Origin of the sequence: Rhodococcus sp. NPDC127593 (assembly GCF_042671975.1) — a bacterium.
In the GTDB taxonomy this organism is placed as follows: Bacteria; Actinomycetota; Actinomycetes; order Mycobacteriales; family Mycobacteriaceae; genus Rhodococcus_F.
In genome coordinates this window covers 114468-170577 of the sequence record NZ_JBHXWI010000015.1, presented here as the reverse complement: position 1 = coordinate 170577, position 56110 = coordinate 114468, and the positions used below count along the sequence as shown (strand labels likewise).

The window sequence follows — 56110 nt, the reverse complement described above, 5'->3', positions numbered from 1 at the left end:
GGACCGCGAACGCATCGCGGAGGCGGCTCTCGAACTGGTCGATCGTGACGGTGACTTCAGGATGCCGGATCTGGCCCGGCACCTGAACGTGCAGGTGTCGTCGATCTATCACCATGCCAAAGGCCGCGCGGCCGTCGTCGAACTTGTTCGCCACCGCGTCGTCCGGGAAATCGACGGATCGGCGTTCGAGCGCCTGCCCTGGGACGAGGCCTTCTCCGAGTGGGCCCGGTCGTATCGGGCAGCGTTCAGCCGGCACCCCACCGCCATCCGCCTCCTGGCCACCGAGACGGTGCGCGATCCCGGTTCGCTCTCGGTGTACCACTCGGCGGCGGCCGGCCTGCGCGACGCCGGCTTCCCCGACGACCACATCATGGCTGTCATCACGGCCGCGGAGAATTTCCTCCTCGGGGCCGCGCTGGACGCGGCAGCGCCGGAGGTCATGATCGAAGCGGATTCGTCGACGACCGACGATGCGCTGACCCGGGCGCTTGCCGCCGCACCCCGCGGCCCGGAGAGGGCCGAGCAGGCGTTCGAACTCGGCCTGGCGGCTCTGCTGGCGGGCTTTCGCAACCTCCTCCAGGAATGCGGCGCGGTGCAGCGGTAGCGCCGGACCTCAGTGAACCTGCATGCCGCCCAGCCAGGTTCGGGTCACGGCGAGCTCGCTGAGCGCCTGCGCGGACGACAGGTCGTAGGGGTCGACCGGCAACTGGATCATGTCGGCCCGCATTCCCGGCCGGAGGCAGCCCCACAGGTTCTCCTCGAATCCCTGATAGGCGACGCCGGCGGAATAGGCGGTGAGGGCCCGTTCGAGGCCGACGCGTTCCCTCGGCAGCCAACCTTCCGTCGGTATGCCGGACGAGGTCTGGCGGTGGATCGCGGTGGCGATTCCCGTGATCGGCTCGTAGGCGGTGATGGGCCAGTCACTGCCGAATGCCACCCGAGCACCTCGCTCGGTGAGGGTTCCGATGCGATATTGCTGTGCGCCCCGTTCGTCCCCGATCCGTGGAATCGTCAATTCCGTCATCAGGGCGTCGAGTTGAGCCCACAGCGGCTGGAAGTTGGCGACCGCCCCGAGGGACGTGAATCGGTCGAGGTCGTCGCCGTCGACCAACTGCAGATGCGCGATCGTGGCACGCCGATCACGCGGACCGTTGCATCGGTCGACGTACTCGATGGCATCGAGCGCCATGCGCACCCCCGCGTCGCCGATGGCATGGATGTGGATCTGGAACCCCAGCCGGTCCACTTCGGCCGCGGCCCGAGACAGTTCGTCCGTCGTCCAGTTGCTGATGCCATGGGAGTGCGGACAGTCCGTGTAGGGCGCCAGAAGCGCTGCCGTACCGGCCTCGATCACCCCGTCGGCGAAGAATTTGACCGTTCCGGCCCTGACCGCGTCGCCGCCCCGTTCCTCGACCTTCCGCCGCGCCAGGGCGAACGCCTCCCGGTCGGCCTCCCAGCTCTCCGGGGTGGCACGAAACGCGAGGTTGGCGCGGGTCGACAGTCGCCCGCGGTCCGCGGCGGTCAGCCAGACCTCGACGTCGTCGAGTTCGGTCCACGCATCCTGCACCCACGTGATGCCTGCGGCGGCAAGCATCTTCGACACCGTCGCCAGCGCCTCGACCCGATCGTCGAGGGTCACCTCCGGCACCAGCGCGAGAACCGGATTGATCGCACCCCATTCACGCAGAGTGCCGAGCAACTCACCGTCGGCCGTCCGCACGATCTCTCCGCCGGCCGGATCCGGGGTGTCCCGGGTCAGTCCGGCGCACCGCAGCGCCGCACTGTTGACCCACGCGGTGTGATGGTCCATCGTGCGCAAGACCACTGGCCGGTCCGGGACCACACTGTCGAGCCATCGGGCCTCGAAACGGCCGCCCTCGGCGAGCGTCGGAGAAACTCCGTCCCCGAATACGCAACCGGCTCCAGGGTTCTCGTCCGCCCACCGGCGCACTTCGAGCAGGACCTCGTCGACGCTGCCGCAGTCGCGAATCGAAGCGCCGCGCAAACCGAGCCCGCCCATCAGCGGGTGGACGTGCCCGTCGCCGAACGACGGCAACAATGCGCCCCCACCCAGGTCGATCAGTTCGGTGCGGCTCGACTGCAGGGCACGAGCCCGCTCCCCCAGCGCGACCACGCGGCCACCGGCCACGGCGAGCGCGTCGGTGACGGGACGGTCGGAATCACCAGTGCGCACCGTGCCTCCAACGACGAGCAGTTCGGCGTCCACGGGACCTCCTTCAATTAATCGAATTTGATTCGATTAAGCTAGGTCGTGGGCGGGCCGGCGTCAAGAGTTGCCCGGTCGCGAGGCGGAAAACGAGAGTTCGAGCCCCTCTTGCGGATCGTAGACCGGTCGTATACAACTGGTGTACAGCCTTTTCGTGATCGGCTTCACAGTCGGATGAAGGCCAGAAAAAAGCGGGCTCGGCAGCTGTTGGAGCAGCCACCGAGCCCGGGCAGCACCATCTGCGCGACCGTTCGAGTCGCCTACTTGGAGGTAGGCGCAAGGACGTGCAGCTCGTCACGTAGCGACGATTCGACCTAGGAGTCGACTATGGCAACCGCCAACGACAAATCTATCAATCGCAGACCCCACACCAGCCTGCCCGTCATTGCAGGTTCGAGCCTCGCCGGTACCGCAGTCGAGTGGTACGACTTCTTCCTGTACGGAACAGCGGCGGCGCTGGTGTTCAACAAGCTGTTCTTCCCCACCGAAGATCCCCTGGTGGGCACCATGCTCGCGTTCGCCACCTACGCGGTCGGCTTCGTGGCGCGACCCCTCGGTGCCGCGGTACTCGGGCACTACGGGGACGTCAAAGGCAGGCGGGCCACGTTGATCGCCAGCCTGATGCTCATGGGAGTGTCGACGTTCCTCATCGCCTTCCTGCCCACCTACGCCTCCATCGGCGTCGCCGCACCGTTGCTCCTGGTGCTTCTGCGGCTGGTGCAGGGTTTCGCCCTCGGTGGCGAATGGGGTGGCGCAGTCCTGCTGGTCTCCGAACACGGCGATTCGAAGAGGCGGGCGTTCTGGTCCGCCTGGCCCAATCTCGGTCCGCCGCTGGGCAACCTGCTGGCGGCCGGGGTACTCGCCGTCCTCGGTTCCGTGCTGTCGGAGGACGCGTTCCTGTCCTGGGGATGGCGGATCGCCTTCGGGCTGTCGGCCCTGCTGGTGATCATCGGTCTGGTGCTGCGGCTGTACGTCGCGGAGACCCCGCTGTTCGAGCAGTCCCGGGAAACCGCGCCCGCCGAGAAGAAGGGCATGCCGCTCGCCGCGGCCGTCCGGGGACACTGGCGCCAGATCCTCCTCGCGGCGTTCACCCGCTTCGGCGAGAACGCCGGCTTCTACATCTTCTCGTTGTTCGTCATCACCTACATCACCCAGATCCTCGAACTCGAGCGCAGCACCGGATTGAACGCCGTCATGATCGGTATGGTCGTCGCCCTGGTGACGATCCCGATGTTCGCCGTGCTCGCCGACCGGATCGGCCGACGACCGATCTACATCGGCGCGTCCGCCGCCACCATCGTGTGGGCGTTCGTGTTCTTCGCTCTGCTGGACACGAAGAATCCGGCGGCGATCACCCTGGCGGTGGCGGTGGGACTGCTGATCTTCGCGGCCTACAGCGCCGTGATCGGCGCGTTCTTCTCCGAACTGTTTCCCACCGAGGTCCGGTACTCCGGAGTGTCGCTGGCCTACAACCTCGCGTCCGTCCTGGCCGGCTCGCTGGCCCCGATCATCGCGATCGCGCTCTACACCCGGTTCGGCACCGGATACGCCATCGGTGCCTACCTCGCCGCCATGGGAGTCATCTCCCTGATCGCCTCACTTCTCACGCGGGAAACGCAGTCCGTGGATCTCGCGGCTGTGGGCGACGAGGCGATCTCCCGGACACCGGAAACGCCGGCGCCCGTCCACTACTGACTCTCCTCGAAGGGGCAAGCCATGACGACATCGAAGACCACCGGAGCAACGGCGCCGGAGTTGGCCTACGAGTGGCTGAAGAACACCATCATCACCCTGCCCCGCGACGAGGAGATGTTTCTGTCCGAAGCGCAGGTCGCCGCGTCGTCCGGAATCTCCCGAACCCCCGTGCGCGAGGCGCTGTTACGTCTCGAGGCCGAAGGCTTCATCCGGCGAGTGCCTCACAAGGGCGCCTTCATCCCGGCGTTGTCCGACAGCGACGTCGAAGCCATCATGCAGGCCCGCCGGGTGGTCGAGGAATGGTCGGTCACCGAAGTGGCGCCCCAGCCGGGCCTGGTACCGGACCGGCTCCGCATTCTCCTGGACCTTCAGGAGAACGACACCGACCCGGTCGACTTCATCGCGCACGACCTCGAATTCCACACGGCCATCATCCGTGCGGCCGGCAACCCCCTGATGAACAACTTCTACAGCTCACTGCGGGACCGTCAGATGCGGATGGGTATCCGCATCGTCATGGCCGACGAAACCCGCAAGAAGCAGGTTCTCGTCGAGCACCACGCCATCGCCGACGCGATCGCGGCAGGCGATCCCCAGGCCGCGGTACGGGCGGTGCGGGAACACCTCGACACCACCCTGCGGTCAATGAAACGGCCGAACATCTAACGGCACGAAGGAAACCCATGAAGATAGCCCTGGCTCAACTGGCCAGCCCCGATTCCGAGACCCCCGCGCATCGACTCGAGCGCGTACGCAACCTCCTGACCGGACTCACCGAGCGAGTCGACCTGATCGTTCTGCCCGAGCTGTGGCGCGTCGGATACAACCACTTCGACGACTACTCCTCGGCCGCGGAAACCCTCGGCGGCGGTACCGTCCAGGTTCTGGCATCCGTCGCCGTCGAACGGCAGTGCTACATCCACGCCGGCAGCATCGTCGAACAGGGCGAGGAGGGCAGACTGCGCAACACGGCGGTCCTGATCGGCCCGGACGGACAGATCCACCACCACTACAGCAAAGTTCACGTGTTCGGATACGACTCCCTCGAAGCGCAGCTTCTGCAGCCGGGGACGCAGATCCACACCACCGACACCCCGTTCGGCCCGATCGCCGCCACCACCTGTTACGACCTGCGGTTCCCCGGATTGTGGACCGAATTGGTCGCCGCCGGAGCGCAACTCGTCATCGTGCCCGCGGCCTGGCCGAAAGCCCGCAGGGAGCACTGGCGGCTGCTGACCTCGGCCCGCGCCGTCGACAACCAGGTCTTCGTGATCGCCTGCAACGCCACCGGCACACACAATTCCGTCGAACTCGGCGGCCACAGCCGGATCGTCGACCCGTGGGGAACGGTGATCGCCGAGGCGGATTCGTCCGAGGGCATCACCATCGCCGAGATCGACCCCGGCGTTGTCGACCGCACCCGCGCCGAGTTCCCGGTCCTGAGGGACCGGCTCGACGACTACAGCTTCCTCAACCGCAGAAAGGTCCTTTCATGACCGGCGCCACCACGGAGGTGCTCACCTTCGAAACCCTCGATTCCTCCGAGATCCTGCGTTTCGGCGCCGGCCGAACCCTGGTTGCCGGATACACCGGCCGCGACGAAGCGGCGGTGCAACATCACATCGACGAACTCGCTGCCATCGGAGTCGCACCGCCGGCACAGGTGCCGATGTTCTACCCCGTCGAAATCGCGACGATCACGACCGCGACGCAGGCCCCCGTCACCGGCGCCCACACCTCGGGCGAGGTCGAGCCGGTGATCCTGAGGCACGGCGGGCGGTACTACCTCGGTGTCGGCTCCGACCACACCGACCGCCAACTCGAGACCGTCGACATCGGTGACTCGAAGCGGGCGTGCCCGAAGCCGGTATGCCCGGCCGTCGTCGAGATCGCCGACTGGGCGTCGTTCGACTGGGACGCATGCCGGGCCCGATCGTGGGTCGACGGGGTCCTGTATCAGGACGGCACCCTGGCCAATCTCCGTACACCGCACAACCTTCTGCAGATCTTCGCCGACCGACTCGGCGACACCGGCGAGGACCTGCTCTGCTTCGCAGGCACCCTGCCACTGCTCGACGGCAAGTTCACCCCCGGTCACCGGTGGGACCTCGAACTCACCCTGCCCGACGGCCGAACCCTGACCCACTCCTACACCACCGAAGGACACTGACATGCGCACCGGAGCCGACTACCTGGCCTCCCTGAACGACGGGCGCGTAGTGCTCGTCGACGGGGAGAAGATCGACGACGTCACCACCCATCCGGCCTTTGCCCCCGTGACCCGGACAATTGCCGAGATGTTCGATCTGGCCGCGGACGAGGCCAACGGCATGCAGTACGTCGCACCCGAAACCGGGAACGCGGCCAATCGGGTGTTCTCGATTCCCCGGTCGCGCGAGGAGCTCGCGCAGCGGCGGGAGGCGATCGAGCGGTGGGCGAAGCACACGCACGGCTGGATCGGTCGTAGCCCCGATCATGTGGGAACGTTCCTCGCCGCGTTCGCCGCGCATCCCGAGGTGTTCGCGGCCGAGGGTGGGCACGACTTCGGGGCGAATGTCTCCGAGTTGTACCGGCGCCTGCTCGACGAGAACCTCTACGTCTCGTACGCGATCATCCCGCCACAGGTCTCGCGCGCGACGACGGCGTCGGGCTGGGAGGGCGAGTACCTGCAGGCCGGCGTGGTCGAGGAGACCACCGAGGGTCTGGTCATCCGTGGTTCGCAGATGCTCGCCACCGGCGGAGCGATCGCCGACGAAATCTTCGTCTCGTGCATCAAGCCGCTCGGCCCGGACGACAAGGACTTCGCCGTCGGGTTCGTGGTCCCGGCCAACGCCCCCGGTCTCAAGCAGTACGTCCGCCGCCCGTACATCCCGGCCGCGACGAGCTCGTTCGACTACCCACTGACCTGCCGCTACGACGAGCCCGACTCGCTCCTCGTCTTCGACGACGTCCTCGTACCGTGGGATCGCGTGTTCGTCGACCGCGACACCACAGGTGTCCGCCGTCAGTTCTTCGAGACGGGCGCCCACGTTCTCGGCAACTGGCAGGCGCAGATCCGCTTCGCGACGAAGCTGGAATTCATCGCCGGCGTTGCGCGTCGGGTCACCCAGGTCAACGGGGTGGACAAGATCCCCAGCGTTCAGGAGAAGCTCGGCGAGCTCGCCGCGCTCGTCAGCGGGGTCCGTTCCGCGGTGCTGGCCGCCGAGTACACCGCCGAGCCGGATTCGGCCGGGATGTGGTTGCCGGGCAGGCAGGCACTGTACGGGTCGATGGGCCTGCAGTCGGAGATCTACCCGCGAGTGATCGCGATCCTGCGCGACCTCGTCGGCGGCGGTGTGCTGCAACTCCCGTCGAGCGTCAAGGACCTCACCAGCCCGCTGACGTCCCGGGACATCGAACACTACGTCCAGTCCCCCGGTGTGCCGTCCGAGGAGCGCGTCAAACTCTTCAAGCTGGCCTGGGACATCATCGGCTCCGAATTCGCCGGACGACACCAGCAGTACGAAATGTTCTACGCCGGAGCCCCTTTCGTGGTGAAGGGCGCGTACACGTACCGCAACTACGACTACGACAGCGCCGTCGCGGCAGTGCAGCAGTTCACCGACGGCTACAAAGCGGAAAGCGAGTAAACCATCATGGCCAAGCCCGAATTCGAATTCTTCCCCGTCACCGGCGTCGAGTGGACGGTATGTCCGGGTGACGATCCGAAGATCACCGAACGCATCCTCGCCAAGGACCCGGACGGCAACGTCGCCACCCGGATCCTGCGGTACGAACCCGGCGCCGACTCGACGCCGATGGGCGTGCAGAAACACGACTTCTGGGAGGAGGTCTACATCGTCGAGGGGTCGTTCACCGACCTGACCCTCGGCGAGACGTTCACCGCGGGAATGTACGCCTGCCGGCCGCCCGGCATGCCGCACGGCCCCTGGAACACGGACGAGGGCGTTGTCACCTTCGAAGTCCGGTACCACAGTAAGTAGGCCCACGATGACCCTTCCGGCATTCCACGCCCCCACCCCGACGGACATGCGACGCAGCATGGGCCGGTTCACCACCGGGGTCGCCGTCGTCAGCGCCGACGACGGCGACGGCAGCCCCAGTGCCATGACGATCAGCTCTCTGACCTCGATCAGTCTGGACCCGGCGATCCTGCTCGTCTCGCTCACCCACGGCTCCCGCACCACCGAGGCCGTGGAGGCCGCGGGCTCGTTCGCCGTGTCCGTCCTCGGCTCCCGTCAGGAAGCTGTCGCCCGCCGCTTCGCGACGCGGGGCGGCGCCCGATTCGACGACCTGCCCTGCGATCGCAGCCGCTCGGGTCTGCCGCTGATCAAAGATGCTCTGGCCCAGCTCGAATGCAGGGTCCACAGCGCCCACGACGTCGGCGACCACCGCGTCTTCTACGGCGAAGTCACCGACATGCGCTGCCGGGAGGGCACCGGCCTGGTGTTCTACTCGGGGCGGTTCGGCGACTTCCACGACTTCGGTCACGACGAGGTCCCCTGGTTGTTCTGATTCGGCGAACGTGCTCGCCGGCGCATCACTGACGGTGCGCCGGCGAGCACGTGCATTTCGGGGTCGGGTTTCTCGTGGGCCGGAGGGTGCGAATTGTGCAACAATGTGGACGTCAGTACGGACTAGTTGAGGCAGGAAGGGAAAGTTTTGCTGCCCTCTGACCGCGTTCACATCGAGCGCTCGATACGCAACCGGTAATATTGTTGTACAACATCACGTGGGAGGCTGTGCGTGACGCGTCGCCCCTCAGATCCACGACTACTCGAGGTGACACACCATGGTGCTAGCGACGGGCACGGGCCCGGGCAACGACAGCCCGGATTCGGGTGCCAACCGGACATCGCAGGCTTACCACGATCTGCGCGCTTTGATCCTCGCCGGTCACTATGAACCGGACTCACGCCTCACCGAATCGGAGCTCACCACGCAGCTCCAGGTCTCGCGCGGGACGATCCGTTCCGTGCTCGCGCGCCTCGCGCAGGAGGGCTACGTCACCGCCGAGGCGAACCGCAGCGCTCGCACCCGCTCGTTCTCGGTGGACGAGGCGGTCGAGATACTGGAGACCCGCGCGGTGATGGAGGCAGCGCTGGCGGCGAAGGCCGCCGAACGCGCCACCGATACGGACATCGCCGCGATGACCGAAACCTGTAAGCGCATGTGGGACTGGCAGGTACCGGGTGGGCGCGAGGAGTACGCGAATCTCAACCGCAAGTTCCACGAACAGGTCAAGCGGGCGGCGCGGCAGGCCACGCTCACCAGGTTCGTCGACAGCCTGCTGTACCCGCTCGTCATGCAGCAGTACCGCGACGCGGACCGCGAGCAGCCGCGGACCGACTCCGTCAGGGAGCACGAGGCCATCCTCGCCGCGATCGTCACCCACAACCCGGAGGCCGCCGCGGCGGCGATGCGGCATCATCTGTCGTCGGCCCGGCGGGCGCTTCAGCTGAAGTTCCCCCCGCCGGCCGACTAGTCGTCGCCGCGAGGACCTCCAGGCGGCTCGTGGGTGCGCCACGACACCCGCTCCGCCCGGAGGTCCTCGTCCACTCAGCGCAACACGCCGACAGCACTCTCACGAGTTACGGCAGTTACGACCACAGCGCGACCGTCCACGCTGGGTCCAGGACAACGGTCACATCGTCGCCCGGGCGAGCATCGAAGTGCGCACCGGCGTGGGCGCGGAGCACGACGTCCCCGACGGCGACGACCATCTCCTGGCGATCTCCGAGGTACTCGGTGGTCATGATGCGCGCCGGGAACCGATTGGGGCCCTCGGCCTCCCGTGACGCAGTGACGACGCGGATGTTCTCGGGCCGGATGCACACGGACATCTCCTGGCCGGCGGTGGGCGGTGCGGGTGGGGTGGTGAATCGCTCGCACCGCACTACCCCGAGGGTCGTTTTGGCGTCGACCACACGGTCACGGGGGCCGGCCGGCCGGTCGAGCACTCCGGGGATGAGGTTGGCACTGCCGACGAAGTCGGCCACGAACCGTGTCGCCGGGGAGTCGTAGATCTCGCTCGGCGAGCCTATCTGCTCGATTCGGCCACGGTTCATGACGACGATCGTGTCGGACATGGCGAGGGCTTCGCCCTGGTCGTGCGTGACGTAGATGGTGGTGACGCCGAACTTCTGCTGGAACGACCGCAGCTCGGCGCGCAGTTGTGAGCGTAGCTTGGCGTCCAGGTTGGACAGCGGTTCGTCGAGCAGCAGGACCTCCGGCTCGCACAACAGAGCGCGGGCCAGCGCGAGCCGCTGCTGCTGGCCGCCGCTGAGTTGGGTGGACCATCGGTCGGCGTACTCCGACAGCCCCACCTGTTCGAGCATTGCGAGGACACGGCGCTGCGTCTCGGGGCGGGGGTGGGTCTTTCGGCCGTATCGGAGCGGGAATGCGGCGTTGTCGAACACCTTCATGTGGGGCCAGATCCCATAGGACTGCGGCACCATGGCGATCGGCCGGGAGTCGGGAGGGACGTCGCGACCCGCGGCGGCGGAGAAGACGGCCTTCCCGTTCATCCAGATCTCGCCGCCATCAGCGGTCTCGAGTCCGGCGAGGCAGCGCAGCGTGGTCGTTTTTCCGCAGCCGCTGGGTCCCAGCAAGGTGAAGAAGCTGTTTTTCGGCACGGCGAAGCTGACATCGTCGATGACGCGGTTCACCTCGCCGCTGTCGTGACGGGTGAATTGTTTCTGCAGACCGGAGATCTGTACGGAATGGTCGGTAGCAACGAGTTTCTGCATGTTCACGACACCTCAGATGTGTTTTTGGACGCCACGGCGGTTGACCCACCAGACGGAGACGGCGGAGACGGCGAGCAGGAGAACTGCGAGGGCACTGGCCTCGGGATAGTTCGCGCTCTCGCCGATCATGTCCCACAGGAGCACCACGACGGTGCGGTTGTCGGAGCTGGACAGCAGCAGCGCGATGGGGAGTTCGCCCAGGGAGTGGGCGAACACCCACAGCCACGTGCTCGACACCGCGGGGGCGACGAGGGGGAAGATCACCCGGCGCAGCACGACACCTTTCGACGCACCGGAGACGCGTCCCACCTCTTCGAGTCCTTTGTCGAGCTGGAGCAGTGCCGTCTGAATCATGCGTGACCCGCGCGGGACGTACCGGGTGGTGAACGCGATGATGATGATCCAGATCGTCCCGTAGATCGGGAACGGCAGGTACAGGTACAGGAACAGCACCGCCATTCCCAGTACCACGGCGGGGATGGCGAAGACCAGGAACGAAATATCGAACAGAGCCCGGCCGATGCGTCCGCCGCGGCTAGCGGCCAGCGCCAGCCACAGGGCGAATCCGGCGGTCAGCGTCGCCGTGACCAGGCTGATCACCAGGGTGTTGATGACCGCTTGGCTCAAGCTCGGGTTGGTGAAGATCGCGGTGTAGTTGGCGAGGCTGAGCGCACCCAGATTGTCCAAGCTGATCGGCTGGAGGTACGGGGTCAGGCTCGTCCAGACCAGGGTCAGGATGGGCACGATGATCGCGACGAGTACGTAGAGAAAGACGACGGCGAAGATCGGGATGCGCCAGCGTCCCAGCCGCACCGGCGTGGACCGGTACCCCTTGCCCCCCACCACCTGGAACCGGTGCGACTCGCGGGTCTGGCGCCGGTAGACGGCGATCATCACCAGGGACAGCAGGACCAGCATGATGCCGTAGGCGCTGGCCTGGCCGTAGTTGGCGAGACCCGACGGCGGCTGCAGCGAGGCCTGGATGAGGCTGCTGAACACGTAGATCTGGTCCGGCATTCCGAGGATGGCCGGGATCGCGAATTCCTCGAGCGCGATGACGACCAGCAGCATGCTGGCCGCGGTGATTCCCGGCATCGTGAGGGGCAGAACCACCTTGCGGGTTCGTGTCCACCATCCGGCGCCCGACGTGGCCGCGGCCTCCTCGAACTCGAGGTTGAGCCGGGCGAACGTCGGCGCGAGCATGATGTACATGCCTGGCACGCCGAAGATTCCGGCTACCAGGATCATGCCTGGCAGCGAGTAGATGTCGATGGTGAACCCGAAGATCCGCTCGATGACGACGGCGATCGGGCCGTTGGTGGGGTTGGCCGCCAGCACCCAGGCCACTGCCATGACCGTGGCCGGCACGGCCATGGGGGCCAGTGTGCTCGGCGCGAGGAATCGGCGACCGGGGATGTCGGTGCGTTCGAACAGGTAGGCCAGGCTGACACTGATCACGAGAGCCAGGCCCACGGTGCCGACCACGAAGATCAACGAGTTGAGCGCGACTTCGACCAGGCGTTTCGACGAGAAGATCGCGGTGAAGTTGGCAAGCGTGAACCCGGGGACCTGGAAGGGCAGCTTCGTCTCGCTGTCCTTGAGACTGCTGAACAACAGCATGCCCAGGGGAAAGAGCATGAGATAGGCGATGATCGCGCCGATGACGATGTTGACGCCGATCAGGACACGGTCCCGCCGGTGCGGGTGTACGTCGGTGGGCTCAGGGCGGACGCCGGTTCGCTGAGGGCGTGTGCCGGTGGGCGGGCGCGTGCCGGTGGGCGGGCGTCCGCCGGTGGAGAGCGGGGTGCCGGACTGCATCGCTGAAGTCTCCAAAGGTGAGGGGATAAAGTCTTCTGCTGCCCGTCGGGCAGCGGTGCGACGGTGGGGGCCGTCAGTTGACGTCGGTGCCCAAGGCCTCTTCGACCTCGGGGAAGTAATCCGAGAACTGCTCGTACTGCTCGAGGTTGGTTTCGCCGAACCACTCGACGCCGACTGCACACAGGGCGCCGATGACACGGTTGGTTGCGGCGTCCGTGCAGTCCGTGTTGGTGGGGATGGCCGAGTTGTACGTGTCGACCAGGGCGGACTGGCCCTCTTCCGAGGCGAGGAAGGCGGTCAGCAGGCGACCTGCGGCCGGATGCGGGGCGCCCTCGGCCACGAACAGGTAGGACTTGTTGGCGTTTGTGGGGCCCACCGGTGCGACGGCGACCGGCGCGCCCTTGGCCTGGTCGTCCAGCACGAGGTTGATCAGATCGGTGCCGACCGGTGTCTGGCCGGAGACGACGAGTGTGTGGGCCTGCGTGGTGTTCTCGGTGTAGTGGGGCTGCTGCTGGGCCAGTCGGGAGCTGTAGTCGAGACCGGCGGCGGTGCCGAGGGCCGGGTCCTGAGCCCACACGGTCATGAAGGACCCGCGCGCCTCGACGCTGAGCTTTCCTCCATCCCAACGGGGATCGAGCAGGTCGTCCCAGCTCGCGGGCGCATCGCCGGCGGCCAGGGCGTCGGTGTTGTATGCCCAGACCTTCGGGACGGCCCAGACGTAGACGAAGTCATCGGCGAAGATCTGATCGCCGGGCACCTCGTAGGACGCCCAGTCGACCTTCGCTGCCAAGGACTGCGACGGCAGCACGGTGAGCCCACCTGCGTTGGAGACATCGAAGGTCACGCGCTCGGCGGCCTGCTCCACATTGAGCTGGGTGACGAGGTCCGGAGCCTTCTTGTTCGTGTAGCTGACTTCGATCCCGGGGTACTTCTTCTCGAAGGCCTCGATGGCCGGCTTCATCTGCGCCTCTGGTTTCGGCGCGTACCAGACGACCTCCCCTTCGGCCTTGGCCGCCTGGTACAGCTCATCGAGGTTCTTGGTGTCCGGAACGGCGGGAGGACCGCCGCAGGCGGACAAGGCGACGGCAACCGCCATGACCGAGGCGGTCAGACAGAACTTGCGCCGGATTCGAGTCATGGCAATCAACATTCCTTCGCGCCGGGGATAACGGCGCCGGCCGGGGCGAGCCCGTACAGCCGGCCGGCGGTGCCGCCGGCGATCAGTTCCAGCTGCGTGTCGTCGAGCGAGGGCAGTTGCGTCTTGATGAGGTCGTGAAGTTCGGACAACGATCCGGCCGAGGCGGGGAAATTCGAACCCCACATGACGTTGGCTGCGCCGAACTTCTCGATCAGCGTGCGGACCACCGGTGCCGCGGATCCGCTCTCGCGCTGCGCACGCAGGACGGCGGGCGGCGTGAGCTTGATGAAGACCCGGCCGGTCTCGTCGAGCTGGGGAACTCCGGCGGTGCTCGGGTACGGCGCGGCGTCGTCCAGCTGGGGCCGGCCCGCGTGGTCGAGGATCGCGGTCAGTCCCGGGTACTGCTGGAGGAGTCCGGCGAGGATGGGAGCGTGCTTGGCATGCATCTGGATGCAGACCGGCACCCGGCGATCGGACAGGAACTGCCAGACGGGCGCCATGCGCTCGTCGTCCAGGCCGCGGCCGGGCGTCGGGACGGCCGTCGTCCCGTCGGCGGCGCGGATGCGGACTCCCGAGAAGCCCCGCTCGTCGATCCAGTGGTGGAGGTCGTCGACCACCTTCGGGGAGAGGAAGTCCACCGAGCAGACCCCGCTGATGCGGTCGGCGTGCCGGGTGAGCTGGTCGGCGACGTAGCTGTTGTCGAATCCGTAGACCGTGGAGGCCTGGACGACGACGAGGTGGTCGACGGCGGCGGCGTCAGCCGCGCGCAGGAGACCGTCGATGTCGGTGGGCCGTTCCTGGGACCAGGTGGAGCGGTGGCCGCCGAGAGGGTCTGCGGGATAGGAATCGGTGTCGGGCGAGATGATGTGGGTGTGTGTGTCGACGGTGAACATCAATACCTCACGGCTGGTAGGTGGCGGGGCGGGCGTGCGGGCGGGGTGCGTTCATGCAAGATCGCCGAGGTGCCGGGTGAAATCGTCGAGGAGTTCGGCCACTGTCACCGGCGTGCGGATGACGTTCTGCTGCAGGGCGTAGTCGATCGCGATCTGCAGACCGGCGACGAGCTCGTCGGTTACCCCGAACCGGAGGGCGCGTACGCGGGGTCCGGGCGCGGTATCGGCTGCCTTGCGCGCCTCGATCTCGGCGCCGAAAGCCTGGTAGAGCGCTGAAACCGTCTGCGGCTCGGCTTCGAGGAGGTCCCTCCGGACGGTGAGCATGTGATTGATCGGCACGGTCTGGTGCCGGGCGCCCCACGCCTCCTCGGCCTCCCGCCAATTCGGGATGATCGGGACCAGCGGTCCCTGCGCGCCGTCGAGCGCCGGCGGACCGAGAACGGCGGCCACCACGTCGCCGCGCTCGAGCACGTCGAGCACCTTGCCGGTCGTGCGTTCGACGTTCGGCGGCTCGACGTAGCTGGCGACGTGCGGCTCTTCGGTGGTGACCCAGGTGACTTCCTTGGCGTCCACGCCGAACTCCTCGTGCAGGATGCCGCGGACCCACAGCCCGGTGGTCTGGCTGTACGCCCGGACGCCGACCCGCCGCCCTGCCAGATCTGCCGGGTTGATTTCGGCCGAACCGGGCCAGCGGGTGAGCGAGTGGTGGTGGAAGTCGCCACTCAGTACCACCGGCAGGAGTGCGATCGGGGCACCGGCTTCGCGGGCCTGCAGGAAGGTGGCGATGGCCAATTCGCTGGCGTCGTAGCGGAGTTCACGCACCATGGGGGCGAATGCCTTGTAGATCGGATCCGACGCCGCGAGCTCGACGGCGCGCCCTGCGACGGTGAAGCCTGGGTCGGTGAGGAACGCGGTGTGCGGGTAGGACTTCGCTGCGATGGACAAGGTTTGGGGCATGAAAACGACTCCTCTGTTGCGTCCGAGCCCGGGGGGAGGGAGTGCGTGCACGGTGCCGGTGCACTGATGCTGATCCTCAACCGGAGGGCGGACCACCAATATTGTCTTACGGTTTCGCCCAATTTACGCGTGTGACGGGCCCAACACAAGGCCCATGGACGTGGATCGTCTAACAATTTTCCCCGAACTGCGTCCGAGGAGCTACGACGACTTACTCTGCGACCGCGGTTTCCACCGGGCGCGCCGCTCCCACGGTCCGCCGAGTCACCGCTCACAAGAATTGTTGTACAAGATTGTCGGGCCGCACCGAGCGCGAGACCCAAACTGTCGAGCTGTACACGACTCTTGCTGAGTGCCATGGGGCGCTGCTACTGTGTGCCACAGAGAGTTGTTAAACAATCTGAGGCCGCGTCGCCAGGAGACTCGGATGACGCCAACGCAACTCGGCGGCCGGCCTGCACTCCGCCACCAGCGGGGCGCCCGTGACATCAGCTCGCTGATCGAGTCTCGCGAGTTCCCAAGCTCCACAACGATTTGTGGAGGTGTTCCAGATCGCCAAGCGAGGACACAGTTGTGATAAAGATCGACGAAGAGATCGCCGTACCCGCACCACCGGAGCGGGTGTGGGAGGTCATTTCCGACCCCACTGAAGTGGTGTCGTGCATCAATGGAGCCGAACTCGGCCAGTTCCACGACGACGGCTCCTTCGACGGCACGCTGGTCGTGAAGTTCAGCGCGATCCGGGTGCGGTTCGGTGCCCGGATGTCGCTCGACCTCGATGAACCCGAGCGGGAGGGACGGCTGTCCGCCCGCGGACGGGACGGGCAGGGCGCGACCCGGTTCACCGCGCACGCCACCTTCCGGATCACCGAGGACAACGCGGCCGGCGGTGCCCGAGTGCATGTGGCCGGTGAGGTGAGCCTCGCGGGCAAGCTCGCGTCGCTGATCGAGGCGGGCGCCGGGGCTGTGGTTTCCCGGATGACCCAGGAGTTCACGGACGAGCTGGTGCGCCGGTGCGCCGGCGACACAGTGGTCACGCCGGCGCCCGGCCGTCCCACCCTGTGGGCACGCGTACGCGCCTGGTGGCACAGGACCATTCACAAGCGACAGAGCGAGCAGATCGGAGTGGCAAGTGGCAAGACTCAATAGCGTGATCGGTGCCCTGGAATCGGGGCAGCACGCCTTCGCGGCGTTTGCTTCGCCCGAACCGGCCGCGGCGCTCGACTTCGCGACGTCCGACTACGACGGTCTGGTGTTCGAGTCCGAGCACAAGCCGTGGGACGCAACGACGTTGCGGGACAGCCTGCAGTACCTGCTCAACCGGCGACGGATATTCGAAGCCGGCACGCTCGCCCCGTCGCCCACGCCCCTCGTCCGCGTGCCCGTCAACGGAGCCGAACACGGGCAGTGGCACGCGAAGCAGGCCCTCGACCTCGGAGCGTACGGAATCGTGTGGCCGCACATCAGCCGGGTCGAGGAGGCGCGCAACGCGGTCGCGGCGTGCCGCTACCCACGATTGCCCGGCGCGGACCGGTTCGAGCCGGCGGGTCTGCGCGGCGATGCACCCGCGGCCGCCGCGCGGTACTGGGGTCTGTCGAACGACGAGTATTACGCCAAGGCCGACGTGTGGCCGCTCGCCCCGGACGGCGAGATCCTCGTCGTGATCCAGATCGAGGATCAGCTCGGGATCGAGAACCTCCCGGCGATCCTCGACGAGGTGCCCGGCATCGGTCTCATCCTCATCGGTGAGGGCGATCTCAGCCAGGAACTGGGCGTGCCCCGCCAGCTGGACCACCCATTGATGGTCGAGGCCAGGAGCCGGATCGTGAAGATCTGTCACGAACACGGAGTCGTGGTCGGCCACCCGCACGTGACTACGAGCAACGTCGAGCAGGTGCTCGACGAGGGCTACCGCTTCCTCATGTCCGCGCCGGTACGCAGCTATCCCGGCCTGGAACTGGGCCGCAAACTCACCGGTCGCTCCTGACCCCGAACACCACACCTGGAGAAAAACCTTCATGATCATCGACTGTCACGGCCACTTCACGACCGCGCCGCCCGCGCTCGGACAGTGGCGCGAGCGCCAGATCAAGGCGTTCGAGGATTCGGGCGCGCGAGTTTCCCCCGACGAGTTGCACATCGGCGACGACGAGATCAAGGCCGCGATCGAACAGGGCCAGCTCAAGCTCCAGCTCGAACGCGGCACCGATCTCACACTCTTTTCGCCCGGCGCGGGAAAGATGGCCCACCACTACGGCGACGAGCAGACCAGCCTGGTCTGGTCGCAGGTCAGCAACGACCTCATCGCCCGGGTGTGCGGCCTGTTCCCGGACCGTTTTGCCGCGGTGTGCCAGCTTCCGCAGTCTCCCGGTGACGCGCTGGCCTCCTCCATCCGCCTGTCGTCCGAAGAACTCGAGCGCTGCGTCGAGGAACTCGGATTCGTCGGCTGCCTGCTCAACCCGGACCCGTCCGACGGGTACTGGCAGGCACCGCCGCTGACCGACCGGATCTACTACCCGCTCTACGAGAAGATGGTGGAGCTGGATGTGCCCACGATGGTCCACGTCGCGATGTCACGCAACCCCGCCATCCAGGGCACCTGCGCGCACTACCTCAACGGCGACACCGCGGCCTTCATGCAGCTGTGCCAGTCGGACCTGTTCACCGACTTCCCGACACTGCGGCTGATCCTGCCGCACGGCGGCGGCGCGGTCCCCTATCACTGGGGCCGCTACCGCGGGATGATGCAGGACCAAGGCCGGCCACCCCTGCAGGAATCGTTGCTGCACAACGTTTTCTTCGACACCTGCGTCTACCACAAACGGGGCCTCGAACTGCTCACCGACATCATCCCCGCCGAGAACGTGCTGTTCGCCTCCGAGATGATCGGCGCCGTCCGCGGTGTCGACCCGGAAACCGGGCACCGCTTCGACGACACCAAGGCGCTGCTGGACTCCATCGACTCCATCAGCGACGACGACCGGCAGGCGATCTACGGCGGCAATGCGCTGAAGGTGTTCCCGCGCCTGGCGAGCCGCGTTGCCAACCACGACAAGCAAAAGGAGATCGCGCGGTGAAGGTCTACGAAGCGCTCGCAGCAGCGTTCGCCGCCGAGGGCACCACGGATGTGTTCGGCATGATGGGCGACGCCAACATGCACTGGATGAACGCGCTGGCCAGTCGCGGAACGCGCCTGTACGAGGTGCGCCACGAGGGTGCGGGACTGAGCATGGCGCACGGGTACGCCCGCGCATCCGGCCGGCCCGGCGTCGTGACGACGACCAGCGGCCCCGGTACCGCGCAGCTGGCAACGTCGATGATCGTGGCGAGCCGGGCACGCATCCCGCTGGTCGCGTTCTGCGGGGAGACGCCGTTGGGTGACACCGGCGCCGTCCAGTACCTCGACCAGCAACGGTTCGCCGCCGCGATCGAGTGCGAATTCCTCCAGGTGACCAAGGCCGAGTCGGCCGCAGAAGTGGTGCAGCGCGCCTTCTACCTGGCTCGCACCCAATCCCGGCCGGTGATGATCAGCGCACCCTTCGACGTGCAGCTGCAGGAGTTCGAGGACGACATGCCGTACGTCCCGTCCACCGAGCTGCTCCGCACCCCCAAGCTGCTGCCGCACCCGACCCAGATCCAGCAGGCGTGCGAAATCATCGGGGCGAGCAAACGAGTCGTGATCGTCGCCGGACGAGGCGCCCGCAACGCGGACGCGGGCGAGCAGGTCCTCGCACTCCAGCGTCGCACCGGCGCCCTACTCGCCACCACGCTGCAGGCCAAGAACTGGCTGAGCGCCGAAACCGAGTACCACGTGGGGATCGCGGGCCTGTTCGGCAGCAGGCTCGCGATGGAGCTGCTGCAGGAGGCCGACTGCGTGGTGTCGGTGGGCGCGAGCCTCAACCACTACACCATCGAGAGCGGGTACCTGTTCCCGGAAGCGAAGTTCATCCAGATCGACACCGCGCCGCACCTGGTGATGGGCAACGGTCAGGTCGCCGACTGCTACATGCAGGCCGACGCGGTCACCGCCCTCGACGCCCTGACAGGCGCGCTGGGGGTTCGCGGTATCGAGGTGGAAGGCTTCCACACCCCCGAGGTGCACAGCCGGCTCACGGCCCCGCTGATCGACCCGGCCGAGTTCCGCAGTGAGGCTGGCCTGCTCGACCCGCGCGAGGCGATCTCGGTGCTCGACGCCGAACTTCCCGGCGAGATCGGGCTGGTGCTCGGCAGCGGACACCAGACGGACTTCGGCACGATGCTCTTCCAGCGCTCCCGCGAGATCACCTCGAACTACGGCATGTTCGGCGCCATCGGTCAGGCCCCGCTGCTGACCATCGGCACCGTCGTCGCCAACGGCGGCAAGCCGACGTTCGTGGTCGAAGGCGACGCGAGTTTCCTGATGCACCTGTCGGAGTTCGAGACCGCCTGCCGCTACGGGCTACCGGTGCTCGTCGTCGTCATGAACGACCAAGCCCTCGGCGCCGAGTACCACAAGGCGAAGGCCAAGGGCCTCGATCCCGAGCTCGCCGTAATCCCCACCCCCGAATTGGGCACGGTGGGCCAGGCCCTCGGCGGCGGCGGCGCGACAGTCCGCACAACCGACGAATTGCGCGCCGCGCTGGCCGAATACGTCCGCAACCCGCGGCCCACCATCATCGACGTTCGCATCACCCGCGACGTGCTCAGCGTGCCCTACCGCCGCATCCAGTACGGCGACGACGTGTGACCGCGGACAGTGCTGACCACCAACGACAAGAGGAGTCGGAAATGAAGATCGTACTGGGCCGGGACGACCTCGCCGCCGCGGCCGTCGAGGGGGCCGCAGCCGCCGGTGCCACACCCGAACGTGTCGACGTGCGGCCCGTGCACAAGGCATCACGCGGTTTCGTGAACGACGCAGCGGCGGACGTCTGCGAGCTGGCCGTGGTGACACTGCTGCAGGCCGCCGCCCACGACAAGCCGGTGGCGCTGCTGCCGGTCACCATGCTCGGCCGCTACCAGCACCAAACCCTGGTGACCATGGGCGATCTGAGCGTCGACGATGTGCGCGGCAAGAGCATCGGCGTGCGCTCGTGGAGCCAGACCACCGGGGTATGGCTGCGCGGATTCCTCAGCGAGCAGTACGGCATCGATCTGACCGAAATCAACTGGCAGACATACGAAGGCGGACACGTCGACGGGGCCACCGATCCGGCATGGGTCACGCGCGCACCCGAAGGCGCCAAACTGCAGGCCGACTTCCTCGAAGGCCGGCTCGACTACGGGATCATGGGTAACGAACTGCCCTCCGACGACCGGATCCGCACCGCCATTCCCCACGCGCTCGCGGTCGCGGCCGAATGGGCCGCGCGCAAGGGATTCGCTCCCATCAACCACGTGGTCGGGTTCAGCGCGGCGGCGGCGAACGAGGACCCGAAGGCCGTGCTCGCGGTCTACGACGCATTGGCCGCGGCCACTGCGGCCGACGGCCCGACGGCGGGTCCGGTGGATCTGAGCCCCGTCGGGTTCGACGGTCTGCGCGGGCCCGTCACCGACGCTTCTCGTTACGCCTACGAGCAGGGGCTGCTGCCGCGCCGGGTCGAGTTCGACGAACTCGTCGACCGCACCTGCGCCGCGCTCGGGGTCGCCGCGTCGCGGCTCGGCGGCTGAACTACTCGTTCCTTCTGAACACGAAAGGCTGAACATGAATACGCTTTCGGTCGCACTCGGGGACTACCCGCACGTGCAGGCGTTGCTGGGTGGCGACGTCGCGGTGGACGGCTACACAGTGGAACCCGTCGAGGTCAGCCCGATCATCGGCGCCTACCGGCGGATGATCCGCGACCTCGAATTCGACGTGTGCGAACTCGCGCCGACCTCCTACCTGATGGCACTGCAGGCCGGGGTTCCGCTCACCGGGATCCCCGTCTTCCTCAACCGCCGCTTCCACCACGCCGACGTGCAGTGCGGTTCGGCATCGGGAATTCGATTCCCCGCCGACCTGAAGGGCACACGAATCGGTGTCCGGGCTTACACGGTGACCACCGGGGTGTGGATGCGCGGCATCCTGCGCGACGAGTACGACCTCGACATCGACACGGTCAAGTGGGTCGTGGACGACGACGACCACATCGAAGGCCGTGCCCCGGCGAACGTCGAGCGCGTCACCGACGGCCGCTCGCTCGGCGAGTTGCTGCGTGCCGACGAGATCGACGCCGCGTTCAGCGGCAACGCCGGCACCGGACGGGCGGGGGCGCCGCGGGCGGGGTGGTCGGCGGCGGCCGAGCAACCCGCGGCCGACGACGGGCCGTACCCCTTGTTCCCCGACCACGAGGTGCTCGCCACCGACTGGTACCTGCGCACCGGGATCTATCCGCTGCACTCGGTGATCGCTATCCGACGTGACCTCGTCGAGCGTGATCCCGGGTTGCCCACCGCGCTCTACGCCGCATTCGCCGAGAGCAAACGCCGGCAGATCGAGGCCGATCCACAGTGGTCGGCGCTGCCGCGGCTGGGCAAGCAGGCCAGGCAGATCCGAAGCGACCCGATCCCCTACGGCCTGCACGCCAACGACGCGAGCGTGCGAGCGCTCGTGAAGTTCTCGCGGGACCAGGGCCTGCTCGATCCGGACTTCTCCGCCGATCCCGCCCTGCTGTTCGCCAAGGGCGACTACCCGGACGCCTGAGCCGGGCCCACCAACCGAGAAAGGTCCAGACCATGGACATCGTCGACACCCACTGCCACATCATCACCGACGACGTGACCCGCTACCCGCGGGCCCCGATCGGCGGGAAGCAGTCCGGCTGGGCCACCACCCGGCCGGTCACCGCGGACGGCATGGCCGAGCGCATGGACGAAGCCGGGATCGGTCAGGCCGTGCTGGTGCAGGCCACCACCGCCTACGGCTACGACAATTCCTATGTGCTCGACAGCCGGGCGCAGCGGCCGGACCGGTTCATCGCGGTCGGCACAGTGGACCCGTTGCGGCCCGACGCCGCCGACAACCTCGAGGCGGTGGCCGGCGACGGTGGCCTCGCCGGGGTGCGGCTGTTCACCAGCGGAAGCACGGTGCCCACCCAGGGCGAGTGGTTCGCCGCGCCGGAGACTTATCCCTTCTGGGACAAGGCCACCGAGCTCGGGGTCACGGTGTGCCTGCAGATGCGGCTCGGACCGGCGACCGAGCAAGTGCACCAGCTGCTGCACCGGTTCCCCTCGGTCCGCGTGCTGCTCGACCACATGGGTTACCCCGACATCGCGGCCTCGCCCACCGACGCCGGCGAAGCGGTGGCGGAGCTGGCCGTCCATCCTGGCCTGCACCTCAAGCTGACCCACCGCAACCTCGAACCTCTCCACGACGCCGGCGAAAAGGCCTCTGGTTTCCTTGATCCGGTGCTCGCGGCGTTCGGAGCGCACCGGATCGCGTGGGGTTCCAACCTGCCCGCCGCCGAACAGTCGCTGCCTGAACTCGTCGCCCTCGCCCACAAGGTACTGGCCGACGTACCCGAGCCCGAACGCCGCGAAATCTTCGCGGGCACCGCGCGACGGCTGTATCCCAGCCTGGCCGGATAGGACGCTGGCAGAGCTGATATATAGGTCGAGCCCCCCACGTGCGTGCCGTCCGCTGCCGATGTCCGCCGAAATCCGGCGGACGGCACGCATTTCCACAGCTCCACCCCTGACAGAGGTGATCACCACGAGCAACCATGAACCAGAGCCCGGCCCCGGGATGGGCCGATGACCATTCTCTCCGGCCTCCGCGGGCAGACCTTCGCGTCCCTCCGCAGCACCAACTTCCGCCGTTACATCACCGGTCAGGCAATTTCCCAAGCCGGCAAGTGGATGCAAACCATCGCCCAATCGTGGCTTGTCCTCGAGCTCTCCGACTCCGCCACCGCGATCGGCGTGGTGATGGCGTTGCAGACCGTGCCCATGCTCCTCGTCGCCCCGTATGGCGGGGTAGTTGCCGATCGACTCGACAAGCGGCGCCTGATGGTTGCCCTGCAGACACTGATGGGCGTGCAAGCACTGATCATGGGAATTCTCACCGTCACCGGAACAGTCCGGCTCTGGCACGTCTACGTTCTCGCGCTCGTCCTCGGCCTGAACCAGTGCTTCGAAAACCCGACACGCCAATCGTTCCTGCTCGAGATGGTCGAGGCCGATCACCTCCGCAACGCCGTCAGCCTGCAATCGGTGCTCAACTCGACGGCCCGGATGATCGGGCCCGCCGCCGCCGGACTCGTCATCGCCGCCGGCGGTGTCGGTCTGTGTTTCCTTCTCAACGCTGCAAGTTTCGTGGCGGTCGTCGCCTCCCTCCTCGCCCTCGACGTCGCACAGCTGAACCCGTCCCCACCGACGGCCCGGGCCCGCGGTCAGCTCCGCGAAGGACTCGTGTACGTCCGACGCTCCCCGCAGCTGGCCGTGCCGTTGACCATGATGGCCCTGATCGGCTGTTTCGCCCTCGAGTTCCCGGTGGTTCTGCCCGTGATCGCCGACCAGACCTTCGACGCCGGGCCGGGGGCATACGGCTTCATCACGGCCGCGATGGGTGCAGGATCGGTGGTGAGCGGACTCGCCGTCGCAGCCTGGGGCCGCACCGGGACCCGGCCGCTCGTGTTCACGGCAATCGCTTTCGGCGCCCTCCTCCTCGTCGCCGCCCTCGCCCCAAATCTGTGGGTCATGCTTGTAGTCATGGCCTGTGTGGGAGCATGCAGCGTCGCCTTCACCTCCACGACCAACAGCACGCTGCAACTCGCCGCCGCAGCGACCACACGCGGGCGGGTGATGGCCTTGTTCGGCATGGCGTTCATCGGATCCACAGCAGTAGGCGGACCTATCGTCGGATGGGTGTGTCAGCAATGGGGCGGCCGCGCAGGACTACTCCTCGGGGCCATTGCCTGTCTCGTCGCCGCAGCCATCGCAGCACCGCGTCTCAGAGAATCGCGGTAGTCGAGCCCTACCTGGTACCTAGTCGTGCGCCTGCTCCACGACCCAGGCTGCGACCTGTGTCCGGGAGGTGAAACCCAGTTTGGCCAGGATGTGCTCCACGTGCCCTTGCGCGGTACGGGGTGAGATCACCAGGCGGTCGGCGATGGCGTGGTTCGTCAGGCCTTCGGCGATCAGGTCGGCCACTTGGCGTTCCCTCTTGGTCAGTCGCGGCGACGCGCCGGTGGCCGGCGTGGAGGCGGCGGGCTGTTGCTCGTGGAGGGCGTAGGCGATTGCCGCATCGAAGTTCAGGCTTCGGCCCTTGCGGTAGGCCTCCTCGAATACTTTGCCTCCGAGTCGTTTCCGAGCTTCCTGGTCGCAGTTCTGTTGATATACAAAAAGATTGGAATGTATGACCACGGCACTGCCCACCGACCGCGCCAGCCCTTCCGCGGCTCCCATCAGCAGTGCGGCCCGAGCTGCATCGCGCCGCTCGCACGCGATCCAGGCAAGCGCCTCGAGGCAGGCTGCGGCGAAGCGGGGGCTGCGCACTTGCCGGGTCAGCTCCAGCGATTGGTCGAGAAGCCGGATCGCGCGATCGGCGTCACCCTGCTGCCAGACCGCAATTCCCAGGGCCCACAGCGAATGCGATCGATACACCTTCTCGCCGTGCATTTCCGTGATTGCGAGAACACGCTCGAGGCTTTCGACAGCCTGCTCCGTCGAGCCGGACAGTCCATAGGTCGTCCCCAACAGGTAGAGGGCGCTGGTTTCGAGTGTGCGTTCCCCACGTTCGCGGAACTCTGCGAGCGCGGTGTCGAGGCGAGAGCGGGCCCGTTCGAGATCACCGTTGTAGAGCGCCAGCGTGCCGTCGGCGTCGGCGACGAGAGCGCGCATCATCGGATCACTCGTGCGGGCGGTGAGAGTCCGCGCCTCCGCCACGAGCGCGGCCCCGGACTCGAGATCCCCTTGTACGTCGGCCATCACGCTGGCGCAGTAGAGCGCCTTGATCCGGTCGACGGTCGGTTCGACGGGGTAACGAGCCAACAGGTGGTCCAGCCAGCGCCGGCCCTCGTTGTAGAGGCCTTGGGATGTCCAGAACCAGCGGAGTGCGGCGGCGGTGCGCAGGCCGGCGGCGGGGTCGTCGTCGATGCCGAATTCGAGGGCCTCCCGCAGATTCGGCTGTTCCCGCTTCAGCCGGGCGATCCAGTCGAGCTGACGGGCGCTGATCCACTCGGCCTCCGCATCGAGCGCCAACGCCTCGTACCAGTCCCGGTGTCGGCGACGCAAAGCCAAAGCCTCACCGGTCTGCGTGAGCTTCTCGAAGCCGTACTCGCGGAGGGTCTCGAGCATCCGGAACCGCACCACCGACCCGTACTCCTCCCGGATCAGGATCGACTTCTCCACCAAAGACGTCAGCGTGTCGAGCAACTCGCCCGGGTCGAGGTCGGCGCCGCACACCCGCTCCGCGGCATCGAGTTCGAAGCTCCCCGCGAACACCGCCACCCGCCCCCACACCAGTTGTTCACCTGCGGTGCACAACTCGAAGCTCCAATCGATACACAACCGCAGGGTCTGCTGCCGCGTCGGCGCACCCCGGCTGCCACGGGTCAGCAGGGCGTAGCGGTCGGTCAGCCGCCCCAGGATCTGCTCGGGCGACATCGCTCGCAACCGCGCCGCCGCCAACTCGATCGGCAGCGGCAACCCGTCGAGCCGGTGACAAATTCCCGCCACCGCCGCCGCGTTCTCCTCGGTGAGCGCGAACCCCGGAACCGCGGCAGCGCCGCGTTCGACGAACAACGACACCGCATCGTATTTGGGCAACCCGCGCAGGGAGGGCTTCCGCTCGGGATCCGGGACGGCCAGCGGGGGGACCCGCAGCACCGCCTCCCCACCGAGGCCCAGGGGTTCGCGACTGGTGGCGAGAATCCGCAGCCGCGGACAGGTGTACAACAGGGGGCCGGCGAGTTCGGCGACCGCGTCCACCATGTGCTCGCAATTGTCGAAGATCAACAGCACCTGTCGCGGTGCAAGGAACTCGATCAGCACCTCCCGCAGCGGCCTCGCCGAGTGGTCCCGCAATCCCAGTGCGCCCGCGATGGCGTCGACCAGCGACGACTCGTCGCGCAGTTCGCCCAACTCGACCAGGCGCACACCGTCGTCGTACTCGCGCTGCACAGCCGGCGCGATCCGCATCGCCAGCCGCGTCTTGCCGACACCCCCGATCCCGGTCAACGTCACCAGCCGGGACCCGGCCAGCAGGTTCTTCGCCTCGGTGAGCTCGTGCCGGCGGCCGACGAAACTGGTCAGTTCCAGGGGAAGATTCCCCGTCGCGCCCGGAGTGGAGGTACCTGCGCGACCCGGTCGTACGTCTTGGCTTCTCCGGTTGTTGCCCTGTGTGCCGGGTTCGGCTCGTAGGGGCATCTCGTCGACCAGGAAGCCGTGGGCGCGTTGCAGGCCTCGCAGTTCCTCCCCGAAGTCGGCGGCAGTGGCCGGGCGCTGACCGGGCTCACGGGACATCGCACGGGCGACAACAGCGGACACGTCGTCGGGGATTTCGTGCTCACGCAGATCGGGCGCCTCCGTTGTGGTGATCCGCAGAAACTGCGCGACCACCTGCTCACCGCTGCGACGTTCGAACGCGGCATGCCCGGTGAGGGCGCTGAACAAGGTGGCGCCGAGGCCGTAGACGTCGGCCGCCGGAGCCGGTGGGTCCCCTGCGAGCACCTCCGGCGCGGTGTAGGCGGGCGACCCGGTGACGGCACCGGTGGCGGTCTCGAAGCCGCCGCTGATGTGCGCGATGCCGAAATCGGCCAACTCCGGCTCGCCGTAATCGGTGAGCAGGATGTTCGCGGGTTTGACGTCCCGATGCAGGACACCCAGTCGGTGCGCCGACTCCAGAGCGCCCGCGATCTTCACCCCGAGCCTCAACGCCTCCTCCACCGACAGCGGACCGTGGCGGCGGATCCGCACGTCGAGGGAATCCTGCGAGTGGTACGGCATCACGATGTAGGGACGGCCGCTGTCGGTGGCGCCGACCTGCAGAATGTTGACGATGTTCGGGTGCCCGGTCAGCCGCCCCATCGCCCGCTGCTCCCTAAAGAATCGGGCCCGGTTCTCCTCGTCGAGTTCCACGGTGAGCACCTTCACCGCCACCGTGCGATCCAGGTCCGCCTGCGTGCATCGGTAGACCACGCCGAAACCGCCGCGGCCGATCTCCTGAACGTCAGCGAAACCAGCTCCACCCAGTTCGGCGGCCGGGGTCGGCGGGTACCTCTGAGTGTCGAGCGGATCACCTTCACCCATCGAACGGTCTACTCACTCCGCCGGCTCGTGGTTCCGCACACTGGTCCCGACGACACAACCAGCGCAGATACAACCGTGGACTCACCTCTCGATAGCGTCCTGTCGAGGATATCGCTAACGCCGTCCCACATCCGGAGTTGAGCATCGGTCGCGGCACGGCGACCGCCGAGCAGCACAGCGAGGACACGCCGTCACCGGCGTGACGCCCGGGTGGAGCCCCGGACGACGAGGCGTCCGTGGAGGTGCCCTGGTGGGACCGGCCGGTCCAGGTTGTCGAGGCGGTTGACCAGCAGCGTGACGGCTACGCGGGCAAGGTGTTCGGGCTGTAGGTCCACCGAGGTGATGGGGGGCACGGCGGATCTTGTGTGCTCCGAGTCGGAGCCGCCGACGATCTGCACGTCGCCGGGGACGTCGAGCCCTCGTTCCCGGACCCGCGCGAGCACCCCGGCCGCGTGCCGGCCGGTGAGGCAATACACCGCGTCGGGTGGGTCGTTCCGGTCGAACAGTTCGTCCGCGGCTTCGCGTCCGCCGGCCTCGCCGGTGGTCTCGGGCCGGATGGCGACCAGGGCGTCCTGACCGCGCGTCGCTGCCCACTCGCGGTAGGCGGCCTCGGCGCCCAGGTTCCACGAATTGGAATCGGTGCCGGCAACGAGAGCCACTCGTGTCGCCCCCGCATCCTCGAGGTGCCGCAGCACTCGGCCGGTCATGAGTTCGGTGTCGGTGTCGAGCCAGGCGTCGTAGTCGGCCCTCGCCGGATCCCTGCCGACGGACAGGAACGGCACGCCTTCCCCGAGGAGCATCTCGATGAGGGGGTCATTCGTGACAGGTTCCGTGATCAGGAACCCGTCACAGGCGAGGGCGGCGGCGGGTGACTCGTCGCGCGTCGGATCGGACACCAGCATGAGCCCGTATCCGAAATCCATCGCGGCCAGAGCCGCCGAACCCGCGAACCGCAGGAAGTAGTCGACACCCTCTGGGAGAGACGAATCCAGTGTCTCGAGTGGCCGGAGCACGAGGGCGAGCACGCCGAGACGGTTGCTCCGCAGGCCCCTCGCCACCACGTCCGGCCGGTAGCCCAGCGACTTGGCGGCCGAGCGGACACGCTCACGCGTCGCAGTGGCGACGACGCCTTTGCCGCTGAACGTGTGCGACACCGTCGTGGTCGACACCCCCGCATGCCGTGCCACGTCGGCGATGGTGGGCCTCGACCGCTTCTCCGTCACGCACCCAGGCTACCAACACCGCAACCTGCACCAAATCGATTTGCAAATTGCCTCGCGCAACTCTTGTCCAAATCGATTTGGTTCCGTACGGTGACCGGGGTCACGCCACAGATCGGCGATTGCGCCCACCAGCCGCACATCCGTGCTCATCTATCCGGAGGACCCCATGGCATCGACAAAAGCAGATCCGCGTGCGGCGACGCCCGGCGCAACGACGCCGGCCGACCGCGCCGGGCGGGTGGAGACACACGGCATCGACTTCATCCCCGACAGCGAACGGCACGGCCGCGCCCGGGACCTGTTCGCGGTGTGGGCGGCGCCCAACGTGAGCTACCTGGCCCTGGTCGTCGGCGGCGCACTGATCCTGATGGGCCTGTCCTTCTGGCAGGCGCTGGCGGTGATAGTGGTCGGCAACCTGTTCTCGATCCTCACCGGGATCGTGGCCGCCAGCGGACCCGCGTCGGGCACGCCCAGCGAGGTGATCACGCGGGCGATCTTCGGCATCCGCGGCAACCGCGTGAACATTCTCGTGACCAGTTGGTTCATCAGCGTCTGCTACCTGGCGCTGAACTGGGCGGCCGCGTCCTACACGGCCTTCCGGCTCGTCGAACGGTTCGGGATCGACGCGACCACCCCCGTCAAGGTCGTCATCATCCTGGCGATCGCCGCCGTCACGCTGGCCATCGGCGTGTACGGGCACGCCACGATCGTGCGGCTCTACCAGCCGCTGGCCCTGGTGCTGACGTTGATCTTCGTGGTGATGGCCGGATACGTCCTCGGCAACGCCGACTGGGGCTACCAGCCTGCGGAGGCACTCCACGGAATCGGCCTGTGGGCGACGGTCGCCGCGGGTGTGTCGATCGTGGCGTCGGCTCCGCTGTCCTACACCAACAGCGCGGACTTCGCCCGCTACCTGCCGACCACCACGTCACCGTTCTCGGTCACCGCGTGGACGGCGCTCGGCGCGTTCGTCCCCAGCGTGCTGTTCACCGCGCTCGGCGCACTGGCTGGCACCGGACTCGACATGGCCGACCCGCAGATCGCACTCGAGACCATTCTCCCGGCGTGGTTCACGCCGATCTTCCTGCTCGCCGTCATCTTCGGCACCATTGCCAACAACGCGATGACCGCGTACAGCTCCGGACTCGCCCTGCAATCGGCCGGCCTGCGCCTGCGCCGTTCGCGCAGCGTCCTCCTCGACGGCTCGATGGGTGTGGCCATGACGCTGTACGCCCTGCTCGTCTCCAACTTCCTCGACACCGTCAGCAACATGATGCAGCTCGTCGTGACCGTGATGGGGCCCGTCATGGCCGTGTACGTCGCCGACGTCCTGTTACGCCGCAACCGCTACGACGGCGTCGAGCTCGGCAACGAAACCAGCAGCAGCCCCTACTGGTACAGCGGTGGAATCAACTGGGCGGGAACGGTGGCCGTCTTCACCGGCATCACCGCGGCCGCGCTCTGCGTCGCCGCCCCGATCTACACCGGTCCGGTCGCGAACGCCGTCGGCGGCGTGGACCTGTCGCTGCCGGTCGGGTTGATCGTCTCCGCAGCACTGTACGTCGCGCTGATGCGCTCGTACCGAACCCGCTGATCGACTGTGATCGGCCGGCACACAGCACTATTCGCACCAGCACCACAACGAGGACTCCGATGACCGAGACCAGCACTGTCCACACCCACGTCTGCGTGGACGACACACGGCCGCGCGAACGCGGCATCGCCCGCGGCACGCAGCTGCGCACCGACCTCCCCGCGTCCGTGGAACTGTATCTGCGCCTGTTCGACACGGTCGGTGTGAGCGAGTCCCGGACCCGCGACAGCGCGCACCGCCTCGCGGATGTGCTGGCGGCGTGGGGACCCCGGTACCTCGAGGAGATCGAGGGCATCGCTGCCGGTGCCGGCCTCGAGCCCTGGCACGTGATGGCTCTGAACGGCCGGACGGAGATCCTGTCCCAGGCGACCGGGGCCCGTCCCGGCGAGTGCTCCACGATCGCGTACGCACCCGCGGATCGTCCGTCGGCGCCGTTCGGTGTCCAGACCTGGGACTGGCACGAGGAACTGGACCCGTACTGGCACACCCATCAGGTGCGCGGAACCCGCCACAGCTACGTCGGGCTGACCGAGCACGGCATCCTCGGCAAGATCGGGATGAACAGCGCAGGTCTCGGCGTCTTCTTCAACATCCTCGGCCACCGCGACGACGCACCGGCCGGGGTGCCCGTGCACGTTCTGTCGGCGGCGGTCCTCGGTGAAGCCGGAACTGTCGACGAAGCCCTCGAGCTGCTGCGTTCGGCACCGATCGCGACCTCGGGCGCATTGACCCTGATCGACCCCGACACCGTCGCGTGTGCCGAGGTCAGCCCCGTCGGCGTCGCGACGCTCCGCCCGAGCGACGGATTCTTGACGCACACCAACCACTTCCTCGACCCGGCCAACGCCGCCCGCGAGAAGACCGGTCTGTACGAGCCTGATTCGCAGGACCGCTACGGCCTGATCGCCTCCCGGCAGCAGCGGTACGCCGAGCCGACCGTCGCCGATCACCTCGTCGAGTACCTGTACTCCGATCCCGGACAGCCGCAGCTGTGCTGCGTCCCCGCGCCGGACGCCGTGTTCGGTCAGCGCTGGGCCACCCTCGCGACAGTGCTGCTCGAACCCGAGCACCGCCGAGCCCGCATCCTCGCCGGCACCCCGCTCGATGCCCGCCGAAGGTCGTGGACCACGCTCGACGCCGCCTGCGTCGTAAACGGGTGACGTCGGTCGAAAAAGAATTTCGCGAGTGTGTCGATCCATGTCACTCCCCGTTCGACCTGAGGATGAGAAGGTCCAAGAGGGACCCCGACATCCAAGGAGACGGAACCATGAAGTACATGCTGATCATGCGCGCCACCGACGAAACCTTCGCGGCGTTCCAGGACATCGACTTCACCGAGATCATGGACTCGATGGGCAAGTTCAACGACGAGATGATCCGCGCCGGCGTGCTGCTCGCCGCCGAGGGCCTGGACCCCGACCCCGAATCGGGTGTGGTGGTCGACTACTCCTCCGAGACGCCTGTGGTGACCGACGGCCCCTACGGCGAGACGAAGGAGTTGTTCGGCGGCTTCTGGATGCTCAACGTGGCGTCGAAGGAGGAGGCCATCGAGTGGGCCAAGCGTGCCCCGATGGCCGGTCCCGGTTCCAAGGCGGAGATCCGCCGGGTCGCCACGATCGACGAGTTCCCGCAGGACAACGAATGGGTCCAGAAGGAGCGGGCGTGGCGCGAAGAGACCGGCCAGCTCTGAGCGGGTCGACGGGTGACGGCCACACCGGGCGTGAGGCCGTCGCCGCCGTCTGGCGGATCGAGTCGGCGCGGATCGTCGGTGCGCTCGCGCGGTACACCGGCGATTTCGCGCTGGCCGAGGACCTCGCCCAGGAGGCGCTGGCCGAGGCACTCGTGAGCTGGCCACGCGACGGCATCCCCCACAACCCCGCGGGATGGTTGCTCACCGTCGGCCGGCGCCGGGCGATCGACGCGTTCCGCAGGCGCTCCGCCCTCGACGAGAGGTACGCCGTCCTCGCTCACGACCTGGGCGAGGGCGGTGCCGTCTCGGGGAGCGGGCCCGCCGATCCGGCCAAGGGCACCGGGGATGTGCTGTGGGATCCGGACCAGATCGACGACGACATGCTTGCGTTGATGTTCATCTCCTGCCACCCCGTGCTGTCGCGGGAGGCGAGAGTCGCGCTCACCCTGCGGGTGGTCGGCGGTCTGACGAGCGACGAGATCGCGAAGGTGTTCCTCGTCCCGACCGCGACAGTGCAGGCCCGGATCACCCGGGCTAAGAAAACCCTCGGGGCGGCCCGGGTGCCGTTCGACGTGCCGCCTGCCGGAGAGCGGACCGAGCGACTCGGCTCGGTGCTCAGCGTGATCTATCTGATCTTCACCGAAGGGTCCTCGGCCAGCTCGGGTGACGACCTGATCCGCCTCGACCTCGCGAGCGAAGCGCAGCGCCTCGCCCGGGTGCTGACCCGGCTCGTGCCCGACGAGCCCGAGGTCCACGGCCTGCTGGCGCTGCTCGAACTGACCGCGGCACGGTTCCCGGCCCGCACCGGTGCGGACGGCGATCCGGTGCTGCTCGAGCACCAGGACCGCCGCCGCTGGGACCGCACCGCGATCCGCCGGGGCCGAGCCGCCCTCGCCCGCGCGGAACAGGCCGGCCGGGGGCTGGGCGCCTACGGCCTGCAGGCGGCGATCGCCGAATGCCATGCCGTCGCGCCGTCGGTCGACGCGACGAACTGGGAGCGGATCGTCCTCATCTACGAGGCACTCGGCCGGCTCGCACCGTCACCGGTGGTCGACCTCAACCGGGCGGTGGCGGTCTCCATGGCCCAGGGACCGGCCGCGGCGCTGCCGATCGTGGACGAGCTGGTGGCCGCCCAGGCGCTGTCGAACTCGCACCTGCTGCCGAGCGTTCGCGGCGAACTGCTCACCCGACTTGGACGCACCGACGAGGCGCGCACCGAACTCGAGGCGGCCGTGAAGCTGTGCGGCAACGAGCGCGAGCGGACGGTGCTCGAACGGAAGCTCGCCGACCTAGACGGGTGATGCGAGCGGGGCGTGCCGGTACGCCGCCGTCTCGAAGTCCAGGTAGCCGCCGAACGACACGGGGTCGGCGAACGGCAGGACCTGGGTGGCCCAGTACCCGGCGATTCCGTTGCGACGATCGATCCAGTAGTACGAGTTGGCGAGCCCGGCCCACCCGAGCGACCCGCGGGGCCTGCCGGTGGGTGCGTCCTCTTCGTTCACCATGAACGTGTAGGCCCACGACTTGCGCTGTCCGGGAAAGAATTCGGCGTCGTTCGTAAGGGAGGGAATCACACCCTGCAGCATCCCGACCTCTTGCCCCTCGAGGCCGTTGCACACGGCCGCCTGCACGGTGTCGGCCCGCAGGACTCGCCCACCGGGCGCGTCTCCGTCGTTCAGCCACATCCGCAGGAACTTCAGGTAGTCCCCCACCGTCGAGTAGAGGCCGTGCCCGCCCATGTGAATCTCGGGATCCTGCGGCAGCACCAGATCCAACGGAGTGAGTCGGCCGTCCTCCTCCCGCTGGTGGATGCTCGCGCGCCGGGCCGCCATCGATCCGGTCAGGGTGAAGGACGTGTCGTGCATGTCCAGGGGCGCGAACACCCGCTCGGCCATCACTTCGCCGAGGCGCTTGCCACGGATCGCCTCGACTACCTGACCGGCCCAGTCTATGTTCGTCCCGTACTGCCACTTCGCGCCCGGATCGAAGAGCAACGGTGTCCTCAGCGACGCCCGGGTCGCGGTGATCACGCCGGGCTGATCGTGCTCGACACCCAACCGGTTGTAGGTCTCGTCGAAGAAGTCGTATCCGAACCCGGCGGTGTGCAACAACAGCATCCGCGTGGTGATGTCCCGCTTCGGCGCCCTCAGCACCGGATCGCCGTGGTCGTCGAATCCCTCGATGACCTGGATGTCGCCGAGCTCCGGAACGTATTCCCGGGCGGGCGCGTCGAGGTCGAGCAGACCCTCTTCGACGCATTGCAGCACCGTGGTCCCGGTGATCGCCTTGGTGGTGGAGAAGATCGCGAACACGGTGTCGGCGGTCATCGGCTCGCGGTCGGCCAAGGACCGCACCCCGGCGGCACCCTCGAACACCATGCGGTCGCGATCGGTCACCATCGCCACCACTCCGGGCACCCTCGGCGCGTCTTCCTCGGTCACGCTGTCGAGAACCTTGCCGAGCGCGGCGTTGAGATCGGACATCCCACTCTCCTGTCGTGTCTGTGGTCACTGACGCAACGTGACGCTATGACCGGGTAGAGGGTGGCGACGTCTCAGTTCGGCACGGCACGTCTCGGTTCGGCACATGCTGATGGCGCCGGGATCTTGGTCAGCAGTTCGTGGGTGGCCTGGGCGATGTCGGGGTCGATTCCGAGGGCACGGAGCATGGCTGCGGCGGCGTCCATTTCGTCGGCGCGGCGCCTGGCGTGGCGTCGCGTTCCGTCGACGACGCGGGCAATCGTGCCGGCGTCGGCCCGGGTCAGTTCGTCGGCAATGTTCGTGGTGAGCCATTGTTCGAGGCCGAGTGCGCGGCCCGCGGTGAGGGCTTCGACGATGGCCGCGGACATTCCCTTGTAGAAGATGCTGCGCAGCAGTTTTCGTTCCGCGGCCGCACCCGCCGGTGCATCGAGGATGTCGACGGATGCGCCGTAGCGGGTGAGGATTTCCGCGGCCCGGTGAGCGTCGCGGCCGCTCGCCATCAGGGGGGTGCGGAGTCCGCGGCCGGGGACCGGAGCCATGATCGCCACGTCGACGAAACCGAGTCCGTGTCTGGCGGCGTGGGCGGCGAGGGTGCGTTTGAGATCGGGCGCGGCGGTGTTCATGTCCACCCAGACCTGATCGGCACTCATTGCGGGGCTGCCCCGTTCGAGTGCGCCCTTCGCGGCTCGCGCGTTGTTCACACTGAGGACGAGGTCGGCGGTGTCGACGGCCTCGGCCTCGGAGCGGCACACGATGGCTCCGTCCGGTGCGGCGACTTCGGGGTCGAAGGCGCGAACGGTGGCGTCGGCGGCGATCAGATCGCGCGCGAATGCGCCGCCGGCCTCGCCGAGTCCGAGGACGGCGATCGTCGTCTGCTGGGTCATCGGTTCCTCTTTCCTGGGTGGATCTGGTGCCATGTGCGATCCAGGTGACGATGGGTCGGTACAATATCGGTAACAATTTTGGTGATGATCTGAGCGGAGATAGCCCGATGCCGGTGAAGGAAGCTCGCGAGCACAGCACGGATCAGGCTGCGGTCACCGACCTGATTCGCAAGGCGATCCTCGACGGAGATTTCGCACCCAACCAACGCATGGTCGAGGCAGACCTGTGTGCGCAGTACGACGCCAGTCGCAGCGCGGTCCGGGCGGCCCTGCACGAACTGACCGCCCAGGGCCTCGTCGAGCGGATCCAGAACCGCGGCGCCCGCGTGCGGTCGGTGTCGCTGGACGAGGCGGTCGAGATCACCGAGGTGCGCATGGTCGTCGAAGGACTGTGCGCGGCGAAGGCGGCTCAGAAGATCACCGACGCGGAGATCGAGGAACTCACCGCCTTGCGCGAGGAATTGACGACGTCGGTCTCGGCCGGAGACGTGTTCGGGTATTCGCGGGCGAACCAGTTGTTGCACAAGCGCGTTCGGGAGATCAGTGCGCAGCGGTCGGCGGACGAGATCCTCGAGCGGCTGCGTGGTCAGCTGGTGCGGCACCAGTTCAAGCTGTCGATGCACCCCGGCCGGATGTCGGTGTCGCTGCCCGAGCACGTCGCCATCATCGACGCGGTGTGCGCGCGCGACCCGGAGCGGGCGGAGGCAGCCATGCGGCACCACCTGGCGAGCGTGACCGCCGCGCTCGAGGACGTCGCCGAGGCCCGGCAGGGATGACCGCACACGGGCACTCACAGGGAGACCCGTTCGAGCACTGAACTCGTCGTCGCGCGCGAACCGACGCGGTCTGTCACGAAAACCACCAGCAGCGCGGCCACGGCAAGCAGAGCGGCAATTGCGAAGGCCCCGAACCCCCACCGCGGAGTCCCGGAAGCGATGAGAACGCCGCCCAGCCAGGGGCCGAACACAGCGCCGAACCGGCCGATCCCCGACGTGAGCCCGACGGCGGTGGCCCGGAAGTCGGCCTCGCTGTGGGCGGCCGTGCCGGCGTAGACCATGGTCTGGGCGCTGAACAACCACACACCGGTCGCGAAGACCACGGCGTAGGTCGCGGCGAGCGGCAGCTGCACCGACAACGCCGCGATGCCGATGGCGGTCAACGCGAACCACACCAGCGCGGTCGGAATCGGCCCGACCCGGTCGGCCACCTGCCCGGCGATCAGCATGCCCACGATGCCACCGAGATTGATCACCAGCAGGAAACTCAGCGCCGAGCCCAGTTCGTACCCGGTCGACCTCATCATGACCGGCAACCAGGTGGCCACCCCGTACACCAGCAGCAGCCCGGCGAACGACGCCGTCCACAACGCCGGGGTGGTGATCGCACGGGATCCGGTGAACAGCCGGCGGATGCGGTGCGCAGTCGGCGACGCCGTCCCGCCCGTGCCGGTCGGGGTAGTCACGAAGTCGGTGACCGCGACACCGCGACTACGAGCGAGCGCTTCGGCATCGGCGACGCGGCCGCGAGCGAGCAGGTACCCCATCGATTCGGGGAGGAACTTCAGCATGAGCGGCACGGCAGATATCAGCGGTAGGCCACCGAGCAGGAACAGGAAGCGCCATCCGCGACTGTCCAGGAAAAGCATGCTCAATCCCGGGGCGAGGATGCCGCCGGCCTGATGGGCGGTCATCAGCGATGCGACCATCAGGTTCGCCCTCCCGCGCGGGGCGTACTCCATGACCATCGAGATGGCGGTGGGGATGAGCCCGCCGAGGCCGAGCCCGGCCACGCCCCGCGCCGCCGCGAAGACCTCCAGCGAGGGGGCGACTGCGCAGGCCAATGACGCGATCGAGAACAACGCGACGCCTGCGACGATCGCGGTGCGCCGGCCGAGCCGGTCGGCGATCGGGCCTGCCGCCAGCGCGCCGATCAGCATGCCGAGGGTCGCGACGCTGCCCACGGTGCCGGCGGCACCGGGGTCCATACCGAGGGTCGGGTCGGCGAGCATGCGCGGCAACACCGCACCGTAGACGAACGTGTCGAGCCCGTCGCACAGGATGGCGAACCAACACAGGGCCAGCACCGAGAGAGCGAGGCGGGTCCGGGCACGATCGGACCCGGTGTGGTCGATGGTCATGGCACTCCAGGTTTCGTGGAAGAGGGTGACTGCGGTCAGTTCTCGGCGGGCTTCAACGCGACTCGCGTGATGGGGCCCATGATGAACAGGAAGCTGCACACCGCGAGCGCTGCGCTGACACCGACGAAGATCAACGCTCCGTCGAACGATCCGGTGGTCGACGATGTAGCCGATCACCAGCGGCGTGGTGATGCCGGCGGCGCTCGCGAACGTGTTGTACAGGCCGCCGGACAATCCGGTTGCCTCCTTGGGGGAGGTGTCCGAGACCAGAGTCCAGCCCTGGCTGCCGAGGCCCTTGCCGAAGAATGCCAGCACCATGATCAGGATGACGACGGTCTGGGAGGTGGTGAAGTTGCAGAGGATGATCGAGGTCGACAGGGTCAACCCGGTGATGATCGGGAACTTGCGGGCCCTGGTGAGCGATATTCCCCGTTTCAGGAGGCGGTCGGAGACGATGCCGCCGAGGATGCCGCCGAGGAAGCCGAAGATGGCGGGAATGGACGCGGCGAGACCGGCGTCGAGCAGCGGCATTCCCAACTCCTCGATGAGGTAGATCGGGAATCACGTCAGGAAGAAGTAGACGATGGTGGCGATGAAGAACTGGCCCGTGTAGAGACCGAGCATCATTCGACTGCTGAGCAGTTGGCGGATCGCGTTGCCAGTATCCACCTTCGCGGCATCGGGAGCGGAACTCGCCTCTTCGATGTCGATCAGCGCACCGCCGTCGGCGATGTACTCGATCTCGGCGTCGTTGGCCATGCGGTGCTTGCGCGGCTGATCGTAGAATGTCAGCCACAGCGCGCTCAGCGCCATGCCGATTCCGCCCATGACGAGATAGGCGGAGTGCCAGCCGTGCGAATGCGTCAGCCACGCCATCATCGGGGTGAACACGACGGCCGCCGCATACTGTGCGGAGTTGAAGATGGCGGAGGCCGTGGCCCGTTCGGAGGTGGGAAACCAGGTTGCCACCACGCGGCCGTTCGACGGATACGCCGGGCATTCCGCGATGCCGACACCGATCCGCAAGGCGAACAGGGCGACCACCGCGGCGCCGATGCTCATCAGCGGCACGAAGCCCTGCAGGAGAGTGAACAGCGACCACACGAAGATGCTGACCGCATACACGCGCTTGGCACCGAACCGGTCGACGAGCCGTCCGCCGGGGATCTGGCCCAGCATGTACGCCCAGGCGAACGCGGAGAACAGGTAGCCGAGAGTGATGGCGCTGATACCCAGGTCGGCCTTGATCTCGGTGCCGGTGATCGACAGGATCGCGCGGTCGGCGTTGTTGAGCGTGGAGATGATGAAGAGCAGTGCGACGATCAGGAAGCGGATCCGGGTGCGGCGAGGCGTGGCGTGGCGTGGCGTGGCGTCCGCGAGCTGACTACGAGTTGTCGAGCTGGATCGAATATCTGAAACGGACATGGGCTTCTCCGGAAGTCTGGTGACAGGGGCGTGAATCGGCATGGGCTATCGGCGGCGGCCGATGCCGTCATGCTCCGGTGGAGACCGTCGGTGCCGCCTCGGCTGACTGGGCGCGCCGGTTCTGCCGGGTTCGGGGTCCGAAGAGTGCCAGGACGAGAGCGCCGACGAGCCAGGTGCCGGCGATGAAGTAGAAGACGCTCTGGTAGCCCGAGCCGGTGTACAGCGCAGCGATGACGAGCGGACCGACGGCGTTCGACAGGCGTCCGAGTCCGTAGGAGACGCCGGTGCCCAATGATCGGGTTCGGGTGTCGAACAGTTCCGGGGAGTATGCGTAGGCCACTGCGGTGTACCCGCGCTCGAAGAAGTTCACGAGGAAGCCGAACACCACGATCATGATCGGGTTGAACGTCAGCCCGTAGAACAGGCCGCAGATCGCGATCACCACACCGAATGCGACGAGGCACCACTTACGTTCGACGCGGTCGGTGACCTGTGCGGCAAGGAAGCAGCCCAGCGGCGCACCGACCGTGGTCAGCGCGACGTAGAAGATCGACTTCTCCACGCTGAGGCCTTCCTGCGCCAACAGGGTGGGCGCCCAACTGGAGTACCCGAAGAAGCCGATCGTCTGGGTCACCCACATGACCGAGAGCAGAACCGTGGGAACGAGGTACCTCTTCTGCAGGAGCAGTCGCAGCGGCGCCTTGGTCTGCTTGGTGGCGACTGCGATCGGGGCGGCAGGGTCGGGCAGCGGGCCCGTCTCCGCGGTGACACGGGATTCGATCTGACTCAGAACGGCGTCCGCCTCGTCGTACCGGCCCTTGCTCTCGTACCAACGGGGCGATTCCTTCAGGTGCCGGGTGAAGAGGAGGAAGAGGATGCCGAGGCTGCCCCACAGGTAGACCAGCCGCCACGACCAATCGGTGAGCGGAACGACCGCGGCGGCAACGAGGTTGGTGACGGGTGTGCCACAGATGCCGATGACGATGGCGTAGGCCTGGTACTTGCCGCGAACGGCGGCGGGGAAGATTTCGTTGACGTAGATGACCGCCACCACGGTCATGGCAGACAGCCCCGCCGAGGTGAGGACCCGCAGGACGCCGAGAGACGGGATGTCCCAGGAGAACACCGAGGCGAACGAGAAGACGGCAAACCACAGGGTGGTGATGGCCAACGCGTTCTTACGGCCCCAGCGGTCGGCGATCCAGCTACCGATGAGGGAGCCGAAGAACATGCCGACGAAGGACAGGGAGGTGACGTAGGCGACCTGGTTGACGGTGACCCCCCACAGCTTGACGAGCTTGGGGACGGTGGTGGCGAACGTGTTGATGTCCGCGAACTCGAAGAAGTAGGCGAACGAGACGGCCACCAGGGTGATCTTGTGGAATCGCGAAATCGGCAGGCGGTCCAGCCGGTTCGCTGCGTTGGAGTGCTGCACGGGAAGGCCCTTCTCGGGAAGTGTTGCGGTGGAGGGCGGCTCAGTAGTCCTCGCCCGGCCAGTACAGGCGCATCGGGTTGGCCACGAGGAGCTTGTGCTGCAGTTCCGGGGTGGTGGCCACGTGCGGAATGTGGTCGACCAGGAGCCCGTCGTCGGGCATGTGGTCGGTGAGGTTGGGGTGAGGCCAGTCGCTGCCCCAGAGCACCGAGTCGGGGAACTCCTCGACTACTTGCCGGCTGAAGGGCACGACATCCGCGTAGGAATTCTGTTCGCCGTTCAGCGCCGGCGGGCCGGTGACGGTGAGCCGCTCCGGGCAGCTGACCTTCACCCACGCCTCGTTGCGCTCGACGAAGCGGAGGAATCGACCGAACTCCGGCCCGTCGACGGGTCGAGTGACGTCCGGACGACCCATGTGGTCCACCACCAGCGGCGTGGGCAGTGTGTCGAAGAAGCCCTCCAAGCCCTCGAGGTCGGGGCCCTCGAAGTAGATGACGATGTGCCACCCGAGCGGGGCGATCTTCTGCGCGATGGAGATCAGATCGTCCTTCGAGGTGCCCTCGACCAGTCGCGGAAGAAAGTTGAACCGCACCCCTCGCACGCCGGCTTCGTCGAGTCGGCGCAACTCGGTGCCGGCGATGTCGGGGCGGACCGTGGCGATGCCGCGCGCCCGGCCGCCGGCCGCCTGAACGGCGTCGACCATCGCACTGTTGTCCGCTCCGTGACAGGTCGCCTGAACGATGACGTTGCGACTCATCCCAAGGTGATCACGCAACGCGAAGAGTTGATCCTTGCTCGCGTCGCACGGTGTGTACTTGCGTTCCGGCGCGAAGGGGAACTGGGCACCGGGCCCGAATACGTGGCAGTGGGCGTCGACCGCTCCCGCCGGCACCGCGAAGCGCGGTGTCGACGGGTTCTGGTACCAATCCAGCCAGCCCGGCGTCTTGGTGAACGGTCCGGTCACCGCCGGTAATGCGGAGGTACTTCCCAGGAACGCGTGTCGACTCAGATCCGACATAGTTTCTTTCTCCTTGGCATCCTGCACGGTGCGTCAGCAGTGCGTCGTTCTGTTGAGAATGGTTGGAAATCCCTGCGGGCCAACGAGTACCGACGGCACCACCTCGCCGGCGCCCGCATCGGCGCGGCGTCGCGGCGCCGAACGAAACAGCCGGCATGGCACTCCTCACAGCGATGATTCGATCGCGTGACTCAGGTCACTCGGCACACAACCTATACGATCCGCCACGATCTCCACAACCTTCTCGTCGTGAAAAATGAGTACGTAATTGTTGACAATTTAGTCGGAAATGTGAGCTACTAGCTACCGGACGCGGTGACCCCGCCCACATCTCGGATAGCGAAGAAGGGAAGAACCATGGCAAATCAGGTTGAACCGGCTCTGCTGGTCGTCAGCGCCCATGCCGGCGACTTCGTCTGGCGTGCCGGCGGCGCCATTGCCGCCGCCACTGCTCGCGGCGAACGCGCGAAGGTCGTGTGCCTGAGCTACGGCGAGCGCGGCGAGTCCGCTCGGGCGTGGCGGGAAGGCAAGTCGCTCGAGGAAATCAAGGACATCCGGCGGGGAGAAGCGGAAGCGGCCGCGTCGGCACTGGGAGCGGAGATCGAGTTCTTCGACGCCGGCGACTACCCGCTGCTGCCCTCTCCGGAGTTGGTCGACCGGTTGGTGCACGTCTACCGCGACGTCAATCCGACTGTGGTGCTGACCCATCCGCTGATAGACCCGTACAACGCCGACCATCCCGCGGCCGCCCGAATGGCGCTCGACGCCCGGATCCTGGCCCAGGCGATCGGCTACCCCGCCGAGGGTGAGCCCCTGGGCGCGCCGCCGGTGTTCTTCTTCGAGCCGCACCAACCCGAGCAGTGCGACTTCAAGCCGAACGTGCTCATCGACATCACCGACGTCTTCCCACAGAAGCGCAAGGCGATGGAATCCCTTGTGGCGCAAGAACACATGTGGACCTATTACACCGACCTCGCACGGCGCCGCGGCGTGCAGGTCAAGCGCAACGCCGGACCGAACCTCGGCTTCAGCACCGACACGATGGGTGAGGCGTACGTGCGGTACTACCCGCAGGTGGCGGAGGTGCTGTCGTGAGAGATCCCGTCGTACTCACCGACCCGATCAAGACACCCCTCGACACCGTCGACGCCCTCGCCGAGTTCGGCACCGCGACGGTGCACGAGGCGCAGGGGCGCACCGGCCTCGCCGGCCCACAATTCCGGCCCATCCAGTCCGGCACCCGGATCGCCGGCACCGCCGTCACCGTGCTGTCCTGGCCAGGCGACAACCTGATGATCCACGCCGCCATCGAGCAGTGCGGCGCCGGCGACATCCTCGTGGTCACCACCAACTCCCCCTCCACGGACGGCATGTTCGGCGAACTGTTCGCCACCGCCCTGCAGACGCGCGGTGTCCGCGGACTCGTCATCGACGCCGGCGTCCGCGACGTCGCCGAACTGAACGAAATGGGCTTCCCGGTGTGGTCCACCGCGGTGTCCGCGCAGGGCACGGTCAAGGCCACCGCCGGCGCGGTGAACATTCCCGTGACCCTGGGCCGGGTGACCGTCGACGCCGGTGACGTCGTGGTGGCCGACGACGACGGTGTGGTGATCGTCCCCCGTGTCACCGCGGCCGACACCGTCGCAGCCTCCCGCGCCCGGTTGGAGAAGGAAGAGGCTGCGCGACAGTCCTTCCGCGCCGGCGAGCTGGGATTGGACCGGTACGGTCTGCGTCCGGTCCTCGACTCCCTCGGCGTGCGGTACCTGTCGCAGAAGCAGTACCGGCTGGAACAGCAGGAGACGCTGTAATGGGCGGCATCGCCTGCACCTGGATGCGGGGCGGTACGTCCAAGGGGGCGTTCTTCCTCGCCGCAGATCTCCCCTCCGATCGCCGCGAGCGGGACGATCTCCTGCTGCGCGTCATGGGCACCCCCGATCCCCGTCAGATCGACGGGATCGGCGGCGCCCACCCGCTCACCAGCAAGGTCGCGGTGATCAGCCCGTCGGATGATCCGCGCGCGGACGTCGACTACCTGTTCCTGCAGGTTGCGGTGGATCAGGCCCTCGTGTCGTCGGCGCAGAACTGCGGCAACATCCTCGCCGGCGTCGGCCCGTTCGCCGTCGAACACGGCCTGGTGCCGGCCGATCCCGAGCACACGAGTGTCCGGATCCGGATGGTCAATTCGGACGGCTTCGCCACGGCAACGTTCCCGACACCGGGCGGGCAGGTCGATTACGCCGGCACCTGCGAGATCGCCGGAGTACCCGGCTCAGCCGCCCCGATCAGCATCGCGTTCTCCGGCACCGCCGGCTCGACCTGCGGGACGCTGCTCCCGACCGGCCGCATCGTCGACACCGTCGACGGAGTGGACGTCACCTGCATCGACAACGGCATGCCGACGGTCGTGATCGCCGCCGCCGATCTCGGTGTGAGCGGTCACGAGAGCCCCGGGGAGCTCGAGGCCGACACCGACCTGACCGCGAGACTCGCCCACATCCGTTCGCAGGCAGGCAAATTGATGGGTCTCGGCGATGTGTCCACCACGACCGTCCCCAAGATGACACTGGTCGCCGCCCCGCTCGGCGACGGCACCCTCGACACCCGCACGTTCATCCCCGTGCGGTGCCACACCGCCATCGGCGTGCTGGGAGCACTCACCGTCGGCACCGCGGTCCGGATCCCCGGATCGGTTGCCGATCGGCTCTGCCGTCACCGCGACGACGCCGTCGTCCGCATCGAACACCCCACCGGGTTCTTCGATGTCGACATCGACCTGACGTACACCGGTGACGCCGGCGTCGACATCCGCCGCGCCGCCGTGATCCGCACCGCGCGCACACTGTTCGACGGCACCGTCTACCCCCGGCCCGCCGTCCCCCACACCGAGGACATCTCATGAGCACCGACGACGCCCGCTTCGACATCGCCCACCTCGGCTACGTCGAACTGTTCACCCCGACCTTCGACGAGAGCAGGTGGTTCTTCACCGAACTGCTCGGCCTGCGCGAAGTCGCCGCCGACGGCGACAGCGTGTACCTGCGTTCGTGGGACGACTACCAGCACCACTCCCTCAAGCTCACCGCCCACGACACGTCGGGCATCGGGCGGCTGGGCTACCGGACGTCGAGTGCCGCGGCACTGGAACGCCGTGTCGCGGCGATCGAGGCCGCCGGCCGCGGCATCGGGTGGCGCGACGGTGATCCCGGGATCGGCAAGACCTACACGTTCGCCGACCCCGACGGGCACCCGATGGACCTGTACTGGGAGGTCGAGAAGACCGCTCCGCCGGCGGAGTTCGCGCCGGCGCTGAAGAACCAGGCCGAGCGCTACCCGGGGGCACCCGCCACGGTCCGCCGCCTCGATCACGTGAACTTCCTCGCCGCCGACGTCGAGACCAACGGAGCCTTCGTCCGGGACGTGCTCGGCGGCCGTCCCACCGAACAGATCCGGCTGAACACCGGTAAAATCGCCGGGCAGTGGCTGACCTTCACGAACAAGAGTTACGACGTCGTCTACACCGAGGACTGGACCGGCAGCAACGGGCGTCTGCACCACATCGCCTTCGCCACCGACACCCGCGAGGACATCCTCCGTGCCGCCGACGTCTTCCTCGAGAACGGTGTCCACATCGAGACCGGACCACACAAGCACGCCATCCAGCAGACGTTCTTCCTCTACGTCTACGAGCCGGGCGGCAACCGCATCGAGTTCTGCAACCCCGGAGCGCGGCTGATCCTCGATCCCGACTGGGACGTCGTCGAATGGACCGAGGCCGAACGGTCGAAGGGTCAGGCGTGGGGAATGAAGACCATCGAGACGTTCCACACCCACGGCACCCCACCGGTTCCGAGCACTCACTGAGAATCGGGACGCACCGTCGAAAGGGACCGACATGACCGACGCCATCGCGGGCGGCGAATCCCACGCGATCGTCCGCACCGACCGGCCCGAGCGGTACGGCAAACAACTCGTATCTCACCTCGGACGCCGCAACGGCGGCGAGTGGACACCGGACACACGATCCGGCTGGATCGACCTGGCCGGCGGCCGGGCGACGGTGACCGCCGGAGACGGCGAACTACACCTGCACCTCGTCGCCGAATCCGACGAGTTGCCCCGACTGGAAGACGTCGTCGGAAGGCATCTCGTCAGATTCGGCGAACGTGACGGTCTGACAGTCACATGGGAAAGGGGCGGTCAGGTGCCGACGTAGGCCGCGAGGTGCTCGCCGGTGAGCGTGGAGCGGGCGGACACCAGATCGTCCGGCCTGCCCTCGAACACGATCCGGCCGCCGTCGTGGCCGGCGCCCGGGCCGAGGTCGATGATCCAGTCGGCGTGGGCCATGACCGCCTGGTGATGCTCGATGACGATGACCGACTTACCGGAGTCGACGAGCCGGTCGAGCAGTCCGAGCAGCTGTTCGACGTCGGCGAGGTGAAGGCCGGTGGTCGGCTCGTCGAGGACGTAGGTGTCGCCCTTGTCGGCCATGGCGGTGGCCAGCTTCAGCCGCTGCCGTTCGCCGCCGGACAGCGTGGTCAGCGGCTGTCCGAGGCTGAGGTAGCCGAGCCCGACGTCGGCGAGCCGCTGCAGAATCTTGTGAGCCGCCGGGATCCGGGCCTCGCCGGAACCGAAGAACTCCTCGGCCTCGGCCACCGACATCGCGAGGACCTCGCTGATGTCGCGCCCGGCGAGGTGATACTCGAGCACCTCGGCCTGGAACCGCTTCCCCTCGCACTCCTCGCAGGGGGACTCGACGGTGGCCATCACGCCCAGGTCGGTGTAGATGACACCGGCGCCGTTGCACGTGGGGCACGCGCCCTCGGAGTTGGAGCTGAAGAGCGCGGGCTTCACTCCGTTGGCCTTCGCGAACGCCTTGCGGATCGGCTCGAGCAGTCCGGTGTAGGTCGCCGGATTGCTTCGCCGGGAGCCCTTGATCGCGCCCTGGTCGATCGACACCACCCCGTCCCGCCCGGACACCGAACCGTGGATCAGCGAACTCTTGCCCGAGCCCGCCACGCCGGTCACGACCACCAGCATGCCGAGTGGGATGTCGACGTCGACGCCGCGCAGGTTGTGACTGTCTGCGCCACGCACCTCGAGTGCCCCCGACGGTGTGCGCACCGACTGCTTCAGCGACGCGCGGTCGTCCAGATGACGCCCGGTGAGCGTGTCACTGGCCCGCAGACCCTCGACGGTGCCCTCGAACACCACCTGGCCGCCCTCGGTGCCGGCGCGCGGGCCGAGGTCGACGACGTGGTCGGCGATCGCGATCGCCTCCGGCTTGTGCTCCACGACCAGCACCGTGTTGCCCTTGTCGCGCAACTGCAGCAGCAGGCCGTTCATCCTCTGGATGTCGTGCGGGTGCAGGCCGATGGTCGGCTCGTCGAAGACGTAGGTGACGTCGGTGAGCGACGAACCGAGGTGGCGGATCATCTTCGTGCGCTGCGCCTCACCTCCGGACAGGGTGCCCGACGGCCGGTCGAGTGAGAGGTACCCCAACCCGATCTCCGTGAACGAGTCGAGGAGATGCTGCAGCCCGGTGAGCAGCGGGGCCACCGACGGTTCCTTCAGACCGCGGACCCAGTCGGCGAGGTCGCTGATCTGCATCGTGCAGACGTCGGCGATGTTCTTCCCCTTGATCTTCGACGATCGAGCCCCCTCGCTGAGTCGGGTGCCGTCGCAGTCGGGGCAGGTGGCAAACGTGATCGCCCGCTCCACGAACGCGCGGATGTGCGGCTGCATGGCGTCGACGTCCTTGGCCAGGAACGACTTCTGGATCTTCGGGATCAGCCCCTCGTACGTCACGTTGACGCCCTCGACCTTGATCTTGGTCGGCGGCTTGTAGAGCAGGTCCTGCAGCTGCTTCTTGGTGAACTTCGCGATCGGCTTGTCCGGGTCGAAGTAGCCGCAGCCCCGGAAGATGCGGCCGTACCAGCCCTCCATGCTGTAGCCGGGAATCGTGAGCGCGCCCTCGTTGAGCGACTTGCTGTCGTCGTACAGCGCCGTCAGGTCGAAGTCGGTGACCGCGCCCCGGCCCTCGCATCGCGGACACATGCCACCGGTGATGCTGAAGCTCCGCCGCTCCTTCGTCTCTTGGCCACCGCGCTCGATGGTGACCGCGCCCGCGCCGGAGATCGACGCGACGTTGAAGGAGAACGCCTGGGGTGAGCCGATGTGCGGCTTCCCGAGCCGGCTGAACAGGATGCGCAGCATCGCGTTCGCGTCGGTGGCGGTGCCGACGGTGGAGCGGGGGTTCGAGCCCATCCGCTCCTGGTCGACGATGATCGCCGTCGTCAGCCCGTCGAGTACGTCGACGTTGGGTCGCGCCAGTGACGGCATGAAGCCCTGCACGAAGGCGCTGTAGGTCTCGTTGATCATCCGCTGCGACTCCGCGGCGATCGTGGCGAACACCAGCGAACTCTTGCCCGAGCCGGAGACACCGGTGAACACCGTCAGCCGGCGCTTCGGGAGCTCGACACTGACGTCCTTGAGGTTGTTCTCGCGCGCGCCGTGCACGCGGATGAGATCGTGACTGTCGGCAAGGTGCAGATCCGGCGACTCCGAGATATCCCGTCGCTCCACTCGCCCCGACACATCCCGTCGCTCCGTCGAGTCCGCCTTCGTGGCCATGCTCATCCTGTCTCCATCTGTTGGGCGGAGCCGCCTTCGCGGTCTCCGTCGGCGTCGATCAGCGCAGTTCCTGGATACGAACCATGTTGCCCGCGGGATCGCGGAAGGCGCAGTCACGAACCCCGTACGGCTGCTCGGTCGGCTCCTGGACGACCTCCGCGGCATCGCTGGCCTGCAGCTTCTCGAAGACGCCGTCGAGGTTTCTGGTGGCCAGGTTGATGCTTGCGTAGGTGCCCTTGGCCATCATCTCGGCGATGGTGCGGCGCTCGTCGTCGGTGATACCGGGGTCGGCGGCCGGCGGATGCAGGACGATGGACGTGCCGGGCTGGTCGGCCGGGCCGACCGTGATCCAGCGCATCCCGTTGTATCCGACGTCGTTGCGGACCTCGAAGCCGAGAGTGTCGCGATAGAAGGCCAACGCGGCGTCCGGGTCGTCCTGGGGGAGGTAGGTCTGGTGAATTGTGATGTCCATGGAGATCACGATAATTACGAATCAGCGACCTGCGCTTCTCGATTCCTGATCGGTCTGGTGACTTGTTTCGACACGCACGACGGTATGCCCGCCGTCGCGTCCGCTTCCTGGCGTCGGTACGTGCTGGGCGGGACCCCGGTGAGCTCGGTGAAACGCGTGCTGAAGGTGCCCAGCGACGAGCAGCCGACCGCGAAACAGACCTCGGTGACACTGAGGTCGCCACGACGCAGCAGCGCCATCGCCCGCTCGATGCGGCGCGTCATCAGGTACGAATACGGCGACTCGCCGTACGCGAGCCGGAACTGGCGGCTGAGGTGCCCGGCCGACATGTTCACGCCACGGGCGAGCGACTCGACGTCCAGCGGCTGCGCGTGCTCCCGATCGATCCGGTCACGGACGCGGCGCAGCAGCGCGAGGTCGCGGAGGCGCTGGTTCGCAGCGGTACTGCTCGTCACAAACGAAATCGTGCCACGTCGCACCGACGTTGCCTAGCGCCACTCGCCCGCACTCACGATCCTCACGCCGGATCGGGCGTTGCACCTCGACAGTGGTCGACGAGCGAGACCTGTTCGTCCGGGGCCGGGAGCCGGTCCCGCTCCGCACCGTCCAGGTGGCGAGCCTCCACTGAAGCCAGCTGCTCCCAGTAATTCTCCGAACGCGCCTGCGGAGTTCGCCGAACGTCCATGCGCCGCCCTCCCTGGGTTGCCAGGTCCAGTCGTTGTCCTGGGGCACCCGGGCCGCCGCGACCGTCACCGTGTCGCCGCGGCCCGCCACCCCTCCGCATCGAGTCTTCCCCGCACCTCGGAGCCAAGACAGGGCCGTTCGGCCCTACCACCACGCGACCAGGCTCGGCCTGATCGACGGCTGCCGCCCGGATCAGTAATGTTGGATGTCATCCGGCCGTCTCACGCGGCCACGCTTCCGGAGCACCTCGATCAACGAGGAGGAGCGGATGACGGAGATCGATACCTCGCACGAGCAGTGCCTCGTCGACTCTTTGCGTGCACGGGACGAGTCGGCATTCGCCGAATTGGTCGACCTGCACACGCCGATGATGCTGCGCGTGGCGCGAGGGTACGTGGCCAGCACCGAGGTCGCCGAGGACGTCGTCCAGGAAACCTGGATCGCCGTGCTCCAGGGCATCGACCGATTCGAAGGCCGCTCCACGCTCCGTACCTGGCTGTTCCGGATACTCGTCAACATCGCCAAGAAACGGGGAGTGCGGGACCGGCACGATTTCGACGCCGCACTTGCCGCCTACACGGGCAGCGCCTCCGTGGATCCGGCCCGGTTCCTGCCGGCATCCTCCCCGGAGGATCCACACCACTGGGCGACTCCGCCTACCAGCTGGCCGGAGACCCCCGAGGGATCGGTCCTCGGTGCGGAGGTGCTCGACGTCGCAGGCCGCGAACTCGAGCACCTCCCCGACCGCCAGCGGATCGTGGTGGCTCTGCGCGACGTCCTCGGCTACGACGCCGAGGAAGTGTCGGCGATGCTCTCGATCACCCCGGCGAACCAGCGGGTGCTGCTGCATCGGGGCCGCGCACACGTGCGCCAGGCCCTCGAGGATTATCTTGGAACGGGAGCGTGAGACATGGAAGACATGGACTGCCAGGACCTCGTCGAACTCGTCACGGCCTACCTCGAGGATGACATGGATCCCGATGCCCGGGCCCGATTCGACACCCATCTGGGCGAATGCCCTGGATGCGCCACCTATCTCGAGCAGATCGAGCAGACGGTACACACCCTCGGTGCGCTCCCCCCGGACGAGCTCGATCCGGCGTTGCGGGACCGCCTGCTCGCCGCGTTCCGCGACTGGCGGTAGCGGCGGGAAACTCACCAAGACGACCGACGCACCCACCGCGGCTCGCTGCGGAAGCGGATCGTGACCGTGGTGGTGGCTGCAGCCGCACTCGGCGGACTTCCCGTCGGCGTCGCGGGCGCGGTTGCCCCGGCCGCGACATCCCCGGTGGCAACGACGATCGGACCCGCGATCGGCAGCGCGACCAGCGGCAGGAACGCAGGGCCGGGAACATACCCACCGATCAGGTCCCGATCATCTGGAACGTCCCACTCAACTGAGGTTGCGTACCGATTGAGAGACAGCAACTTTCGCCACACGCCTCGGTTCGCCACCTGCGCGGTGGGTCATCGGCGTGTCCTTCGTTCACCGCTGTGTGTTATTCAAGGCTCATGACTGCGTCGTCGATCGATCCGCCCGTGGGGACCACCCTCTCAGCCATCCGAGCCGTCGCACCCAAGCTGGCTCCGAGCGAGCGTCGCGTGGCGGACGTCTGCGTGGAGCGCCCGCAGGATGTTGCTTGGTGGTCGGCCGCCGACGTCGCGGAACACGCTGAGACGTCGACTGCCACCGTCATCCGTGCGTGCCAGAATCTGGGTTTCAAGGGGTTCCAGCACTTACGGATGTTGCTGCTGAGGGATCTGGGGTCCGCCGATACCGAGTTGGGGGGAACACCCGCCGCCGAAGAGAACGGCACCGGACTGGTGCGGGCTGTGTTCGCCGAACTGGCGACGGATCTCGCCGGCGCCCTGGCACCCCTCGACGAAGACTCGTTCGAGCGGGCGGTGACGGCGCTCGCGGAGGCGGAGCGGGTGCTCGTTGTCGGCAACGGCGGCTCGGGACCGTCGGCGGCGGCCGTGGCCGTGCGGTTCATTCTCAACGGCCGCCACGCCGAAGCACCGACCGACGCCGTGATCCAGCAGTTGACTGCCGGGCGCCTGACGTCCCGTGACGTGTGCCTCGCGGTGAGCGACAGCGGGTTGAACTCGGTCACCCTGCGGCCGCTCGAGGCCGCGCGGGCAGCGGGGGCCACGGTCATCGGCGTCACCAGCTACGCCCGTTCGACCCTCGTGGAGAAATCCGACATCGGACTGGTCATCGGTGGCGGTACGGGACCGTGGGGCGGACTGGGCGCGTCGGCCACGGTGGTGCAGCTCGCGTTCCTCATCAGCCTGCAGATCGCCGTCTGCCGTGCGCGGGGCGGCTCGGCCGAGGCTGCGGCCGAGACGTTCAAACAGATTGTGCCGCTGATCCATCCGTGACGGCATCGAGCTACAGCCGTTGCGCGAAGCATCACCGATGATTGGACCGCCATTCGCCCACCATTAACCTGACCCTGGCTAACTACCGATGTAACGAAATTCCCCGTCTCGCCGAGATTGGGTAACGTCATTTCATCGGGAGAGGCCAATGGGCAGGATTCGGATCGAGAATCTGAGTCGAAAGTTCGCAGATTTCACCGCGGTCGACAACATCGACCTCGACATCCGGGACGGCGATTTCCTGGTCCTCCTCGGGCCCAGCGGGTGCGGAAAGACCACGCTGCTGAGGATGCTCGCGGGCCTGCTCGAGCCGACCAGCGGACGGATCCTGCTCGACGACGACGACATCACCGCGGCGCCCTCCCGGCGCCGGGACGTCGCGATGGTCTTCCAGAGCTACGCGCTCTACCCGCACCTCAGCGTCGCGAAGAACCTCGCCTTTCCGTTGCGCGTGAAGAAGATGCGCAAGTCGGAGGCCGCCGAGCGCGTCGAAGCCGTCGCGCAGCAACTCGACATCGCGCACCTGCTCGGCCGAAAGCCGAAGGAACTGTCCGGTGGCCAGCGGCAACGCGTCGCGGTCGGGCGCGCGATCGTGCGTAATCCGAAGGCGTTCCTGATGGACGAGCCGCTGTCCAACCTCGACGCCAAGCTCAGGACCGCGACGCGGCGCGAGCTCACCGACCTCCATCGCCGGCTCCGGGCCACGTTCGTGTACGTCACCCACGATCAGGTCGAGGCGATGACGATGGCGACGCGGATCGCCCTGCTGAACAACGGCGCACTCGAACAGGTCGGAACACCCGAGGACGTCTACGACCGGCCGGCGTCCGTGTTCGTCGCCGGTTTTCTCGGCAGTCCCGCAATGAACCTGCTCGACGCACGCGTCCGCACCGTGAACGGCACTGTTGTCGCGTCCGCCGAGGGCGTGACCGCACCGCTGTGGCCGGGACACACCGACGGCCGCGACGTCGTCCTGGGCATCCGGCCGGAGCATCTCCGCGTCGCCGACCCTGTGGATCATCAAGGGGTGCGGCTGTCGGTCGACGTCACGTCCGTCGAGAATCTCGGCAGCGAGCAGGTCGCATACTGCGAGGTCGGGGGTGCCACGGTCTGCGTGCGAGCACCGCGACCGATTGCACTGCGCGCCCATCGATCCGCCGTCCTCACCGCGGATCCCGCCCACGTGCACCTCTTCGACCGCGCGACCGGACGTCGCCTGGAATGGGTGGACGTCCCCGAACTCACCGACTTCGACTCCGCGGCCCCCACGGCTGTGGACCACTCTCCCGAAACACTTTCCGCAACAGGAGCAGCGTGATGCGTAGATCGACATTCTCTGCCGTCGTAGTGGCGGCCGTGGCCGCCGCTCTGACTGGCTGTGCCACCGGCGGGGCCGCGCCAGGCACCTCGGGCACCGGCGCACCGGTCCCGGAACTGGGCCCCGACCAGCAGGTCGACATCGTCTTCGAGTCCTACAACCTCCAACAGGCCGGACTCTGGTCGGACACGATCAACGGCCTCGTTACCGACTTCGAGGCGCAGCATCCGAACATCCGCGTGAAGGCCCAGCCGCCGCAGGGCAGCGGCACGGCCGGCGCCGGAACCGCGAGTAGTGTGCAGACGCAGATGCTCGCCGGATCGCCCCCCGACGTAGCCCAATTGACCTTCGACACCCTCGATTTCGCCGTCAACGAACTCGGCGCCCAGTCGCTCGACGGACTGTTCGGCACCGAGGCCGTGGACGCGACGTTCGGTGGCGAGCACCCGTTCCACCCACGGGCCGCGACGCTCGGCGACTGGGACGGCGAGACGTACGGCATCCCGTACGTGTTCTCCACCCCCACCCTCTTCTACAACGCGACCGCGCTCACGAAGGCCGGGTTGCCCGCCGACGCCGACCTGTCGACGTGGCCGAAGGTGGCGGCTGCCGCCAAGGCCGTGACCGCGGCGACCGGCAAGCCGGCGCTGTCCGTGTCGTGCTCGGTCAAGGGCGGCAACTGGTGCATGCAGGCGCTGTTCCGCTCGGCGGGCGGCGATGTGCTGTCGCAGGACCGCAAGACCATCGAATTCGGTGAGCCCGGCGCGGTGTCGGCGGTGACCGCGTTGCGGCAGATGTATGACGACGGTGTTCTCGCCAATCTCGACTCGACCACCCAGTACGAGAGTTTCGCGAAGGGCGACGTGGCGATTCAGCTGCAGACGTCGGCTCTGCAGGGGATGTTCATGAAGTCGGCGGCGACCGGTGGCTGGGACCTGCGTGCCGCACCGATGCCCGCATTCGAGGGGCACGCGGCCGTGCCGACCAACTCGGGATCGGCTCTGTTCACGTTCTCACAGGATCCGGCGAAGCAGCGCGCGTCGTGGGAGTTCATCAAGTTCATGACGAGCGACCATGCGTACACCGAGATCTCCAGCAAGATCGGCTACCTTCCGCTGCGCCCGTCGCTCACCGAGGATCCGTCCTCGTTGAAGGAATGGGCCGACAACAACCCCCTCCTGGCACCCAATCTCGGCCAGCTCGACAAACTCGAGGCCTGGAAGTCCTACCCCGGCAACAGCTATGTGCAGGCCGACGACATCCTCGGCCAGGCGGTGGAGGACGCGGTCTACTACGGCAAGGACCCCGCCGACGCCATGCAGGCGGCGCAGCAGCGCGTGCAGGAACTCATTCAGTAACCAATTCCGAACAGGACGAGAAACCGACACCATGACCAGCACTCTGCCTGCGCCGACGAATCATCGACGCCTGAATCTGACCGGCACCTACAACTTCCGCGATCTCGGCGGGTTCCCCACGGACTCGGGGACCACCAAGTGGAACAAGCTGTTCCGTTCGGACGCGCTTCACCAGCTCGACCAGCCGGCCCGCGACCTGCTCCGGAAGCGGAGACTCGCTCTCGTCATCGACCTCCGCGAACAGCAGGAGCTGGACGACAGCCCGACCGCACTCGACGGCGTCGGACACCGGGTGGAACACCTGCCGGTGTACGAGGGCGAAATCGATCTCGACGGCGCGAACTTCGACCTCGCGGTCGTCTACCGCGACATGGTCGAGAACTACGGACATCGGTTGACCCGCGCCGTCCGCGCCATCGCCGCCTCGGGTGACGACCCGACCGTCGTTCACTGCACCGCGGGAAAGGATCGCACCGGTCTGGTCGTCGCTCTGACACTCGCGGCGGTGGGTGTCGATCAACGGGACATCGTCGCCGACTACGCGATGTCCGAGGTCCTGCTGGCCGGCGACTGGGCGCTCGGCATGGCCGTGAAGATGCGCGCCCGCGGTCTGCCCGACGGCGTTGACGTCGATCACCTGGTCGGCGCCAGCCCTGCCGCGCTGATGCGCACGACCCTCGACTCGATCACCGCCACACACGGCGGCGTCCGCGACTACCTCCTCGGCCACGGCACGACCGAGCGTGAACTCGACGACCTGCGCGGCGCACTCGTCGCCTGACCCCCACTTTCTACAGGAGAAACCTCATGTCCCAGTACGGGGAACCCGACCACTACATCCTGCATGTGAGCGACACCCACTTCGTCACCGACGGCGCCCTGCTCCACGATTCGGTCGACAGCGACGCCAACCTCTCCCGGCTGTTCGAGCGGCTCGAGAAGGCCGGCCGGCGGCCCGAGGCCATCGTGTTCACCGGCGACCTCGCCGACATGGGCGAGCCCGAGGCGTACGTACGCCTGCGCCGGATCGTCGAGCCCGCCGCGGAGCGCCTCGGCGCGAAGGTGATCTGGGTGATGGGCAATCACGACGCCCGGCCCGCCTTCCGGAGCGGCCTGCTCGACGCCGAACCCACCCAGGACTCTGTCGATGCGGTCGTCGATGTCAACGGATTGCGGATCATCGTGCTGGACAGCACGGTTCCGGGGTTCCACCACGGTCTGATCAGCGACGAACAGCTCGCCTGGCTGACGGACGTCCTGGCCGTGCCGGCACCGCACGGCACACTGCTCGCCCTGCACCATCCGCCGGTGCCGGGCCTGCTCGACGCCATCGAGTCGGTAGAGCTGAAGGAACAGCACCGGCTCGAGACGGTGCTCGCGGGCACCGACGTCCGCGGAATTCTCGCCGGACACCTGCACTACTCCACGACGTGCACGTTCGCGGGTATCCCGGTGTCGGTGGCATCGGCGACCTGTTACACACAGGATCTGCTCGTCGACGAGGGCAGCATCCGCGGCCAGGACGGCGCGCAGGGTTTCAACATGGTGCACGTCTACCGCGACCGGGTCCTGCACACGGTGGTCCCGCTCGAGGTTTCCCCAGCGGTGTACGAGATGACTGCGGAGGATATCCGGCAGTCGATCGAGCAGCTCACGGCGCCCGGCGTCTGATGTTCGTCGAAGTTCCGGCCGCAGC

The 56110-nt window shown here is 67.4% G+C and carries 53 protein-coding genes and 1 pseudogene (2 of these 54 only partly in view); 36 read left to right on the top strand and 18 right to left on the bottom strand.

Going from position 1 to position 56110, the window contains the following annotated elements; genetic code table 11:
* Positions 1-604 carry the 3' portion of a TetR/AcrR family transcriptional regulator gene (locus ACFVJ3_RS16665; RefSeq protein ID WP_378453078.1) on the top strand. 26 nt of this gene lie to the left of the window's left edge, so 604 of the gene's 630 nt are visible here — the last part of the coding sequence; its start codon lies off the left edge, out of view; the stop codon is at positions 602-604.
* Positions 605-613: 9 nt separating this feature from the next.
* On the opposite strand, the gene ACFVJ3_RS16660 is transcribed toward ACFVJ3_RS16665, so the two are convergent.
* Positions 614-2227 carry an amidohydrolase gene (locus tag ACFVJ3_RS16660; RefSeq protein WP_378453077.1) on the bottom strand — a complete coding sequence of 538 codons (1614 nt, stop codon included), beginning with the start codon at positions 2225-2227 and terminating at the stop codon, positions 614-616.
* A 327-nt stretch (positions 2228-2554) separates the two neighbouring features.
* Between ACFVJ3_RS16660 and ACFVJ3_RS16655 the strand changes: the two genes are divergently transcribed.
* The 8 genes from ACFVJ3_RS16655 to ACFVJ3_RS16620 all read left to right on the top strand — a co-directional run bounded on the left by ACFVJ3_RS16655 (position 2555) and on the right by ACFVJ3_RS16620 (position 9407).
* The gene (locus ACFVJ3_RS16655; protein ID WP_378453076.1) at positions 2555-3922 is read left to right on the top strand and encodes an MFS transporter; all 1368 of its coding nucleotides are present in this window, start codon (positions 2555-2557) and stop codon (positions 3920-3922) included.
* A 21-nt stretch (positions 3923-3943) separates the two neighbouring features.
* Positions 3944-4588: a GntR family transcriptional regulator gene (locus ACFVJ3_RS16650; RefSeq protein WP_378453075.1), complete on the top strand. Its 645-nt coding sequence runs from the start codon at positions 3944-3946 to the stop codon at positions 4586-4588.
* 17 nt (positions 4589-4605) lie between these two features.
* Positions 4606-5418 carry a carbon-nitrogen family hydrolase gene (locus tag ACFVJ3_RS16645; RefSeq protein WP_378453074.1) on the top strand — a complete coding sequence of 271 codons (813 nt, stop codon included), beginning with the start codon at positions 4606-4608 and terminating at the stop codon, positions 5416-5418.
* A complete protein-coding gene (locus ACFVJ3_RS16640; RefSeq protein WP_378453073.1) occupies positions 5415-6092 on the top strand; it encodes a DUF2848 domain-containing protein in 678 nt (225 codons plus the stop codon). The genes ACFVJ3_RS16645 and ACFVJ3_RS16640 overlap by 4 nt, the downstream gene beginning before the upstream one ends.
* 1 nt (position 6093) lies before the next feature.
* The gene (locus tag ACFVJ3_RS16635; RefSeq protein WP_378453072.1) at positions 6094-7551 is read left to right on the top strand and encodes a pyrrole-2-carboxylate monooxygenase subunit; all 1458 of its coding nucleotides are present in this window, start codon (positions 6094-6096) and stop codon (positions 7549-7551) included.
* Between the two features lie 6 nt (positions 7552-7557).
* Positions 7558-7905, top strand: a complete 348-nt coding sequence (locus ACFVJ3_RS16630; protein ID WP_378453071.1) for a cupin domain-containing protein — start codon at positions 7558-7560, stop codon at positions 7903-7905.
* A gap of 7 nt (positions 7906-7912) precedes the next feature.
* Entirely contained in the window at positions 7913-8437 is a 525-nt protein-coding gene (locus ACFVJ3_RS16625; RefSeq protein WP_378453070.1) for a flavin reductase family protein, read from the top strand.
* Positions 8438-8714: 277 nt separating this feature from the next.
* Complete coding sequence (locus ACFVJ3_RS16620) at positions 8715-9407, top strand: GntR family transcriptional regulator (protein WP_378453069.1); 693 nt, start codon at positions 8715-8717, stop codon at positions 9405-9407.
* A gap of 115 nt (positions 9408-9522) precedes the next feature.
* Here the strand turns inward: ACFVJ3_RS16620 and ACFVJ3_RS16615 are convergent, their stop codons facing one another.
* The 5 genes from ACFVJ3_RS16615 to ACFVJ3_RS16595 all read right to left on the bottom strand — a co-directional run bounded on the left by ACFVJ3_RS16615 (position 9523) and on the right by ACFVJ3_RS16595 (position 15477).
* Complete coding sequence (locus ACFVJ3_RS16615; RefSeq protein WP_378453068.1) at positions 9523-10671, bottom strand: ABC transporter ATP-binding protein; 1149 nt, start codon at positions 10669-10671, stop codon at positions 9523-9525.
* Positions 10672-10683: 12 nt separating this feature from the next.
* On the bottom strand, positions 10684-12489 hold the full coding sequence (locus ACFVJ3_RS16610; protein WP_378453067.1) for an ABC transporter permease: 1806 nt from the start codon (positions 12487-12489) through the stop codon (positions 10684-10686).
* Between the two features lie 73 nt (positions 12490-12562).
* On the bottom strand, positions 12563-13627 hold the full coding sequence (locus tag ACFVJ3_RS16605; protein WP_378453066.1) for an extracellular solute-binding protein: 1065 nt from the start codon (positions 13625-13627) through the stop codon (positions 12563-12565).
* Between the two features lie 5 nt (positions 13628-13632).
* Complete coding sequence (locus ACFVJ3_RS16600) at positions 13633-14520, bottom strand: amidohydrolase family protein (protein ID WP_378453065.1); 888 nt, start codon at positions 14518-14520, stop codon at positions 13633-13635.
* 51 nt (positions 14521-14571) lie between these two features.
* Positions 14572-15477, bottom strand: coding sequence for a hypothetical protein (locus ACFVJ3_RS16595; protein WP_378453064.1), 906 nt, complete (start codon positions 15475-15477; stop codon positions 14572-14574).
* Positions 15478-16050: 573 nt separating this feature from the next.
* Here ACFVJ3_RS16595 and ACFVJ3_RS16590 point away from each other — a divergent pair.
* From ACFVJ3_RS16590 to ACFVJ3_RS16555, 8 genes are all read left to right on the top strand, one after another.
* Positions 16051-16626, top strand: coding sequence for an SRPBCC family protein (locus ACFVJ3_RS16590; protein ID WP_378453063.1), 576 nt, complete (start codon positions 16051-16053; stop codon positions 16624-16626).
* Positions 16610-17464 carry an HpcH/HpaI aldolase/citrate lyase family protein gene (locus tag ACFVJ3_RS16585; protein WP_378453062.1) on the top strand — a complete coding sequence of 285 codons (855 nt, stop codon included), beginning with the start codon at positions 16610-16612 and terminating at the stop codon, positions 17462-17464. Before ACFVJ3_RS16590 ends, ACFVJ3_RS16585 begins: the two co-directional genes overlap by 17 nt.
* A gap of 31 nt (positions 17465-17495) precedes the next feature.
* Complete coding sequence (locus ACFVJ3_RS16580; RefSeq protein ID WP_378453061.1) at positions 17496-18554, top strand: amidohydrolase family protein; 1059 nt, start codon at positions 17496-17498, stop codon at positions 18552-18554.
* Positions 18551-20203 carry a thiamine pyrophosphate-binding protein gene (locus ACFVJ3_RS16575; protein ID WP_378453060.1) on the top strand — a complete coding sequence of 551 codons (1653 nt, stop codon included), beginning with the start codon at positions 18551-18553 and terminating at the stop codon, positions 20201-20203. The genes ACFVJ3_RS16580 and ACFVJ3_RS16575 overlap by 4 nt, the downstream gene beginning before the upstream one ends.
* A gap of 41 nt (positions 20204-20244) precedes the next feature.
* A complete protein-coding gene (locus tag ACFVJ3_RS16570; RefSeq protein ID WP_378453059.1) occupies positions 20245-21126 on the top strand; it encodes a hypothetical protein in 882 nt (293 codons plus the stop codon).
* Between the two features lie 34 nt (positions 21127-21160).
* The gene (locus ACFVJ3_RS16565; protein WP_378453058.1) at positions 21161-22141 is read left to right on the top strand and encodes a 4,5-dihydroxyphthalate decarboxylase; all 981 of its coding nucleotides are present in this window, start codon (positions 21161-21163) and stop codon (positions 22139-22141) included.
* A 32-nt stretch (positions 22142-22173) separates the two neighbouring features.
* Positions 22174-23025, top strand: a complete 852-nt coding sequence (locus tag ACFVJ3_RS16560; RefSeq protein WP_378453057.1) for an amidohydrolase family protein — start codon at positions 22174-22176, stop codon at positions 23023-23025.
* Positions 23026-23190: 165 nt separating this feature from the next.
* Complete coding sequence (locus tag ACFVJ3_RS16555) at positions 23191-24405, top strand: MFS transporter (protein WP_378453056.1); 1215 nt, start codon at positions 23191-23193, stop codon at positions 24403-24405.
* An 18-nt stretch (positions 24406-24423) separates the two neighbouring features.
* Here ACFVJ3_RS16555 and ACFVJ3_RS16550 read toward each other — a convergent pair whose 3' ends face one another.
* Positions 24424-27687 (bottom strand): protein kinase, encoded by a 3264-nt coding sequence (locus ACFVJ3_RS16550; protein WP_378453055.1) that lies wholly within the window; start codon positions 27685-27687, stop codon positions 24424-24426.
* A 191-nt stretch (positions 27688-27878) separates the two neighbouring features.
* Positions 27879-28910: a LacI family DNA-binding transcriptional regulator gene (locus ACFVJ3_RS16545; protein ID WP_378453054.1), complete on the bottom strand. Its 1032-nt coding sequence runs from the start codon at positions 28908-28910 to the stop codon at positions 27879-27881.
* 166 nt (positions 28911-29076) lie between these two features.
* Here ACFVJ3_RS16545 and ACFVJ3_RS16540 point away from each other — a divergent pair, with 166 nt between their 5' ends.
* The 4 genes from ACFVJ3_RS16540 (at position 29077) to ACFVJ3_RS16525 (ending at position 33495) form a co-directional block, all read left to right on the top strand.
* Positions 29077-30504, top strand: a complete 1428-nt coding sequence (locus tag ACFVJ3_RS16540) for a purine-cytosine permease family protein (protein ID WP_378453053.1) — start codon at positions 29077-29079, stop codon at positions 30502-30504.
* Between the two features lie 59 nt (positions 30505-30563).
* Entirely contained in the window at positions 30564-31664 is a 1101-nt protein-coding gene (locus ACFVJ3_RS16535) for a C45 family autoproteolytic acyltransferase/hydolase (RefSeq protein ID WP_378453052.1), read from the top strand.
* Between the two features lie 107 nt (positions 31665-31771).
* Positions 31772-32194 carry a YciI family protein gene (locus tag ACFVJ3_RS16530; protein ID WP_378453051.1) on the top strand — a complete coding sequence of 141 codons (423 nt, stop codon included), beginning with the start codon at positions 31772-31774 and terminating at the stop codon, positions 32192-32194.
* Positions 32167-33495 (top strand): RNA polymerase sigma factor, encoded by a 1329-nt coding sequence (locus tag ACFVJ3_RS16525; RefSeq protein ID WP_378453050.1) that lies wholly within the window; start codon positions 32167-32169, stop codon positions 33493-33495. Before ACFVJ3_RS16530 ends, ACFVJ3_RS16525 begins: the two co-directional genes overlap by 28 nt.
* Here ACFVJ3_RS16525 and ACFVJ3_RS16520 read toward each other — a convergent pair.
* Both ACFVJ3_RS16520 and ACFVJ3_RS16515 read right to left on the bottom strand, forming a co-directional pair.
* Positions 33484-34677 carry a serine hydrolase domain-containing protein gene (locus tag ACFVJ3_RS16520; RefSeq protein WP_378453049.1) on the bottom strand — a complete coding sequence of 398 codons (1194 nt, stop codon included), beginning with the start codon at positions 34675-34677 and terminating at the stop codon, positions 33484-33486. The two genes, ACFVJ3_RS16525 and ACFVJ3_RS16520, sit on opposite strands and share 12 nt — an antisense overlap.
* 71 nt (positions 34678-34748) lie before the next feature.
* Positions 34749-35558, bottom strand: coding sequence for an NAD(P)-binding domain-containing protein (locus tag ACFVJ3_RS16515; protein ID WP_378453048.1), 810 nt, complete (start codon positions 35556-35558; stop codon positions 34749-34751).
* Positions 35559-35665: 107 nt separating this feature from the next.
* Between ACFVJ3_RS16515 and ACFVJ3_RS16510 the strand changes: the two genes are divergently transcribed.
* Positions 35666-36334 carry a GntR family transcriptional regulator gene (locus ACFVJ3_RS16510; protein WP_378453047.1) on the top strand — a complete coding sequence of 223 codons (669 nt, stop codon included), beginning with the start codon at positions 35666-35668 and terminating at the stop codon, positions 36332-36334.
* Positions 36335-36348: 14 nt separating this feature from the next.
* Here the strand turns inward: ACFVJ3_RS16510 and ACFVJ3_RS16505 are convergent, their stop codons facing one another.
* From ACFVJ3_RS16505 to ACFVJ3_RS16490, 4 genes are all read right to left on the bottom strand, one after another.
* Positions 36349-38226, bottom strand: coding sequence for an MFS transporter (locus ACFVJ3_RS16505; protein WP_378453046.1), 1878 nt, complete (start codon positions 38224-38226; stop codon positions 36349-36351).
* A gap of 30 nt (positions 38227-38256) precedes the next feature.
* On the bottom strand, positions 38257-39120 hold the full coding sequence (locus ACFVJ3_RS16500) for an MFS transporter (RefSeq protein ID WP_378453045.1): 864 nt from the start codon (positions 39118-39120) through the stop codon (positions 38257-38259).
* 67 nt (positions 39121-39187) lie between these two features.
* The gene (locus ACFVJ3_RS16495) at positions 39188-40555 is read right to left on the bottom strand and encodes an MFS transporter (RefSeq protein WP_378453044.1); all 1368 of its coding nucleotides are present in this window, start codon (positions 40553-40555) and stop codon (positions 39188-39190) included.
* Positions 40556-40595: 40 nt separating this feature from the next.
* Positions 40596-41570, bottom strand: coding sequence for an amidohydrolase family protein (locus tag ACFVJ3_RS16490; protein ID WP_378453043.1), 975 nt, complete (start codon positions 41568-41570; stop codon positions 40596-40598).
* A 357-nt stretch (positions 41571-41927) separates the two neighbouring features.
* Between ACFVJ3_RS16490 and ACFVJ3_RS16485 the strand changes: the two genes are divergently transcribed.
* From ACFVJ3_RS16485 to ACFVJ3_RS16465, 5 genes are read left to right on the top strand one after another with little or no spacing between them, the layout of a single operon-like run.
* Positions 41928-42665: a PIG-L deacetylase family protein gene (locus tag ACFVJ3_RS16485; protein ID WP_378453042.1), complete on the top strand. Its 738-nt coding sequence runs from the start codon at positions 41928-41930 to the stop codon at positions 42663-42665.
* Positions 42662-43378 (top strand): 4-carboxy-4-hydroxy-2-oxoadipate aldolase/oxaloacetate decarboxylase, encoded by a 717-nt coding sequence (locus tag ACFVJ3_RS16480; RefSeq protein ID WP_378453041.1) that lies wholly within the window; start codon positions 42662-42664, stop codon positions 43376-43378. The genes ACFVJ3_RS16485 and ACFVJ3_RS16480 overlap by 4 nt, the downstream gene beginning before the upstream one ends.
* Positions 43378-44469 carry a 4-oxalomesaconate tautomerase gene (locus tag ACFVJ3_RS16475; RefSeq protein WP_378453040.1) on the top strand — a complete coding sequence of 364 codons (1092 nt, stop codon included), beginning with the start codon at positions 43378-43380 and terminating at the stop codon, positions 44467-44469. Before ACFVJ3_RS16480 ends, ACFVJ3_RS16475 begins: the two co-directional genes overlap by 1 nt.
* Entirely contained in the window at positions 44466-45431 is a 966-nt protein-coding gene (locus ACFVJ3_RS16470) for a VOC family protein (RefSeq protein ID WP_378453039.1), read from the top strand. Before ACFVJ3_RS16475 ends, ACFVJ3_RS16470 begins: the two co-directional genes overlap by 4 nt.
* A 31-nt stretch (positions 45432-45462) precedes the next feature.
* Entirely contained in the window at positions 45463-45783 is a 321-nt protein-coding gene (locus tag ACFVJ3_RS16465; protein ID WP_378453038.1) for a DUF2218 domain-containing protein, read from the top strand.
* Here ACFVJ3_RS16465 and ACFVJ3_RS16460 read toward each other — a convergent pair.
* The 4 genes from ACFVJ3_RS16460 to ACFVJ3_RS16445 all read right to left on the bottom strand — a co-directional run bounded on the left by ACFVJ3_RS16460 (position 45768) and on the right by ACFVJ3_RS16445 (position 49357).
* Positions 45768-48206 (bottom strand): ATP-binding cassette domain-containing protein, encoded by a 2439-nt coding sequence (locus tag ACFVJ3_RS16460; RefSeq protein WP_378453037.1) that lies wholly within the window; start codon positions 48204-48206, stop codon positions 45768-45770. The two genes, ACFVJ3_RS16465 and ACFVJ3_RS16460, sit on opposite strands and share 16 nt — an antisense overlap.
* 52 nt (positions 48207-48258) lie before the next feature.
* Positions 48259-48672 carry a VOC family protein gene (locus ACFVJ3_RS16455; RefSeq protein WP_378453036.1) on the bottom strand — a complete coding sequence of 138 codons (414 nt, stop codon included), beginning with the start codon at positions 48670-48672 and terminating at the stop codon, positions 48259-48261.
* Positions 48673-48686: 14 nt separating this feature from the next.
* Positions 48687-49127, bottom strand: coding sequence for a helix-turn-helix transcriptional regulator (locus ACFVJ3_RS16450; RefSeq protein ID WP_378453035.1), 441 nt, complete (start codon positions 49125-49127; stop codon positions 48687-48689).
* Between the two features lie 62 nt (positions 49128-49189).
* On the bottom strand, positions 49190-49357 hold the full coding sequence (locus ACFVJ3_RS16445; RefSeq protein WP_378453034.1) for a hypothetical protein: 168 nt from the start codon (positions 49355-49357) through the stop codon (positions 49190-49192).
* A 204-nt stretch (positions 49358-49561) separates the two neighbouring features.
* On the opposite strand from ACFVJ3_RS16445, the gene ACFVJ3_RS16440 reads away from it, so the two are divergent.
* From ACFVJ3_RS16440 to ACFVJ3_RS16400, 9 genes and pseudogenes are all read left to right on the top strand, one after another.
* On the top strand, positions 49562-50263 hold the full coding sequence (locus ACFVJ3_RS16440) for an RNA polymerase sigma factor (RefSeq protein WP_378453033.1): 702 nt from the start codon (positions 49562-49564) through the stop codon (positions 50261-50263).
* Between the two features lie 12 nt (positions 50264-50275).
* A complete protein-coding gene (locus ACFVJ3_RS16435; protein WP_378453092.1) occupies positions 50276-50500 on the top strand; it encodes an anti-sigma factor family protein in 225 nt (74 codons plus the stop codon).
* A 45-nt stretch (positions 50501-50545) separates the two neighbouring features.
* Positions 50546-50757, top strand: a pseudogene (locus tag ACFVJ3_RS16430) (hypothetical protein).
* A gap of 111 nt (positions 50758-50868) precedes the next feature.
* Positions 50869-51738: a MurR/RpiR family transcriptional regulator gene (locus tag ACFVJ3_RS16425; protein ID WP_378453032.1), complete on the top strand. Its 870-nt coding sequence runs from the start codon at positions 50869-50871 to the stop codon at positions 51736-51738.
* A gap of 148 nt (positions 51739-51886) precedes the next feature.
* Positions 51887-53056: an ABC transporter ATP-binding protein gene (locus ACFVJ3_RS16420; RefSeq protein WP_378453031.1), complete on the top strand. Its 1170-nt coding sequence runs from the start codon at positions 51887-51889 to the stop codon at positions 53054-53056.
* Positions 53056-54414: an extracellular solute-binding protein gene (locus ACFVJ3_RS16415; RefSeq protein WP_378453030.1), complete on the top strand. Its 1359-nt coding sequence runs from the start codon at positions 53056-53058 to the stop codon at positions 54412-54414. Before ACFVJ3_RS16420 ends, ACFVJ3_RS16415 begins: the two co-directional genes overlap by 1 nt.
* A 31-nt stretch (positions 54415-54445) precedes the next feature.
* Positions 54446-55195 carry a tyrosine-protein phosphatase gene (locus ACFVJ3_RS16410; RefSeq protein ID WP_378453029.1) on the top strand — a complete coding sequence of 250 codons (750 nt, stop codon included), beginning with the start codon at positions 54446-54448 and terminating at the stop codon, positions 55193-55195.
* Between the two features lie 26 nt (positions 55196-55221).
* Positions 55222-56085 (top strand): phosphodiesterase, encoded by an 864-nt coding sequence (locus ACFVJ3_RS16405; RefSeq protein ID WP_378453028.1) that lies wholly within the window; start codon positions 55222-55224, stop codon positions 56083-56085.
* A protein-coding gene (locus ACFVJ3_RS16400; RefSeq protein WP_378453027.1) for a carbohydrate ABC transporter permease crosses the window boundary here: on the top strand, positions 56085-56110 show its start. It continues 928 nt past the right edge of the window; only the first 26 of its 954 coding nucleotides appear in the window; its start codon is at positions 56085-56087; its stop codon lies off the right edge, out of view. The genes ACFVJ3_RS16405 and ACFVJ3_RS16400 overlap by 1 nt, the downstream gene beginning before the upstream one ends.

What these genes read in the sequence shown, in the direction of transcription:
- ACFVJ3_RS16655 (WP_378453076.1), top strand. Translation starts at nt 2,555, where the DNA reads ATGGCAACCGCCAACGACAAATCTATCAATCGCAGACCCCACACCAGC.
- ACFVJ3_RS16650 (WP_378453075.1), top strand. Translation starts at nt 3,944, where the DNA reads ATGACGACATCGAAGACCACCGGAGCAACGGCGCCGGAGTTGGCCTAC.
- ACFVJ3_RS16645 (WP_378453074.1), top strand. Translation starts at nt 4,606, where the DNA reads ATGAAGATAGCCCTGGCTCAACTGGCCAGCCCCGATTCCGAGACCCCC.
- ACFVJ3_RS16640 (WP_378453073.1), top strand. Translation starts at nt 5,415, where the DNA reads ATGACCGGCGCCACCACGGAGGTGCTCACCTTCGAAACCCTCGATTCC.
- ACFVJ3_RS16635 (WP_378453072.1), top strand. Translation starts at nt 6,094, where the DNA reads ATGCGCACCGGAGCCGACTACCTGGCCTCCCTGAACGACGGGCGCGTA.
- ACFVJ3_RS16630 (WP_378453071.1), top strand. Translation starts at nt 7,558, where the DNA reads ATGGCCAAGCCCGAATTCGAATTCTTCCCCGTCACCGGCGTCGAGTGG.
- ACFVJ3_RS16625 (WP_378453070.1), top strand. Translation starts at nt 7,913, where the DNA reads ATGACCCTTCCGGCATTCCACGCCCCCACCCCGACGGACATGCGACGC.
- ACFVJ3_RS16620 (WP_378453069.1), top strand. Translation starts at nt 8,715, where the DNA reads ATGGTGCTAGCGACGGGCACGGGCCCGGGCAACGACAGCCCGGATTCG.
- ACFVJ3_RS16615 (WP_378453068.1), bottom strand. Translation starts at nt 10,671, where the DNA reads ATGCAGAAACTCGTTGCTACCGACCATTCCGTACAGATCTCCGGTCTG.
- ACFVJ3_RS16610 (WP_378453067.1), bottom strand. Translation starts at nt 12,489, where the DNA reads ATGCAGTCCGGCACCCCGCTCTCCACCGGCGGACGCCCGCCCACCGGC.
- ACFVJ3_RS16605 (WP_378453066.1), bottom strand. Translation starts at nt 13,627, where the DNA reads ATGACTCGAATCCGGCGCAAGTTCTGTCTGACCGCCTCGGTCATGGCG.
- ACFVJ3_RS16600 (WP_378453065.1), bottom strand. Translation starts at nt 14,520, where the DNA reads ATGTTCACCGTCGACACACACACCCACATCATCTCGCCCGACACCGAT.
- ACFVJ3_RS16595 (WP_378453064.1), bottom strand. Translation starts at nt 15,477, where the DNA reads ATGCCCCAAACCTTGTCCATCGCAGCGAAGTCCTACCCGCACACCGCG.
- ACFVJ3_RS16580 (WP_378453061.1), top strand. Translation starts at nt 17,496, where the DNA reads ATGATCATCGACTGTCACGGCCACTTCACGACCGCGCCGCCCGCGCTC.
- ACFVJ3_RS16570 (WP_378453059.1), top strand. Translation starts at nt 20,245, where the DNA reads ATGAAGATCGTACTGGGCCGGGACGACCTCGCCGCCGCGGCCGTCGAG.
- ACFVJ3_RS16565 (WP_378453058.1), top strand. Translation starts at nt 21,161, where the DNA reads ATGAATACGCTTTCGGTCGCACTCGGGGACTACCCGCACGTGCAGGCG.
- ACFVJ3_RS16560 (WP_378453057.1), top strand. Translation starts at nt 22,174, where the DNA reads ATGGACATCGTCGACACCCACTGCCACATCATCACCGACGACGTGACC.
- ACFVJ3_RS16555 (WP_378453056.1), top strand. Translation starts at nt 23,191, where the DNA reads ATGACCATTCTCTCCGGCCTCCGCGGGCAGACCTTCGCGTCCCTCCGC.
- ACFVJ3_RS16550 (WP_378453055.1), bottom strand. Translation starts at nt 27,687, where the DNA reads ATGGGTGAAGGTGATCCGCTCGACACTCAGAGGTACCCGCCGACCCCG.
- ACFVJ3_RS16540 (WP_378453053.1), top strand. Translation starts at nt 29,077, where the DNA reads ATGGCATCGACAAAAGCAGATCCGCGTGCGGCGACGCCCGGCGCAACG.
- ACFVJ3_RS16535 (WP_378453052.1), top strand. Translation starts at nt 30,564, where the DNA reads ATGACCGAGACCAGCACTGTCCACACCCACGTCTGCGTGGACGACACA.
- ACFVJ3_RS16530 (WP_378453051.1), top strand. Translation starts at nt 31,772, where the DNA reads ATGAAGTACATGCTGATCATGCGCGCCACCGACGAAACCTTCGCGGCG.
- ACFVJ3_RS16520 (WP_378453049.1), bottom strand. Translation starts at nt 34,677, where the DNA reads ATGTCCGATCTCAACGCCGCGCTCGGCAAGGTTCTCGACAGCGTGACC.
- ACFVJ3_RS16515 (WP_378453048.1), bottom strand. Translation starts at nt 35,558, where the DNA reads ATGACCCAGCAGACGACGATCGCCGTCCTCGGACTCGGCGAGGCCGGC.
- ACFVJ3_RS16510 (WP_378453047.1), top strand. Translation starts at nt 35,666, where the DNA reads ATGCCGGTGAAGGAAGCTCGCGAGCACAGCACGGATCAGGCTGCGGTC.
- ACFVJ3_RS16505 (WP_378453046.1), bottom strand. Translation starts at nt 38,226, where the DNA reads ATGCCGCTGCTCGACGCCGGTCTCGCCGCGTCCATTCCCGCCATCTTC.
- ACFVJ3_RS16500 (WP_378453045.1), bottom strand. Translation starts at nt 39,120, where the DNA reads ATGTCCGTTTCAGATATTCGATCCAGCTCGACAACTCGTAGTCAGCTC.
- ACFVJ3_RS16490 (WP_378453043.1), bottom strand. Translation starts at nt 41,570, where the DNA reads ATGTCGGATCTGAGTCGACACGCGTTCCTGGGAAGTACCTCCGCATTA.
- ACFVJ3_RS16485 (WP_378453042.1), top strand. Translation starts at nt 41,928, where the DNA reads ATGGCAAATCAGGTTGAACCGGCTCTGCTGGTCGTCAGCGCCCATGCC.
- ACFVJ3_RS16475 (WP_378453040.1), top strand. Translation starts at nt 43,378, where the DNA reads ATGGGCGGCATCGCCTGCACCTGGATGCGGGGCGGTACGTCCAAGGGG.
- ACFVJ3_RS16470 (WP_378453039.1), top strand. Translation starts at nt 44,466, where the DNA reads ATGAGCACCGACGACGCCCGCTTCGACATCGCCCACCTCGGCTACGTC.
- ACFVJ3_RS16465 (WP_378453038.1), top strand. Translation starts at nt 45,463, where the DNA reads ATGACCGACGCCATCGCGGGCGGCGAATCCCACGCGATCGTCCGCACC.
- ACFVJ3_RS16460 (WP_378453037.1), bottom strand. Translation starts at nt 48,206, where the DNA reads ATGAGCATGGCCACGAAGGCGGACTCGACGGAGCGACGGGATGTGTCG.
- ACFVJ3_RS16455 (WP_378453036.1), bottom strand. Translation starts at nt 48,672, where the DNA reads ATGGACATCACAATTCACCAGACCTACCTCCCCCAGGACGACCCGGAC.
- ACFVJ3_RS16445 (WP_378453034.1), bottom strand. Translation starts at nt 49,357, where the DNA reads ATGGACGTTCGGCGAACTCCGCAGGCGCGTTCGGAGAATTACTGGGAG.
- ACFVJ3_RS16440 (WP_378453033.1), top strand. Translation starts at nt 49,562, where the DNA reads ATGTCATCCGGCCGTCTCACGCGGCCACGCTTCCGGAGCACCTCGATC.
- ACFVJ3_RS16435 (WP_378453092.1), top strand. Translation starts at nt 50,276, where the DNA reads ATGGACTGCCAGGACCTCGTCGAACTCGTCACGGCCTACCTCGAGGAT.
- ACFVJ3_RS16425 (WP_378453032.1), top strand. Translation starts at nt 50,869, where the DNA reads ATGACTGCGTCGTCGATCGATCCGCCCGTGGGGACCACCCTCTCAGCC.
- ACFVJ3_RS16420 (WP_378453031.1), top strand. Translation starts at nt 51,887, where the DNA reads ATGGGCAGGATTCGGATCGAGAATCTGAGTCGAAAGTTCGCAGATTTC.
- ACFVJ3_RS16415 (WP_378453030.1), top strand. Translation starts at nt 53,056, where the DNA reads ATGCGTAGATCGACATTCTCTGCCGTCGTAGTGGCGGCCGTGGCCGCC.
- ACFVJ3_RS16410 (WP_378453029.1), top strand. Translation starts at nt 54,446, where the DNA reads ATGACCAGCACTCTGCCTGCGCCGACGAATCATCGACGCCTGAATCTG.
- ACFVJ3_RS16405 (WP_378453028.1), top strand. Translation starts at nt 55,222, where the DNA reads ATGTCCCAGTACGGGGAACCCGACCACTACATCCTGCATGTGAGCGAC.